Origin of the sequence: Streptomyces botrytidirepellens (assembly GCF_003721215.1) — a bacterium.
Taxonomy (GTDB): Bacteria; Actinomycetota; Actinomycetes; order Streptomycetales; family Streptomycetaceae; genus Streptomyces; species Streptomyces himastatinicus.
In genome coordinates this window covers 1-50182 of sequence record NZ_RIBZ01000187.1, presented here as the reverse complement: position 1 = coordinate 50182, position 50182 = coordinate 1, and the positions used below count along the sequence as shown (strand labels likewise).

General features: G+C 70.7%; 42 protein-coding genes. 27 read left to right on the top strand and 15 right to left on the bottom strand.

All coding sequences use genetic code 11. The annotated features are described in order from the left end of the window. Positions 1–555 precede the first annotated feature (555 nt). On the bottom strand, positions 556–1284 hold the full coding sequence (locus EEJ42_RS14870) for a TetR/AcrR family transcriptional regulator (RefSeq protein WP_123100423.1): 729 nt from the start codon (positions 1282–1284) through the stop codon (positions 556–558). 169 nt (positions 1285–1453) lie between these two features. Between EEJ42_RS14870 and EEJ42_RS14865 the strand changes: the two genes are divergently transcribed. From EEJ42_RS14865 to EEJ42_RS14855, 3 genes are all read left to right on the top strand, one after another. Then, positions 1454–2956 (top strand): APC family permease, encoded by a 1503-nt coding sequence (locus tag EEJ42_RS14865; RefSeq protein WP_123100422.1) that lies wholly within the window; start codon positions 1454–1456, stop codon positions 2954–2956. 75 nt (positions 2957–3031) lie between these two features. After that, positions 3032–4687, top strand: coding sequence for an amidohydrolase (locus tag EEJ42_RS14860; RefSeq protein ID WP_123100421.1), 1656 nt, complete (start codon positions 3032–3034; stop codon positions 4685–4687). A 182-nt stretch (positions 4688–4869) separates the two neighbouring features. Next, the gene (locus EEJ42_RS14855; RefSeq protein ID WP_123100420.1) at positions 4870–6135 is read left to right on the top strand and encodes an outer membrane protein assembly factor BamB family protein; all 1266 of its coding nucleotides are present in this window, start codon (positions 4870–4872) and stop codon (positions 6133–6135) included. Position 6136: 1 nt separating this feature from the next. Here EEJ42_RS14855 and EEJ42_RS14850 read toward each other — a convergent pair whose 3' ends face one another. From EEJ42_RS14850 to EEJ42_RS14835, 4 genes are all read right to left on the bottom strand, one after another. Continuing rightward, the gene (locus EEJ42_RS14850; protein ID WP_123100419.1) at positions 6137–7522 is read right to left on the bottom strand and encodes a PHB depolymerase family esterase; all 1386 of its coding nucleotides are present in this window, start codon (positions 7520–7522) and stop codon (positions 6137–6139) included. A gap of 279 nt (positions 7523–7801) precedes the next feature. Then, complete coding sequence (locus EEJ42_RS14845) at positions 7802–8320, bottom strand: copper chaperone PCu(A)C (protein WP_123100418.1); 519 nt, start codon at positions 8318–8320, stop codon at positions 7802–7804. Continuing rightward, positions 8301–10709 carry a heavy metal translocating P-type ATPase gene (locus tag EEJ42_RS14840; protein WP_123100417.1) on the bottom strand — a complete coding sequence of 803 codons (2409 nt, stop codon included), beginning with the start codon at positions 10707–10709 and terminating at the stop codon, positions 8301–8303. The genes EEJ42_RS14845 and EEJ42_RS14840 overlap by 20 nt, the downstream gene beginning before the upstream one ends. Further along, positions 10706–10981: a hypothetical protein gene (locus tag EEJ42_RS14835; protein WP_246096730.1), complete on the bottom strand. Its 276-nt coding sequence runs from the start codon at positions 10979–10981 to the stop codon at positions 10706–10708. Before EEJ42_RS14835 ends, EEJ42_RS14840 begins: the two co-directional genes overlap by 4 nt. Positions 10982–11349: 368 nt before the next feature. On the opposite strand from EEJ42_RS14835, the gene EEJ42_RS14830 reads away from it, so the two are divergent. The 16 genes from EEJ42_RS14830 (at position 11350) to EEJ42_RS14755 (ending at position 30607) form a co-directional block, all read left to right on the top strand. Next, entirely contained in the window at positions 11350–11565 is a 216-nt protein-coding gene (locus EEJ42_RS14830; protein WP_123100427.1) for a heavy-metal-associated domain-containing protein, read from the top strand. A 254-nt stretch (positions 11566–11819) separates the two neighbouring features. Then, complete coding sequence (locus tag EEJ42_RS14825) at positions 11820–12515, top strand: DUF5134 domain-containing protein (protein ID WP_123100415.1); 696 nt, start codon at positions 11820–11822, stop codon at positions 12513–12515. A 155-nt stretch (positions 12516–12670) separates the two neighbouring features. Continuing rightward, entirely contained in the window at positions 12671–13741 is a 1071-nt protein-coding gene (locus tag EEJ42_RS14820; protein ID WP_184503093.1) for an ABC transporter substrate-binding protein, read from the top strand. A 2-nt stretch (positions 13742–13743) separates the two neighbouring features. Further along, the gene (locus tag EEJ42_RS14815; protein WP_123100414.1) at positions 13744–14820 is read left to right on the top strand and encodes a FecCD family ABC transporter permease; all 1077 of its coding nucleotides are present in this window, start codon (positions 13744–13746) and stop codon (positions 14818–14820) included. Next, positions 14817–15722 (top strand): ABC transporter ATP-binding protein, encoded by a 906-nt coding sequence (locus EEJ42_RS14810; protein WP_246096729.1) that lies wholly within the window; start codon positions 14817–14819, stop codon positions 15720–15722. The genes EEJ42_RS14815 and EEJ42_RS14810 overlap by 4 nt, the downstream gene beginning before the upstream one ends. Continuing rightward, complete coding sequence (locus EEJ42_RS14805; protein WP_246096728.1) at positions 15712–17115, top strand: MFS transporter; 1404 nt, start codon at positions 15712–15714, stop codon at positions 17113–17115. The genes EEJ42_RS14810 and EEJ42_RS14805 overlap by 11 nt, the downstream gene beginning before the upstream one ends. A gap of 17 nt (positions 17116–17132) precedes the next feature. Next, on the top strand, positions 17133–18959 hold the full coding sequence (gene asnB / locus EEJ42_RS14800; RefSeq protein ID WP_123100412.1) for an asparagine synthase (glutamine-hydrolyzing): 1827 nt from the start codon (positions 17133–17135) through the stop codon (positions 18957–18959). Between the two features lie 11 nt (positions 18960–18970). Next, positions 18971–20245, top strand: a complete 1275-nt coding sequence (locus tag EEJ42_RS14795; protein WP_123100411.1) for a cytochrome P450 family protein — start codon at positions 18971–18973, stop codon at positions 20243–20245. Positions 20246–20346: 101 nt separating this feature from the next. Next, on the top strand, positions 20347–21282 hold the full coding sequence (locus EEJ42_RS14790) for an L-tyrosine/L-tryptophan isonitrile synthase family protein (protein WP_123100410.1): 936 nt from the start codon (positions 20347–20349) through the stop codon (positions 21280–21282). A gap of 118 nt (positions 21283–21400) precedes the next feature. Further along, positions 21401–22108 (top strand): DJ-1/PfpI family protein, encoded by a 708-nt coding sequence (locus EEJ42_RS14785; protein WP_246096727.1) that lies wholly within the window; start codon positions 21401–21403, stop codon positions 22106–22108. 546 nt (positions 22109–22654) lie between these two features. Beyond that, positions 22655–24181 (top strand): sensor histidine kinase, encoded by a 1527-nt coding sequence (locus EEJ42_RS14780; RefSeq protein ID WP_246096726.1) that lies wholly within the window; start codon positions 22655–22657, stop codon positions 24179–24181. A 21-nt stretch (positions 24182–24202) separates the two neighbouring features. Next, positions 24203–24631: a roadblock/LC7 domain-containing protein gene (locus EEJ42_RS14775; RefSeq protein ID WP_123100424.1), complete on the top strand. Its 429-nt coding sequence runs from the start codon at positions 24203–24205 to the stop codon at positions 24629–24631. Beyond that, positions 24628–24984 carry a DUF742 domain-containing protein gene (locus tag EEJ42_RS14770; RefSeq protein ID WP_123100408.1) on the top strand — a complete coding sequence of 119 codons (357 nt, stop codon included), beginning with the start codon at positions 24628–24630 and terminating at the stop codon, positions 24982–24984. Before EEJ42_RS14775 ends, EEJ42_RS14770 begins: the two co-directional genes overlap by 4 nt. Then, a complete protein-coding gene (locus tag EEJ42_RS14765) occupies positions 24965–25585 on the top strand; it encodes a GTP-binding protein (protein ID WP_123100407.1) in 621 nt (206 codons plus the stop codon). The genes EEJ42_RS14770 and EEJ42_RS14765 overlap by 20 nt, the downstream gene beginning before the upstream one ends. Further along, a complete protein-coding gene (locus EEJ42_RS14760; RefSeq protein WP_123100406.1) occupies positions 25582–27015 on the top strand; it encodes a cytochrome P450 in 1434 nt (477 codons plus the stop codon). The genes EEJ42_RS14765 and EEJ42_RS14760 overlap by 4 nt, the downstream gene beginning before the upstream one ends. Before the next feature lie 496 nt (positions 27016–27511). After that, positions 27512–30607: a non-ribosomal peptide synthetase gene (locus tag EEJ42_RS14755; RefSeq protein WP_123100405.1), complete on the top strand. Its 3096-nt coding sequence runs from the start codon at positions 27512–27514 to the stop codon at positions 30605–30607. Between the two features lie 47 nt (positions 30608–30654). On the opposite strand, the gene EEJ42_RS14750 is transcribed toward EEJ42_RS14755, so the two are convergent. Continuing rightward, positions 30655–31161 carry a glycoside hydrolase family 95-like protein gene (locus EEJ42_RS14750; protein WP_425472895.1) on the bottom strand — a complete coding sequence of 169 codons (507 nt, stop codon included), beginning with the start codon at positions 31159–31161 and terminating at the stop codon, positions 30655–30657. Positions 31162–31301: 140 nt separating this feature from the next. On the opposite strand from EEJ42_RS14750, the gene EEJ42_RS14745 reads away from it, so the two are divergent. The 4 genes from EEJ42_RS14745 to EEJ42_RS14730 all read left to right on the top strand — a co-directional run bounded on the left by EEJ42_RS14745 (position 31302) and on the right by EEJ42_RS14730 (position 33853). Further along, entirely contained in the window at positions 31302–31499 is a 198-nt protein-coding gene (locus EEJ42_RS14745; protein ID WP_246096725.1) for an FAD-dependent oxidoreductase, read from the top strand. A gap of 34 nt (positions 31500–31533) precedes the next feature. Then, positions 31534–32064, top strand: a complete 531-nt coding sequence (locus EEJ42_RS14740) for a DinB family protein (protein WP_123100404.1) — start codon at positions 31534–31536, stop codon at positions 32062–32064. 80 nt (positions 32065–32144) lie between these two features. After that, entirely contained in the window at positions 32145–33452 is a 1308-nt protein-coding gene (locus tag EEJ42_RS14735; protein WP_123100403.1) for an MFS transporter, read from the top strand. An 11-nt stretch (positions 33453–33463) separates the two neighbouring features. Next, a complete protein-coding gene (locus tag EEJ42_RS14730) occupies positions 33464–33853 on the top strand; it encodes a hypothetical protein (protein ID WP_123100402.1) in 390 nt (129 codons plus the stop codon). A gap of 122 nt (positions 33854–33975) precedes the next feature. Here EEJ42_RS14730 and EEJ42_RS14725 read toward each other — a convergent pair whose 3' ends face one another. The 5 genes from EEJ42_RS14725 to EEJ42_RS14705 form a co-directional block, all read right to left on the bottom strand. Further along, positions 33976–35247 carry an MFS transporter gene (locus EEJ42_RS14725; protein WP_123100401.1) on the bottom strand — a complete coding sequence of 424 codons (1272 nt, stop codon included), beginning with the start codon at positions 35245–35247 and terminating at the stop codon, positions 33976–33978. Further along, positions 35244–35846 carry a winged helix-turn-helix domain-containing protein gene (locus tag EEJ42_RS14720; RefSeq protein WP_123100400.1) on the bottom strand — a complete coding sequence of 201 codons (603 nt, stop codon included), beginning with the start codon at positions 35844–35846 and terminating at the stop codon, positions 35244–35246. Before EEJ42_RS14720 ends, EEJ42_RS14725 begins: the two co-directional genes overlap by 4 nt. Positions 35847–35910: 64 nt before the next feature. Then, entirely contained in the window at positions 35911–36768 is an 858-nt protein-coding gene (locus tag EEJ42_RS14715) for an IS5 family transposase (protein ID WP_123100399.1), read from the bottom strand. Positions 36769–36807: 39 nt separating this feature from the next. After that, the gene (locus EEJ42_RS14710; RefSeq protein WP_123100398.1) at positions 36808–37215 is read right to left on the bottom strand and encodes a hypothetical protein; all 408 of its coding nucleotides are present in this window, start codon (positions 37213–37215) and stop codon (positions 36808–36810) included. A 2-nt stretch (positions 37216–37217) separates the two neighbouring features. Further along, a complete protein-coding gene (locus tag EEJ42_RS14705) occupies positions 37218–38219 on the bottom strand; it encodes a DUF6192 family protein (RefSeq protein WP_123100397.1) in 1002 nt (333 codons plus the stop codon). A 640-nt stretch (positions 38220–38859) separates the two neighbouring features. Between EEJ42_RS14705 and EEJ42_RS14700 the strand changes: the two genes are divergently transcribed. Beyond that, the gene (locus EEJ42_RS14700) at positions 38860–39309 is read left to right on the top strand and encodes a cupin domain-containing protein (RefSeq protein WP_123100396.1); all 450 of its coding nucleotides are present in this window, start codon (positions 38860–38862) and stop codon (positions 39307–39309) included. Position 39310: 1 nt separating this feature from the next. On the opposite strand, the gene EEJ42_RS14695 is transcribed toward EEJ42_RS14700, so the two are convergent. The 3 genes from EEJ42_RS14695 to EEJ42_RS14685 all read right to left on the bottom strand — a co-directional run bounded on the left by EEJ42_RS14695 (position 39311) and on the right by EEJ42_RS14685 (position 44947). Next, positions 39311–40825 (bottom strand): esterase/lipase family protein, encoded by a 1515-nt coding sequence (locus tag EEJ42_RS14695; protein WP_123100395.1) that lies wholly within the window; start codon positions 40823–40825, stop codon positions 39311–39313. A gap of 106 nt (positions 40826–40931) precedes the next feature. Next, complete coding sequence (locus EEJ42_RS14690; RefSeq protein ID WP_123100394.1) at positions 40932–43130, bottom strand: endonuclease; 2199 nt, start codon at positions 43128–43130, stop codon at positions 40932–40934. A gap of 260 nt (positions 43131–43390) precedes the next feature. Then, positions 43391–44947 carry a purine-cytosine permease family protein gene (locus EEJ42_RS14685; protein ID WP_123100393.1) on the bottom strand — a complete coding sequence of 519 codons (1557 nt, stop codon included), beginning with the start codon at positions 44945–44947 and terminating at the stop codon, positions 43391–43393. A gap of 342 nt (positions 44948–45289) precedes the next feature. Between EEJ42_RS14685 and EEJ42_RS14680 the strand changes: the two genes are divergently transcribed. The 3 genes from EEJ42_RS14680 (at position 45290) to allB (ending at position 48923) form a co-directional block, all read left to right on the top strand. Further along, the gene (locus EEJ42_RS14680) at positions 45290–46771 is read left to right on the top strand and encodes an NCS1 family nucleobase:cation symporter-1 (RefSeq protein WP_123100392.1); all 1482 of its coding nucleotides are present in this window, start codon (positions 45290–45292) and stop codon (positions 46769–46771) included. A 23-nt stretch (positions 46772–46794) separates the two neighbouring features. Next, complete coding sequence (locus EEJ42_RS14675) at positions 46795–47517, top strand: aspartate/glutamate racemase family protein (protein WP_123100391.1); 723 nt, start codon at positions 46795–46797, stop codon at positions 47515–47517. Positions 47518–47582: 65 nt separating this feature from the next. After that, positions 47583–48923, top strand: coding sequence for an allantoinase AllB (gene allB / locus EEJ42_RS14670; RefSeq protein WP_123100390.1), 1341 nt, complete (start codon positions 47583–47585; stop codon positions 48921–48923). A 27-nt stretch (positions 48924–48950) separates the two neighbouring features. Here the strand turns inward: allB and pdxA are convergent, their stop codons facing one another. Beyond that, a complete protein-coding gene (pdxA, locus tag EEJ42_RS14665) occupies positions 48951–49964 on the bottom strand; it encodes a 4-hydroxythreonine-4-phosphate dehydrogenase PdxA (RefSeq protein WP_123100389.1) in 1014 nt (337 codons plus the stop codon). Positions 49965–50182 lie beyond the last annotated feature (218 nt).

Genomic DNA, 50182 nt, shown 5'->3' with positions numbered 1-50182 from the left:
CCCTCGGGAGGCCCCCCGCCCCCCGCGCCGCGCTGTTCCTCCCCTCGGGAGACCCCCGCCCCCCGGCGGATGACATCCCCGATATTGCAGCGCTACTTGGACACCCAACTCGGACGGGAGCGGACTCGCATGTCCTGCCGGACTCTTGAGGTGCGCCGGAACCCGTCGAAACCCCGGGTGCTCCCCACACCCCAAGGCCCCTCTCAGGCTCCAGGAATTGATCAACCCCACGTCTGGCGCCGGGAACGAGCCTGCTGGCTGTCCGTAGCGCCCGACCTGAAGATCATTATTTGTCGCTCGTGTCCAAACATGTGAAGCACGGGTCAATCTAGAACATGGGGGCCGGTCTGAAGAAGAGATGTGTGCAATTTGTGCTCAAGCTTTGAAGTTGGATCCACCGAGCGGTGACTGCCTGCGGGAGCCTTGACGGCGAAGACGTGCCGTGTGACCTGTGATGACGCGAGTTCTCGGGGCTGCCGGAACCGGCAACCCCGAGGTGTCCCCGGCACCGCCAACTTGACCGCGTTCAGGGCCTGTTGGGCGTCCCGGTTCCGTTTACGCCGTGGGTCCGGCTACGTCTCGGGGCGGGTGGGCCTGTGCCGCGAGCGCGGACAGCATCAGTTCGAGGGCGGGCTCGAAGGAGCTTTCCGCCAGCGCGTCCAGGTCCTCACGTAGGGCGGCCAGCAGCGGATAGGTCTCGGCGGAGACCGACTGATACGCCCGGGTGGACGCCTGGCTGTCGCCCTGCCGTTGGGCGGGGGGCAGCGCGAGAGCGGCCGCGTCGAGGGCCGCGTGACCGAGGACGGTGTCGATGAAGGCCAGATAGAGGCGGAGGGCGCGGGCGGGTTCGAAGCCCGCCCGTACCAGGATGCCGACACCGGTCTCGACCGCCCGGAACTCGTTCTCCCGGCGGGTCACCCGGTACGAGGCCAGCACCGCGGCGCGCGGATGGGCGCGGTAGGAGTCGCGGACCCGCAGGGCCATCTCCCGCAGCGAGGCCACCCAGTCCGGGCCGGGGACGAAGCCGTCCATCGATTGGCCGATGATCCGGTCGGCGACGGCGAGCAGCAGATCGTCGGTGTTGTGGAAGTAGCGGTAGACCGCGCTCGGATCGCAGCCCAGGGCCGCTCCGAGGCGGCGCACGCTGAGCGCCTCCGGGCCGTGCTCGCCGATCAGCCGTAGCGCGCAGTCGACGATCAGCTCGGCGGACAGCAGCGTGCCCGAGCGGGTGGGACGACGCCGTCTGCGCTCATGAGAGACCCGGTCTCCCGCCGCACCGGCCATGGTGAACCCCTCTCCGCCGCCGTGTCGCTGGTGTTGAGTCGTTGTTCTGGGCAGTGAAGGGCGCCCGCAGCCTTATGTCAACACCATTGACGCAAGATGGGTGGCCGTTATTCGATGCGCGGCATCCGTACGGCTCTTCCCCGTTCCCTCCCTCAGTGAGGAGCCCGTCATGTCCCATCACCCCGCCGAGCTGCGCCGTTCGCTCGGCGTCGTCGACGGCGTCGCCATCGCCGCTTCCAGTACGGCGGCCACCACCAGCATCGCCATCGGCATGGGCACGCTCGTCGCGACCGTCGGGCTCCAGGCCCCCGTCCTCCTGCTGCTGGCCTTCCTGCCCATGCTCGGGATCGCCTGCGCGTACGCCCGGCTCAACCGGTCCGAGCCGAACTGCGGCAGCGGCTATGTGTGGGTCGGCTCCTCCCTCGGGCCCTGGCCGGGCTTCCTCACCGGCTGGGTCAACATCGTCGGCGTGATCATCTTCCTGGCGTACACCAGCGCCGTCACCGGTTCAGTGATCATCCAGCTCGCCGCCAAGGCGCATGTCACCAGCGTCGCCGGGTTCGCCCTGGACCCGAACTCCACCGCCACGAGCACCGTCATCGGGCTGGTGGTCCTCACCGCCGTGACCGCCATGGCCGTCACCGGGGTGCGCAGCGCCACCCGTCTCCAGGCGGGCCTGCTGATCTTCGAATACGCCGTGCTGCTGATCTTCTGCGGCTGGGCCCTGATCACCGGTGAGCACGAGCTGTCGCTGGCGTGGTTCAACCCCTTCGCGATCGAGAGCGGCACGGCGTTCGCCCAGGGCCTGGTCCTTGCGGTGTTCTTCTTCTGGGGCTGGGACGCGGCGTTCAGCCTCACCGAGGAGACAAAGGACGTCGGCAACCCGGCCCGCGGCGGCTTCATCGCCCTCTTCGCCATGCTCGGCCTGTTCGTCTTCGCCTCGGTCGCCTTCCAGCGGGAGATGAGCCTGCCCGAGTTGATCCGGAACGGCCCGCAGGCGCTTCCGTATCTGGGCGCCGAGCTGGCCGCCGAACCCTGGGCCGGCGTGCCCCTGCTCGCCCTGATGTTCTCGGCCGTGGCGTCCGTCCAGTCGTCGGTCATTCCCACCGCCCGCGGACTGCTGGCCATGGGCCGGGATCGCACGATGGGGCCGGTGTGGACCCGTATCCACCCCCGGTACGGAACACCGGCCATCGGTACCGTCCTCGTCATGGCCGTCGCGACCGCCGTCGCCCTCCTCGCCCTGGCCATCCCCGAGCTGAACGACATGATCCTGGCGGCCGTGAACTCCATCGGCCTCGTCGTCGCCCTCTATTACGGACTGACGGCGATCGCCTGCGCCGTGCGCTTCCGCTCCACCCTCCGTGCGGGGGTGCGCGAGGCGCTGCTCGCGGTGGGGGTACCGGCCGCCTCCGGGCTGGCGCTGTTCGCCATCGGCGGCTATCTCGGCTACTCGTATCTGACCGGGACCGACCACTTCGAACTCAGCCCGGACAACGGGTGGTTCATGTTCTCCCTGCCCTGCGCGATCGTGGCCTCCGGCCTGGCCATGGCCGCATGGGCCAAGTACCGGCGGTGCTCGCCGTACTTCGTCACCGGGCGCGGCACGGATGGGGAGCGGCTGCGGCTGCCGATGGACCAGATGGACCACCCTGCCGGGACCGCTTCCTGACCCTTTCACTCCTCCTCGGGTCATGCCGGCCCGTCCGGCATGACCCGGCGACCATCGATCCCTGGAGCACATCTGATGTCCGACACCACCGCCGATCTCGTCTTCACCGGTGGCCCGGTGCACACCGTCGATCCGGCGCGCGGCCGCGCCACCGCCGTCGCGGTACGCGGGGAGCGTGTCATCGCCGTCGGCCGGGAGGAGGTGAATGATCTGATCGGCCCCGGCACCGAGGTGGTGGACCTCGCCGGGCGGCTGCTGCTGCCCGGCTTCCAGGACGCCCATGTCCATCCGCTGGGCGCCGGTATCGAACTCGGACAGTGCCATCTCGGGGACTCCACCGACCCGCAGGAGTATCTGCGGCGGGTGGCCGACTACGCCGATCAGCACCGGGACCTCGGGTGGATCGCCGGTGGCGGCTGGTCCATGGAAGCCTTCCCCGGTGGCACGCCGACGGCCGCGATGCTCGACACGATCGTCCCCGACCGGCCGGTCTATCTGCCCAACCGCGACCATCACGGCGCCTGGGTCAACACCCGCGCCCTCCAGCTCGCGGGGATCGACGCCGGTACCCCCGATCCCGTGGACGGCCGGATCGAGCGGGACGAGCGGGGCAACCCCACCGGCATGCTCCAGGAAGGCGCGGCATCCCTGGTCGGCACGCTGCTGCCCGAGGTCACGCTCGCCGAGCAGACCGCCGCGCTGCTGCGCGCCCAGTCCGTACTGCACGCACTCGGGGTGACCGCCTGGCAGGACGCCATCGTGGGCTCCTACGCCAACATGGCCGACCCGACGCCCGCGTACCACGCCGCCCTCGACGGCGGCCTGCTCACCGCCCGGGTGGTCGGCGCGCTGTGGTGGGACCGGGCGCGCGGCGCCGAGCAGATCCCGGAGCTGCTCGCCCGCCGGGAGGCGACCGGGCGCGGCCGGGCGCTGCGCGCCACGACCGTGAAGATCATGCAGGACGGTGTGGCCGAGAACCACACCGCGGCGATGCTCGGCCCCTATCTCACCGGCTGCGGCTGTGCCTCCGACAACTCCGGCATCAGCTTCGTCGATCCGCGGGAGCTGAGGAAGTACGTCACCGCGCTGGACGCACACGGCTTCCAGGTCCACTTCCACGCGCTCGGCGATCGGGCCGTACGGGAGGCGCTGGACGCGGTGGAGGCCGCGCGGACCGCCAACGGCCACCGTGACACCCGCCCTCATCTGGCACATCTCCAGGTGGTCCACCCATCCGACATCCCGCGCTTCCGCACGCTCGGCGCCACCGCCAACATCCAGCCCCTGTGGGCCGCGCATGAGCCCCAGATGGACGAGTTGACACTGCCCTTCCTCAGCGCCGAGCGCGGCGGATGGCAGTACCCCTTCGGCGGGCTGCTGCGGGCCGGGGCCACACTCGCCGCGGGCAGCGACTGGCCGGTCAGCAGCCCGGATCCGCTGGAGGGCATCCATGTCGCGGTCAACCGCCGACTGCCGGACGCCCCCGAGGGGACCGCGCCCTTCCTCCCCGAGCAGCGCATCGGCCTGGCGGCGGCCATCGCCGCGTACACGGCGGGCAGCGCGTATGTGAACCACGCGGATGACACGGGCACCATCGCCCCCGGCCAACTCGCCGATCTGGTCGTCCTCGACCGCGACCCCTTCGACGGGCCATGTGAGGAGATCGCCGACTGCCGGGTGCTCCAGACCCTTGTGGGGGGTGAGCGGGTCTACGCGGCGGCCGACGCGTGATGAGCGCCTGTGAGCGCGGCGGCGGCTGCTTTCTGGGCAGCCGCACCGGCGGTAGGCGCGAGCGAAGTTGAGTGGCTGTCATTTTTTGCCGTCAGAACTCTTGTGAGCGGCATCCGCCTTCATTACTTTCCAGTAGGTGGCGCCCCGACGATGACAGACCCCCCACCTCCAATGGAGTGACCATGCCTCCCGAGCACCGTGGCTCCACCCGAATGGTTCTCTCCCTCGCCGCTGCCGTGGCACTGGCCATGACCGGTTCCACGGCGGTGAACGCCTCCGCGCAGGGCAAGGCCCCCGGCCTGCGGGAGGTGATGTTCGTGGGCAACAACTGGGACGGCACCGCCGACGTCATCAAGCCCAGTGGCGACCTGGCCAGGATCGGCCGGATCAACGTCATACCGGACAAGGACCAGCGGCTCACCGAGATCTACCTCAACCCCGTCAAGCTCGCCTTCTTCCTGGGGATCCGGCTGGGCCCGGGGGAAGGACACGACCAGTTCGTGGACGACATGTACTCGACCCCGGACGGCTCCGCCATCGTCGTCTCCCGGCCCAGCTTCGCCGACGTGGTCTCCATCGACGTCGCGACGGGCGCCATCAACTGGCGCTTCCCCGTGTCGGGATTCCGCGCGGACCACATGGCCGTGTCGCCCGACGGCAAACGCGTGGCGGTGTCGGCTTCGACGTCGAATACGGTGCACGTCCTCGACATCGAGACGGGTAGGCAACTCGGTTCGTTCCCCGCCGGTGACAAGCCCCATGAGAACGTCTTCACCGAGGGCGGAAAGTACCTCTGGAACATGTCGATCGGCGAGGTCAACACCGCCCTGGACGATCCGTCGATGGACTGGACGAAGGGTGACCGGCGCATCACCGTGGTCGACGCGAACACGTACCGGCAGGTCAAGGTCATCGACATGCGCGAACGGCTCGACGCCTTCGGCCGCAAGGACCTGTCCGACGCCGTCCGGCCCGTCGCCTTCACCCCCGATGAGTCCAAGCTCTACTTCCAGGTCTCCTTCTTCAACGGGTTCCTGGAGTACGACGTGGCCAAGGACAAGATCACCCGCGCGAAAACCCTCCCGAAGAATCCGGCGACCAGTGAGGACCGCACCACCTGGGTCAACGACTCCCGCCACCACGGCCTGTCGATGAGCCCCGACGGCAAGAAGCTGTGCGTGGCCGGGACGATGGACGACTACGCGACCGTCGTGGACCGGGAATCGCTTCAGGAAGGCCCCCTGGTGCCGACCTCGAAGCCGTACTGGGCGACGGTGAGCGGTGACGGCACCTCCTGCGTCGTCTCCGAGAGCGGTGCCGACCGGGTCACCGCGATCGACTTCGCGACGGGCGAGAAGACCGCGTCCGTGGCGGTCGGCGACCACCCGCAGCGGGTGCGCATCGGTCAGGTGGCAGCCGACTGGACCGGGCCGTCGACACCGAGCTGAGTCAGGGCTCACGGGATTGATCGAAGAGCCAGTCGATGACGACGTCGTTCTCATAGGTCTGGGCCCACGCGAAGTGTGGGCTCACCGGTGTCGTTCCGGTCGTGTAGCTGGTGAACAGCACGTGGCTGCCGGCCCGGCGTGCCCGGTTCAGCAGGGCCCTGGACCGGGCCTCGAACTCCGGCTCGGGCAGGTCGTTGGCCCACTCCCCGCGGGTGATCTGTGCACCGGCGCGCTCCAGCGCGTTCATCAGCGTCCAGGTGCCGGGCTTGCCGAACCGTCCCTCGCGGTAGGGGACCACTGGGTCGTCGATGGAGTGGTCGGCCCAGATCGGGATGTGCGTGATGCGGTCCATGGTCGACGCGTCGCCCCAGCCGGCGGTGGCCAGGGCCGCGGCGAAGGTGTGGGGATGGCTCGGGAGCAGGTTGAAGATGCCTCGCGCACCTGATGACAGGCCGACGAGATAGAGCCGACGCGCGTCGACGGGGCGCTGCGTCGTGAAGGTGTCGATGAGTTCGACCAGTGCCGCTCGGACCTTGGGGTCGGTCCAGTCCGTGTTGTCGGGTCCGTCCATGGGGCGGGGCAGGGGGATCTGGGGTGCGAGCACGAACGCGGGGTGCCGGCGCTGGCGTTCCGGCTTGGCGAAGGTGACGGCGACGCGATTGGCGGTGAGCTGGGTCATGTTGTTGTCGGCGACTTCGCCGCCGCCGTGCAGGGTGACGACGAGCGGATACCGGGTGGCCGCTCCCGGACTCCGTACGAACCCTTCCGGCTGATAGAGCCGGAAGGCCAGCTCGAACCCCGTGGAGTCGGTGAACGATCCCGCGGTGAAGTCGTCGACCACCGGGGTGATGACGTCGTCGTTCCGGATGGTCAACGGACCGGCCGGGAGGACCAGGTCGCCGCCGGGGGTCCTCACGTCGGCCACCTGCCGGACGGCGTAGGCGCGGTGGAGCGGAAGCGGGTCGGCGCCGGAGGCCTGCGCACCGGTGTCGTCCGGGTCGAGCTCGAGGATGAGATATCTGCCCGGCCGCCCGGCGTCGGGGAGGTCGTCCGTCCTGACCGCGGTGCTCGGGTAGGCCCGGGTGACCGTTCGGGCCGTGCTCTGCCTGCCGAGGTCGGCGGTGACCTGGAACGCGGAGGGCGGGATGACGCCACCGCGCATGTGGAGGGGGTGCGCGTAGCGGATGGCGACGGCGGTCACCCGCCAGTTGTTCCTGGGCGTCACCCGTGTGATGAGGGCGGTTCGCAGAGCGGGACCGGCTCCGGATGGCGCCGGTCGTCCCGGCGCCGGGGCATCGGCCGCCGCGGCGGCCGCGTTGATCACCGTCGAGGCGGTGACGGTACCCGCGGCCATGGTGAGCGCCGTACGTCTGGTGATGTCTCTCATGGGTCCTCCGTAAGGTGTCGGGCGGCCCGCGAAGGCCGGACATGGAGCCGATTGCCTGGTGCGGTGAACCGAGAACGATCCGTACGGTGTGGTGAACGCCGACGCGCGGCCGAGCGGCGTCGTTCCGGGGCGAGGCAGGTGGCGGGCGTCGCCCTGTCATGGGTGAGTCTCCAAGCCGTGTCCACAGGGTGTCCAGCACCGGACCCGAGATCTGTCGATGCGTCATGTGCATCAATCCGGAGGCGTGCTCGTGCTTCCCGGATCGACCAGGCTGTGATCTCACGGCTCGATGAGATGCGAGCGCATCGCCTCGGCCCCCACCCGGCCGCGGCCGGTGAACCACAGGTTGAAGGACACCCTTTCGCCCGGCTTCAGCATCGGCGGGTCGAGGACGGCGACATGGATGCCTCCCCGCTTCATCCGCAGCGTGCTGTGCGCGGGGATGGTCACCTTCTTCGCCCGCCGGACGGCACCCGGCTTTCTTCTGTCGGGCTCGCGCAGCATGGAGACTCCCAGCTGCGGGGAGTCGGCGAAGACCAGGGTGTCGTCCTTGTCCCCGGTGTTGCGGATTTCGAAGTACGCGGCGGCCGCCTGCTCGGGGGACTGGATGATGCGGCCGGCGCCGACCTCGATCTGCGGGACGGGCTCTCCCGCCGCGCCGGTCGCCGTGTAGCCGGTGAGCAGGGCCAGGGCCAGCGCGCAGCCGCCCACCGGTACCAGTGCCGCCCGCGCTCCCCGGGTCACCGCCTCTCGCAGAGGGCGCCGCGGCGGGGTGCGGTCATCGGTCACTGAGGGCATCGTTCTTCCTTCCCGTACGGCCCGTACGGCCGTGCTCGGTGACCCCTGAGTCATGGGACGCGAGGGGAGCGGGCGGTGTGCCGGTCCGCCGCCCGTCCGGGGCGTAGGCCCGCAGCCGCAGGCTGTTGGTGACGACCAGGACCGAACTCGCGGACATGGCCGCGGCCGCGACCATGGGGTTGAGCCAGCCGGTCGCGGCCAGCGGAACGGTGACCACGTTGTAGCCGAAGGCCCAGGCGAGGTTGGCGCGGATGGTGCTCAGCGTGCGCCGGGTGAGCCGGATGGCGTCGACGACGGCCAGCATGTCCTCCCGTACGAGGGTGATGTCGGCCGCGCCGATCGCGGCGTCCGTGCCGCCGCCCATCGCCATGCCCAGGTCGGCGGAGGCCAGCGCGGCGGCGTCGTTGACCCCGTCGCCGATCACCGCGACGCACCGGCCCTCGGCGCGCAGCGCGGTGACGATCTCTTCCTTTCTTTCCGGGGTCACCCCGGCATGGACCCTCTCGATGCCCGCCCGTTCGGCCATCGCCTGCGCCGGGGCGGTCCCGTCACCGGTCACCAGCACCGGCTCGATGCCCAGCGCGCGCATCGCCTCCACCGCCTCGCGGCTGGTGGGCCGCAGGGTGTCCCCGACGGCGAGCAACGCGGTGGGCCGGTCGTCGATCTCCACGATCACGGCGGTGTGCGCGGCACGCTCGGCGGCGTCCCGCGCCTGGCACAGCGCGTCCGGCAGAGGCTCCGACGGACGCGGGCGGCGTACGCGCACCCGGCGGCCCTCGACGCTGCCGGACACCCCCTCGCCGGGGTGGGCCCGGAAGTCGGCCACCTTCGGCAGACCGGCGTCACCGTCCTCGTCCCGGCGGGCCGCCGCCACCACCGCCCGGCCGATGGGGTGCTCGGAGCCCTGTTCCACGGCCGCGGCCAGCCGGAGAACCTCCTTCGTCTCCGGCCCGTCCTCCGCCACCGCCACATCGGCCAGGGACATGCGGCCGGTGGTGAGCGTGCCGGTCTTGTCGAGCACCGCGGTGTCCACGCGGCGCAGCCGTTCCAGCGCCTCCGGGCCCCGGACGAGGACACCGAGCTGCGCCCCTCGCCCGCTGGCCACCAGGAACGCGGTCGGCGTGGCCAGCCCCAGCGCGCAGGGGCAGGCCACGACGAGGACGGCCACGGCCGCGGTGACGGCCGACTCACCCGCCGCACCGGCGCCGAGCCAGAAGCTCAGCACCGTGGCGGCGATGGCCACGATCACCGGGACGAAGACTCCCGCCACCTTGTCGGCGAGCCGTTGCATCCGGGCCTTGCCCGCCTGGGCCTCGGTGACCAGCCGTGTGATGCGGGCGAGTTGGGTGTCGGCGCCGACCGCCGTGGCCCGTACGACGAGCAGCCCACCGGCGTTGATGGCTCCGCCGACGACGGCGGTGCCGGGTGTCACCTCCACCGGCACGCTCTCGCCGGTGACCAGGGACAGGTCCAGCGCCGACCCGCCCTCGACCGCGACCCCGTCGGTGGCGACCTTCTCACCGGGGCGCACCACGAACTCCTGCCCCGTGGTGAGCGCGGCCACGGGGATGCGGCGATTGCCGTCCGGTTCCCGCAACTCCACGTCCTTGGCGCCCAGTTCGGCGAGTGCCCGCAGCGCCGAACCGCTCCGGTGCCTGGCCCGCGCCTCCAGATGCCGTCCGATGAGGACGAACAGCGGCACGGCGACCGCCGCCTCCAGATAGATGTGGGGCACACCGTCGTCGGCCGACGGCAGCAGGCTGAACGGCATCCGCATGCCCGGCAGGCCCGCACCGCCCCAGAACAGCGCGTACGCGGACCACGCGTAGGAGGCGAGGACGCCGAGGGACACCAGCGTGTCCATGGTGGCCGCGGCGTGCCGCAGGCCGCGCAGTGCCCGCTGGTGGAAGGGGTACGCACCCCAGATCGCGACCGGTGTGGCAAGGGTGAAACACACCTGCTGCCATCGGTCGAACTGCCAGGCGGGAACCATCGAGAGCGCCATCACGGGCACTGCCAGCACCGCGGTGACGACGAGGCGTTCGAGGTCACCGGCTTCTTCGGGGTCCTGACCGTCGGAGTCGTCCTGGGCGGAGGACGGGTCCTCGTCCGTGGTTCCGGTGACGGGGGCCGGGAGTTCGGCGGTGTAACCGGCTCGCACGACGGTGGCGATCAGCTCGTCCGGGGTGACGGTGTCCGGGTGGGAGACCCGCGCCGTGCCGGTGGCCAGGTTCACGGTGGCGCTCACGCCCTCGACGCGGGCCAGCTTCTTCTCCACCCGGTTCACACAGGCCGCACACGTCATGCCGCCGATCAGCAGGTCGGTGGTGTGCGCGGGTACGTCGGACGGGGCGGCCGGAGGGGACGTGGCGTCCGGGCGCTCGCTCATCGCGCCTCCGTCCACGCGCTGTGGCCCAGCGGCCCCATGCCGTGGGTGCCCATGCCGCCGCCCCCGTCGTCCTGCGGCACGCTCCGGTGGATGCCGGGCGCCACCGGACCGGCGGCCCGCCCCACGGCGTAGGAGGCGGCCATCAGCACCACCAGGAGGACGAGGAACCCGCCCAGGGCAGGAGGCGGCAGCGCGCGGCGCACCCGCGCACCGCGTGGCTCCGCTTCATCGGGCGCCGGTCGCGGCGGCGAGGCGGCATCGGTCAACGGCATCTTCGGCACTCCCCTGTACGGGCTTCCGGAAACGGCTGGGGTCCGCTCACCATTACGGGCCGGGGCGGCAGGCCGCTCACCGGGCGGAGGCTCTGTCATACAAGGAGAAGACCGTCCCGGCCGGGAACTACCCGGGCCCGGCGTCCGACGTGTGCAGTGCGAGGACTCTCTGCCCCGCCGTGGCCCGTGCTGTGACGCACGACACGGAAACTCTCCGGAACTTCCCCCTCCGGAGGCCCGACTACTGGACTGGTGCGGCTCCGGCCGACCGGCACCGCCCGCGATCCAGGTGAACATCACCGCTCATATGCGCGTATTCCCATCGAAAGCATCACCTTCCTCACCTCCGTACACCAGGAGAAATGACCATGACTGAGATCCGTTACATCGTCACCGGCATGAGCTGCGGACACTGCGTCGCCAGCATCACCGAGGAGGTCTCCGAGGTGTCCGGGGTCAGCGAGGTCAGCGTCGACCTTCCGTCGAACGAGGTCACGGTGCGCGGCGCCACGCTCGATGACGAGCGGGTGCGCGCCGCGATCGCCGAAGCGGGATACGGCGTCGCGGGCCTCGCAACCGCCTGACCACACGGCGGACGACCCCGGCGGGGCCGCGGTACTCCGCGGTCCCTGTCGCGACCGCGTGGCCCCACTCACCACTGTCCGTGCCGCCGCCTGAGAGAAGGCCCAGCGATGCCCGACCAGCAGACCACGCCGACCGCGCCCGCACATGCGGGCACGCGGCCGAACGGCCCTGAGCACGAAGACCACATACCGCGGAGCAGCGAGTCGTCCGAGCCTCACCGGCCCGCACCCCTGACGACGCCGGGGGTGGTCCGATGATCGCCGCCACGGGTCTGCGCTGGATCCTGACCCTGCTGTTCGTCGTGCCCGCCCTCCACGCGATGTGGCGGACCGGCGCGCCCGGACGGGCCGGAGGCGGCCCGGGCGCGGTCGAGAGGATCGCACACCTGCTGCACGCGGTGATGGCCATCGCCATGGCGGCGATGGTGTGGCCCTGGGGGATGAACCTCCCCGCCGGACCGCAGGTCGCGCTGTTCACGCTGGGCGCGATGTGGTTCGCGGGGGTGGCGCTGGCGCGGCCCGCTTCCGCCTCCCGCGCACGGGCGTTACGGGGCGCCCTCCCACACGTCGTCATGATGGGCGCGATGGCCTGGATGGCCGCCGCGATGGTCTCGTCCGGCTCGATGGCGGGACACGGCTCCCATTCGATGGCGGGACACGGCGGTTCCCACGACATGGCGGGCATGGCGGGGATGGACATGTCCGGTGGCTCCGGCACCATGACCATGGCTCTCACCGATACCGGTCCCAGGCTGACCGCCGGGCTGCTGGCCGCGGTGCTGCTCGTACTGGGTGTGCGGTGGCTGGCACGGAGCTTCGACGCCGCCCGGCTCGCCGGCGCCACCGGTCCGCGGCGCCCCGCGGCCCCGGTCGAGCGCGACGCGTTCGGTCTTGCCTGCCACAGCGCCATGGCGCTGGGGATGGCGGTCACGTTCGTGGTGCTCGTATGAGGACGGCCGTACCGGGCCGGGAGGGCCGTTCCGCGTGGGCCTCGGGAGGCTCGGCAACGGGCAACTGGCCGGGAACTTAAGGTGCGTTCGCCGCGACTACTGGAACGGGCGACGGATGTTCGCCCGCGTACCGAATGGATTCCAGGAGTTGTGCGATGCGTTCTCGTGTGTGGAGCGGTACGGCGGCCGTGGTGCTGGGCGGCGTGCTGGTGGCGGGGTGCGGTGGCGGGGAGGACACGGCGGGAGCGCGGAAGGCCGGGGACTCCGTCTCCGGCGGGTACCCGGTGGCGGTCACCGACTGCACGGGCGCCAGGACCACGTTCTCCGCCGCCCCGAAGAAGATCGTCACCAGCAACGCCTCCAGCCTGGAACTGCTGCTCCGCCTCGGCGCGGGCGACAAGGTGATCGGCACCGGCTTCCCGCCCGGCAAGGGCACGCTGCCCGGCGCGCTCGACACCGAGGCACAGAAGGTCACGGTGCTCGGCCGGACCGTCATTCCCAAGGAGAAGCTGCTCGGCTCCGGCGCCGACCTGTACATCGACACCTTCGCCTCCATGGGAAGCATGGGCGGCGGAGGCATGGGCGACGCGCCGACCGAGGAGGAGTTCACGGCGGCCGGCATCAAACACACCTACCTGAAGTCCACCGCCTGCGCCGCCGCGAACAAGAAACCGGTCACCGATCTGTCCGCGGTCGAGGCCGACATCACCTCCCTCGGCGCGGTCACCGGCACCGGTGCGAAGGCGAAGCAACTCGTCGCCGGGATGAGGGCGAAGGTGGACGCCGTCCAGAAGGCGGTCGGCGGTACGGGGGAGAGCGAGCGCCCGACGTACTTCTTCTTCGACTACGACGCCGGCACCAAGCAGCCCACCGTCGTCTGCAACCGCCAGGTCGCCAACGCCGTGATCACCTTGGCCGGGGCCCGTAACGCCTTCGCCGACTGCGACGGCGACTACAAGCAGGTCGGCTGGGAGGACGTGATCGCCAAGAACCCGGACTGGATCCAGCTCGGCGTCCGCGACCGGGGCAGCGAGGCGGCGAACGAGAAGGCGTTCGACGAGGCGGAGAAGTGGCTCAGATCCCACTCGGCCACCAAGGGCCTGAAGGCCGTCGAGGAAGGCCACTTCGTACGCATCGGCTCCGAGCAGACCACCATCGCCGGAGTCGGGAACGCCGGCACGGTCGAGAAGATCGCCAAGGCCCTCCACCCCGGCAAGGTCGGCTAGCGGTGGCCGCCACCCTGTTGCGCGGCAACGCCACGGACGTCGCTCCGGACGCGCGTAGCCTGCCCGCCGGACCGGTGGCCCTCGTTCTCGGCGTGACGCTGCTGGCCGCGCTGACGGCGGCCGTGGCCTGGGGGTCGACATCCATTCCGCCCGGCGAGGTGTGGGGTGTGGTGTGGCGGCGGCTGTCCGGCGAGGCGCCGCGACCGGGTACGAACGACCTGATCGTGTGGCAACTGCGCGTGCCCCGCGCCCTGTTGGCCGCCCTCGTCGGCGCCGGGCTCGGCCTCGTCGGCACGGCCGTGCAGGCGCTGGTGCGCAACCCGCTGGCCGACCCGTATCTGCTGGGCATCTCCAACGGTGCTTCCCTCGGGGCGGTGGCCGCGATCGTGCTCGGCCTCGGTGCGGGCGGTGCGCTGGGCCTCGGCCTGTCCGGAGCGGCCTTCGCCGGAGCCCTCGCGACCTTCGCGCTCGTGTGGGCGGTGGCCCGGCGCGGCGGGGGCTTCGCCCCGCTGCGGCTGGTGCTGGCCGGGGTCGCGATCGGCCAGTTCCTGTCCGGATTCACCAGCTATCTCGTGCTCCAGGCCGGGGACGAGCAGCAGACCCACAGCGTGCTGTTCTGGCTCATGGGCAGCCTCGGCGGGGCGAACTGGGAACTGCTCGCGGCCCCCGCGGTGGCGGTTCCGGTGGCCCTGCTGTGGCTCCAGGCACGGGCCCGGGGGCTGAACGCGCTGCTGATGGGCGACGAGACGGTGGCCGGGCTCGGCATCGACGTCACCCGGCTGCGCCGCGAGCTGTTCACGGTGACCAGCATGCTGACCGGTGTCCTCGTCGCGGTGTCCGGCGCGATCGCCTTCGTCGCGCTGATGGTGCCGCACGTCTGCCGCCTGGTCCTCGGTGGCGACCACCGGCGGCTCCTGCCCGTCTCCGCGCTGTTCGGCGCCCTGCTGCTGGTCGTGGTCGACATCGTCTGCCGTACGGCCATGGACACCCAGGAGCTGCCGGTCGGCGTGGTCACCTCCCTCATCGGGGCCCCGGCCCTGCTGTATCTGCTGGACCGGCGGCTGGGGAGCGGCAGTTGAGGATCGACATCGAAGACCTGCACGTCGCCTACGCGGGCCGTACGGTCGTGGCAGGTGCACACCTGGTGGCGGCCGAAGGTGAGATCACGGGCCTGGTCGGACCGAACGGCAGTGGCAAATCCACCCTCCTGCGCACCGTCTACCGGCACCTGAAGCCCGCCGCCGGGCGGGTCCTGCTGGACGGCAGGGACCTGCGTGAGGTGTCTCCGGTCCAGTCGGCCCGGCACGTCGCCGCCCTGCCCCAGGAGCGGGGGAGCGACTTCGAGCTGACGGTGCGCGAGGTCGTCGCCATGGGCCGCACACCGTACAAACGGGCCTTCGCGGGAGAGGACGCCGCCGACCGGGACATCGTCGCGGGGGCACTGAGCGGCGTCGGCATGGAGGGCCACGCCGGCCGCAGGTTCACGGCCCTGTCCGGTGGTGAGCGCCAACGTGTGCTCCTGGCACGGGCGTTCGCGCAGGATCCGGACGTCCTGGTGCTGGACGAGCCGACCAACCACCTCGACATCCGCCACCAGGTCGAGCTGCTCACCCTGCTGCGCGCCCAGCGCCGCACGACACTGGTGTCGCTGCACGACCTGAACGCGGCCGCATCCGTCTGCGACCGGCTGCACGTGCTGCACAACGGCGCCGTGGTCGCCTCCGGCCGACCGCGTGACGTCCTCACGACCGCGCTGATGGCCGACGTGTTCGGCGTACGGGCCGTCGTGGTCGACCATCCGCTGACCGGCGACCCGCTGATCGCCTTCGACCACCGGGGCCCGGCAGGCGCCGAGGCGGCCGTGGTGCCGGGGACAGGCCGAGGCAGCCATGCGGCACCCGGACACGACAGTGAGGGACGAAAGGGTGACACGGCAAGGTTCCGGATCGGCACGGCCCGGCCACATACCCATGGGGAATGACCGCTGGACGCTGGTGGCCGCGGCGGGTCTGCTGGCATTCGTGGCGATGCTCGACATGAACATCGTCAACGTGGCCCTGGCGGACATCGCCGACGGGCTGAAGGTTTCCGCGGCGACCGCCCAGTGGGCGGTGCTCGCGTACCAACTGCCCGTCGTGGCCTTCCTGCTGCCCGTCGGGCGGTGGCTGGACGGCGGGGGGACGCGCACCGTCGTGCTGGTCGCGACCGCCGGCTTCGGCCTCTGTAGCGCGCTGGCGGCCGTAGGGCCCCGGGCGGCCTGGCTGATCGCGGCCCGCCTCGCGCAGGGCGCCTTCGGGGCCGTGCTGTTCGTGCTGATGCCGGTGCTCGCGATGCGTTCGGTACGGCCGGAGCTGCGGGGGCGGGCGATGAGCGTCCCGGCGACCCTGGGCCCGCTGGGAGCGGTGGCGGGACCGGCCGTGGGCGGTCTGCTGCTGGACCACGTGGGCTGGCGTTACGTCTTCCTCGTCAAGATCCCCTTCTGCCTGCTCGCGATGGCCGTGGTGTGGCGGGCGATGCCCAGGGACGGCCGTCCGCGTCCGCCCGACGGCCGGTCGCTGCTGGACGCGCTGCTGGTGGCCACGGGCGTTGCGGCGCTGCTGCTGACGCTGACCCTGGCGTGGGACGACCCCGGGTGGCTGGTGCTCGTGGTCGCCGCCGTTCCGCCGCTGTGGTGGTGGCAACGCGGTCCGGGCGGCCGTCCGGTGGCGGAGGCGCTGCGGGTCTCGGGCCTGCTGCGGGCGCACGGCGCGGTGCTGGCACTGGCGACCGGATTCGCCGCCATGCACTACGTCGTCGCCCTGCACCTCCAGCGTGACGACGGCGTCAGCGCCACCACGACCGGCCTGACCGTCCTGGCCTTCCCACTCGGCATGGGCGTGGCCGGGCCCCTCGGTGGACGCCTCGCCGACCTCCCCCAAGCTCTCGGCTCCGCTCGAGCAGGGGGGACCCCCGTCGGTGCCCGGCCGGTGGCCGTCACCGGTGCCGTGCTCACCGCGGTCGGCCTGCTCCTGCTCGTTCCGCTGGGCAACGACTGGTCACCGTGGGAGGTGGCCTGGCGGCTGGCACTGGCCGGAGTCGGCATGGGCCTGGGAGGCGGTCCCACGCAAGCCCTGGTCATGGGCGCCGCTCCACCGGACCGGACCGCCACCGTCGGATCCACGGTGCAACTCGCCCGCAGCCTCGGCTTCACCCTCGGCCCCGCCCTGGCGACCGCGGTCCGGGGCCTTGCCGGACCCGGCGACGGCGTACACGCCGGGCTCGCCCTGGCCACCGTCGCCGCCTGTCTCGCCGTACCGCTGCTCGCCCTGCCCGGCCGACGGTCGGCCACCGTGCCCGACAAGACCACCGGTGCGGCTCCCGCCGCCCGTCCCTGATCCCAGGAGTTCTTCCCATGTGCGGAATCACCGGCTGGGCGTCCTTTCACGGCGACGCCCGCACCCAGGCCCCGGTCATCGAGGCCATGACCGGGGCCCTCACGCCACGCGGTCCCGACGCGGGCGGCGTCTGGCTCGGCGAGCGGGCCGCCATCGGCCACCGCCGCCTGGCCGTCATCGACCTGGCCGGGGGCGCTCAGCCGATGACCGACCGGCCGAGGGACCCGACCGTCGTGCTCACCTACAGCGGCGAGGTCTACAACCACCACGAGCTGCGGGCCGAGCTGCGCGGCCGAGGGCACGCCTTCCACACCCGCAGCGACACCGAGGTGGCCCTGCGTGCCTACGCCGAGTGGGGCGAGAACGTGGCCGAGCACCTGGAGGGCATGTTCGCCTTCGCCGTCTGGGACGAACGCGCCCGGCGGCTGGTGCTGGTGCGGGACCGGCTCGGCGTCAAGCCCCTGTACTGGGCGCGCGTCGACGGCGGCCTGGCCTTCGCCTCCGAGCCCAAGGCGCTGTTCGCCCACCCGCAGATACGGCCCCGGGTGGACACGGACGGGCTGCGGGAGGCGTACAGCCTGCTGTTCAACACCGGCCCGACGGTGTGGTCCGGCGTCCGGGAAGTGGAGCCCGGCGGGCTGCTCGTCCTGGACCGCGACGGCATCCGGGAACGCCGCTACTGGCAACTGGACGCCGCGCCCCACACCGACGACCGGGAAGCGACGGTGGAGCGGATCCGCGAACTGGTCGGCACGGCGGCCCGGAACCAGTTGGAGGCCGACGTCCCACTGTGCAGCCTGCTCTCCGGCGGGCTCGACTCCACCGTCCTGACCGCCCTGCTCGCCGACGAACTCCGCGAGCGGGAAGGACCGGACGCCCGCATCCGCTCGTACGCCGTCGACTACAGCGACCAGGCCGCGCAGTTCACCGGAGATGTCCTGCGCACCGGCCACGACACCCCCTACGCCACCGAGGCGGGGGCCTTCATCGGCACCGATCACAGCGTCGTCGTCCTCGACCCGCGCGCCCTGCTCGACCCCGAACACCGCAAGGCCGTCGTCGTGGCCCGCGACGCGCCGATCGGCGTCGGCGACATGGACACCTCGCTGTACCTGCTGTTCGGGAAGATACGCCGGCACTCCACCGTCGCCCTGTCCGGCGAGGCCGCCGACGAGGTGTTCGGCGGCTACCCCTGGTTCCACAATCCCAAGGCCCTGGCGGCGGACACCTTCCCCTGGCTGCTGGTCACGGGAGACGAGGCCGCCATGCCCCTGAACCCGGAACTGGACCTGCGCATCGGCGAGTTCCGCGACGACACGTACCGCGCTGCCCTGGCCGCCGTACCGCACCTGGACGGCGAGACGCCCGCCGAGCACCGGCAGCGCGAGATGCAGCACCTGTCCCTGACCCGCTGGCTGCGCCAACTCCTCCACCGTAAAGACCGGTTGAGCATGGCCCAAGGTCTGGAGGTGCGCGTCCCGTACTGCGACCACCGCCTCGTCGAGTACGCCTTCGCCACCCCCTGGGCGCTGAAGAGCTTCGACGGCCGGGAGAAGAGCCTGCTGCGCGCCACGGGCAGCGGACTGGCCCCCGAGTCGGTGCTGTACCGCCCCAAGAACCACTACCCGGCCACCCACCACCCCGACTACAACCGTGGCCTCCAGAACATGGCCCGCGACGCCCTGGCCACCGCACAGGTCCGTGCCCTGGCCGACGAGACCCGCGTCAAACCCTGCCTCGACACCCCGCCCGACCACCTGGAGTGGGGCCACCGCCTCCGTCTCGAACGGGTCGTCGACCTCGCCCTGTGGCTGGACCACTACCAGCCCGAACTCGCCCTCTGAGGAGGCACCACATGACCCTTCAGGAACCCGTTCCGGCCGTCGAACCCAAGCCCCGGTCGGACTCCCTCCCCGACCCGGTCCCGCTCATGGGCTGTCCCTACAAGAGCAACCCCTACCCCCTGTACGAGCAGATGCGCGAGGCCGGACCCGTCCACCGCGTGCTCTTCCCCAGCGGCGTGCACGCCTGGCTGGTCACCGGCTACGACGCCGCCCACGCCGCCCTGAACGACGACCGCCTGGGCAAGAACCACGACCGGGGCAACGACCGCTGGCGCGCCCGCGCCTCGATCATGCCCGAGCCGCAGCACTCCCAGCTCCAGGTCCACCTCCTCCATCAGGACCCGCCGCAACACACCCGCATGCGGCGCTTCGTCACCGACGCCTTCACTCCGCGCCGCGTCGAACAGCTCCGCCCCCGACTTCAGGAACTGGCCGACGCGCTGATCGACGCCCTGCCCGAGACCGGTCCCGCCGACCTCGTCACCGGCTTCGCCGCCCACTTCCCGTTCCAGGTCCTCGCCGAAGCCATCGGCCTCCCGCAGGAGCTGGCCGCCCGCTTCGACCGCGACTGGGGCAAGGTCGTGCAGCCGGTCGGCCCCACCGACCCTGAACGCCCCGTGTACGAGGCTCGTCTGCACGGCCTACAGAGCTACATCGCCGACGTCGTCACCCACAAGCGGCAACACGGGGACGACGACCTGCTCAGCCGCCTGGTGGCCGCACGCGACCGCCGCGAACTGTCCCGGGAAGAGCTGGACTCGATGATCTTCCAGCTCCTCGTGGCGGGCCAGGAACCGGTCACCAACCAGATCACCACCGCTCTGATCGCCCTCTTCCGCCACCCGGACCAGATGGCCCGTCTGCGCGCGGACCCCGCGCTCCTGCCGCGCGCCGTCGAGGAACTCCTCCGCTATGACAGCGCCTTCGAACTCACCACCTGGCGCTTCCTCGCCGAGGACGACGACCTGCACGGCACGCGCGTCCCGGCCGGAGACTCGGTGATCGTCTCCCTGTGCGCGGCCAACCGAGACCCCCGCCGCTTCCCCGACCCCGACACCCTCGATCTGGACCGCAGCCCCAACCCCCACCTCGCCTTCGGCCACGGCATCCACTTCTGCCCCGGTGCCGCCCTCGCCCGCGCCGAACTCCAGGTCGCCCTGGGCGCTCTTCTCGCCCGGCTCCCCGGCCTGCACCTGGCCACCGGCGAGGAGGACATCGAATGGATCCCCGCCGTCCTCGGCCGGGGCACCAACCACCTCCCCGTCGGCTACGACCGACGCCTCTGACACCGGCTTCCGGCTGACCGACTCCCGCTGACCAACGGCGCCCTGGCTCCGCCCACGCCAGGGCGCCATGTCGCCGTGCCCGCATACCTCAGGAGAACGACATGTCATCGACGACCATGCCGAGCACCGCCCCCGCCACCGACATCAGCGCGGCGATCCTGAACCTGCTCCTGCCCCATCACCGCACGACCGACCGGGCCCCCGCATCGGCGGAGGCGTTCCCCCACCAGATGCGACGCATCACCGATTTCGTGCGCGAGGGCAACCCCATCGTCTTCACCCTGCCCGGCTTCCCCTGCAAGTCCCCCAACCCGGCCAAGGTTCTCGGCCACCTCCCCGACCAGGGAGAACGCCTCTCTCTGACCTTTCTGAACACCTTGTGCACCGAGGTCGAACGGATCTACCCGCCCGGCGCCCGCCTGATCATCTGCTCCGACGGTCACGTGTTCGGTGACCTCATCCACGTCCCCGACGATCACATCGACGCCTACGCCGACGAACTCCGCATCGTCATGGACCAATGCGGACTGAGCAGACTGTCCGTCTTCGACCTGCGCCACGTCCTCGGGGACCTTCCGCACGACACGAAACGCGCCCGTGTCCACGAGCGCCATGCCCCCACGCTGGAGGCCCTGCGAGCCGAGGTCCGCACCGACGACCACGCCCTCGCCCTCTACCGGGGCATCACCCGCTTCCTCTTCGACGACACCGCCGACCACGCGGGCACCCGCTCCGCCCTTCAACGCGCCTGCCGCGACCGCGCGTACGGAGTCATCCAGCGCAGCCGTGCCTGGGGCGACCTGATAGCCCAGCACCACCCCCGCGCCGTACGCCTGTCCATCCACCCCCAGCCCATCGGCGCCCCCAAATTCGGCATCCGCCTTCTCGACGCCCCCGACGTCTGGACCACTCCCTGGCACTCGGCAGCCCTGCACCGTACCGACGGCACCTGGACGCTCATGCCCCGGCACCAGGCGGCCCGACTGGGCCGCCTGGTACAGCAGGGCGGCAGGCCCAGTCACTTCACGCAGAGCTGATCGGCGGGGCCGGCTCCCTGATCGCGGGCCGGGATCCCGGGAACTCGACCGTGCTGTGGTCCGACTACTGGTTGTGCCGGCACCGGGCCGGTGGTGATCACAGGGGAGGGCGTCCTTCATGGCAGATGTGAACCGTAGCCATCGCACGGAGCTCCAGGCAGAAGCGGCACGTGGACCGGCGGCGGAGCAGGTGCGCGTGGCGGTGTTGCTGTACGACGGGTTCACCGCGCTCGACGCGGTCGGGCCGTACGAGATGCTGTGCCGGGTGCCGCGGGTGACGGTGACCACGGTGGCCGAGAAGGCCGGGCTGGTCCGTAACGACACCGGCGAACTGACCCTGGTGGCCGAGCGCGCCCTCGACAGTGTGGACCGGGCCGATGTGCTGCTGGTGCCCGGAGGCAGCGGTACCAAGGCGACGATGGAGAACCCCGTCGTCCTGGACTGGATACGCCACATCCACCGGCGGTCGGTGTGGACCACCTCGGTGTGCACGGGTTCGCTGATCCTGGGCGCGGCCGGGCTGTTGCGCGGTCTGCCCGCCACCACCTTCTGGGCCGGCCGCTCCTACCTGGCGGACGCGGGCGCCGAGTACACCCCGGGGCGGTTCGTCGAAGCGGGGAAGATCATCACCGCGGCGGGGGTCTCCGCCGGTATCGACATGGGCCTGCACCTCGCCGCCCGCCTGTCCGACGAGAAGGTGGCGCAGGCGATGCAGCTCGCCGTGGAGTACGACCCCGATCCACCCTTCGACACCGGCAGCCCGGAGAAGGCGGGCCCGGAGCTCCAGCAGCTTGCGCTCCAACTGCTGGCGGACGCCGAGAGGTAGCGGGCGGCCGGGAACCGCCGCCTCTCCGTGTCCGACTGACTCCTCCGAGGCCCGTCTCCCGAGGGGGAGACCGTGCGGAGCGTGGTCGCCCACATTCATTACGGTCACCGCGCGTCCGCCGGTCCGGGCAATTGATGGCGAATTCTTCGCCCGCTAAGCGGACACACTGCCCATCGGGTCGCTATTCGCCACACAATACGGGAGACCGTCACCGCGAATATCTCCATGAGGTGCACGTCACCATGACTGACGTCACTCTTTGGCCTCCTCCGCGGCGCCTGTCGTCCAGGTCAGAGGCGGTGCGTGAATGGAGATCACGTGTGAATATAGTGTCAATTGAATGGCTCGACATGCGAACTCATTGTGTGAACTTGGTGCGGTATTAGGCTGGTTCGCGCAATGAGTTCGATGATTGTCGCCCGTGCCGCGTCTCCCGTCGGTTCTGGCTTTTCTCGATGATTGAGGATGCTGATGGTTCGTACTACGTCGTCACCCGGAGGCCCCTCGACCGGCCTTGCCGCGGCGTGGTCGGTTCCCGCTGGCCTGATGGCCGTGGCCACGGCAGTCATCGCGACGATCGCGCCGGCGGGAGGGAAGGCACCGGCCATCTGGTGCGGAGTCATCGCCACGGCGATCGTCGCGCTCGTCTCGGCCGAGGCGGCCCGCCGCGGCCGGGACGCCGCCGCGCTGCGGGCCGAGCACGCCACGCGGGAAGCAGCCCTGCTCCAGGACTTGCGGCGGCAGGAGGCCGCGACGATCCGGCTGGCCGAGCAGCATCTGCCGGCGGCTGTCGCCCGGCTCCAGGAAGGCGAGTTCGCCGAGGACGTCCTGCTGTCCGTCGCGGCTCAGGACGAGGGGCTCAGCCCGCAGTCCCAGGCGGCGCACCAGGCACTGCTGCGGTCCGTCGTCGAGGCCGTGCAGGCGGAGGAGAGCATGCGTGACTCGGCGCAGCGCGGTGTGGTGAACATCGCGCGCCGGGTCCAGGCCATCGTGCACCAACAAGCGACGGACCTACGGGCGATGGAAGACCGGCACGGCCAGGAACCGGCGTTCTTCGCCGACCTGCTCCGGCTCGACCACGGCACCGCCCTGATCGGCCGGCTGGCCGACAGCATCGCCGTACTCGGCGGGGCGCGGCCGGGCCGCCAGTGGAGCAAGGCGGTGCCCCTCTACAGCGTGCTGCGTGGCGCCATGTCCCGGATCCTCGACTACCAGCGGGTGGAGCTGCACACCGTCGCCGAGGTCGCCGTCGTCGGTACCGCCGTCGAGCCGCTCATCCACGCACTGGCGGAACTGCTGGACAACGCCAGCCGGTACTCGCCGCCCAAGACCCGCGTCCATCTGACGGCGGTGGAGGTGCACATGGGCATCGCCATCGAGGTCGAGGACGGCGGTGTCGGTCTCAGCGAGGAGGCGCGGTCGCGGGCCGAGAGGATGCTCAAGGAGGCACGGGCCGGCATCGACCTGAACGACCTGGGGGAGTCGCCGCGCTTGGGGCTCGCCGTGGTCGGCCGCCTCGCGCAGGCCTACGACTTCAAGGTCGCGCTCCCGCCGTCCGCCTACGGAGGCGTGCGCGCGGTGCTGACCGTGCCGAAGAGTCTGCTCACCACCGCACCCGCGACGGGGCGGGCGCACGGTATCGGCGCCTCGTCCGGGCCCCGGTCGGCGGACCGGCCGGCCGCCGCACAGGGCGCGCCCTCCCGCGCGGCCACCGAAGATTTCGCACCGCGCACCGCGTCCCCGGACGCGTACCCGAACGCCGGTGCGGCAGTGGACACGCACGAGGCCGTGGACACGGACCGGTCCGCCCCGGTGCGCGGGGACGACCGTACCGAGGAAGGGACGCCGGCCGAGGCCGAGCGGACGGCCAGCGGGCTGCCCCAGCGGCGCCGCCGTCGTCCGGCGACCGGGCGCGGCACGCGGACCACGCCCCTGCCGGGACCGGCGGAGACGGCGCACGAGGAACCCGCGCCCGGCGTCTGGATGGCCGAATTGCAGAGCGGTCTCTCAGCCGACAAGCCCAGGGCAGCACCTCCCCGGGCCAACAGCGACACGTCAGACAAGGGTGAGTAACCGATGCAGCAGCGCGCGGACATGGACTGGATGCTCAAGGATCTCGCGGAGAGCGTCCCCCAGACTCGCCACATCGTGGTCCTGTCGTCGGACGGCCTGTGCATGGCCCGGTACGACACGGACATGGACACCGCGGACCGCATCGCCGCAGTCGGGTCGGGCCTCCAGAGCCTGTCCGTGGCCGTCGCCGCCGAGTTCCCGCACAGCGACGGGCGGATGCGGATGGTCGTCATCGAGATCAGCGGTGGCTTCATGTACCTGATGGCCGCGGGCGCCGGTGCCCATCTGGCGGTGCTCGCCGACGAGGGGGTGGACGCCGGACTGGTCGGCCAGTGCATGCGTGACCTCGTCGCCCGGATCGGCGCGCATCTCACCAGCCCGNGTGACCTCGTCGCCCGGATCGGCGCGCATCTCACCAGCCCGCCGCGCAGCGACGGGCAAGCGCGGTGAGCGCATCCGACCGGGACTGGGACGAGGGCGGTCCCGAGCGGCTCTACGTCATCACGGGCGGCCGGGCGGAATCAACGGAGCAGGCCGACCTGGACCTGGTCACCCTGATCGTGTCCCGGGAGGAGCCGAAGGCCGGCCTCCAGCCGGAGCTCGCCGCCATCCTCCGGGTGTGCCGGTCTCCGGTGTCCGTCGCGGAAATCTCCGCTCATCTGACCCTGCCCACCAGTGTGATCAGCGTGCTCCTCGCCGATCTGCTGGCCGACGGACGGGTCGAGGCCCGCGCGCCCGCCTCGTCCTCGCGTCCCGACATCGCACTGATAGAGGCGGTTATCGATGGTCTCCAGAATCTCTGACACGGTCACGGAGCCCCGGCGCGAGGACCGGCTGCCGTCAACGGCCTCCTCCGCGGTCAAGATCGTTATCGTGGGCGGTTTCGGCGTCGGAAAGACCACCTTCGTCCGCTCGGTGAGCGAGATCAGGCCGCTGACCACCGAGGAGACGATGACGCAGGCCGGCGCCGGGGTCGACGACATCGCCGGAGTGGAGCGCAAGAGCGTGACCACCGTGGCGATGGACTTCGGCCGGATCACGCTCAACGAGGAGCTGGTGCTGTATCTCTTCGGCACACCCGGCCAGCAGCGCTTCTGGTTCCTGTGGAACGGCCTGTTCGAGGGCGCGCTGGGAGCCATCGTGCTCGTCGACACCCGGCGTCTGGAAGTCAGCTTCGACGTGATCGGGCGTCTGGAGGAGGCCGAGGTGCCCTTCGTGATCGCCGTCAATTCCTTCCCCGACGCGACCTCCTATCGCACCGAGGAGGTGCGCGGCGCACTCGACCTTCCGGAGAGCGTGCCGATCGTGGTGTGCGACGCACGCGAGCGACCGTCGAGCCGGGACGTGCTGATTTCCCTGATGCGCTATCTGCGAACCTTTGCGACGACCTCGGAGTCCACGTGACCGCCAACACCCCCGAGAACACGACCGACGGCCCGGCGACCCCGCCGCCCGGCTGCCCGGCCCACGGCATGACTCCGGACGCACTGCACCGCCTGTACGGCGCCGAGGCCCAGGCCGACCCGATGGGTGTGTACGAGAAGCTGCGGGCCGCGCACGGTCCCGTCGCCCCCGTGCTCGTCCACGGCGACCTGCCGGCCTGGCTGGTCCTCGGCCATCGCGAGAACCTCGACGTCCTGCGCACCCCCACCGTCTTCTCCCGTGATTCACGGTATTGGCGGGACATGGCCGAGGGGCGGGTGGCGGCCGACCATCCGCTGGCGCCCATCACGGCCTGGCAGCCGCTGTGCGTCTTCGTCGACGGCGAGGAGCACGAGCGGCTGCGCGGCGCGGTCACCGACAGCCTGGGCCGCTTCGAGTCGCGCGGTATCCGGCGCCATGTCACGCGTTTCACCCATCAGCTCGTCGACGGGTTCGAGCGCAGCGGACGGGCCGATCTGGTGAGCCAGTTCGCCGCCCAGCTGCCGCTGCGGGTCATGACACAGCTCTTCGGTATGCCGGACGAGTACGGGCCGGCCCTGGCCGCCGCCGTCCAGGACGCGCTCACCGGTACGGACACCGCGGCGGCGAGCAACGACTACATCACCCGGACCCTGCAACAACTCGTCGAGCGCAAGCGCACCGACCCCGGTCACGACTTCCCCTCCAAGCTGATCGAGCACCCCTCCGGCCTCAGCGACGACGAGATCCGCGAGCATCTGCGGCTCATCCTCACCGCCGCCAACGAGACCACCGTCAACCTGATCGCGAACGCACTGCGGACGCTGCTCACCGACGACCGCTTCCGCGCGAACCTGGCCGGCGGGCACATGACGCTGCCGGACGCGATGGAGCAGGTGATGTGGGACGAGCCACCGATGATGACTCTCCTGGGGCGGTGGGCCACCAGCGACACCGTGCTCGCCGAACAGCCCATCGCGGCAGGGGACATGATCCTGCTCGGTCTCGGCGCGGCGAACGTCGACCCGGCGATCCGCCCCGATCTGCATGCCTCCGTGCACGGCAACCGCTCCCATCTCGCCTTCAGCGGGGGCCCGCACGAATGCCCCGGCCAGCACATCGGCCGGGCGATCGCCGACACGGCCATCGACACCCTCCTCACCCGCCTGCCCGATCTGCGGCTGTCCGTCCCGAAGGACGCACTGGAGTGGACCTCCTCGCTGATGTACCGCCACCTCAAAGGGCTGCCGGTCGAGTTCACTCCCAGCCACCGGGCGCCGCGGGCGTCCGGTCTGACACCGCCGATGGCGCTGCGTACCGAGCTCCCCACGGCAGAGCCCGAGACCAAGCCCGCCTTCTCGACCGCCCCTGCTCCCGCCGACCGTTCCTGGCTGTCCTGGTGGCGCGGCGTGAAGCGGTGGACGAAGGGCTGAGGCCCGGTCCGGGCCGTGGCCTTCGGCACGTCAAAGTTCTGTCTTCAACTGATGCTGTTGTGGGTAATGATGCTCAGGAAGACAGAAGGGCGTGTGTGGCGGGAATCCTCACCGGCCCCCGTACGGGAGGGGTGTCGAGTTCCATGACGGACCAACAGCACCCGGAGTACGTCTCCCACCGATTCAGGGCACGCAGCACCGGTTCGGGTGAAGGGTTATGCCCGGCAGGGTGACGCACATCGGCGACGTTCCGGCATACCGGCTTCACCGATGGACCGCCGAACCGCGCTGATTCCGTCTCACGTCTGCCGACTTCCCTGAACTACCGGCCCCGACCCACAGCCCGCGCCCCCCCACGCGGCCGCTGGTCGGCTGCACACCGGCCCCCGACGGGCGGTGCCCGGGACGGGGAGACGCTCTCAGCGCCCCCATCCCCCCAACCTCCCTCGTGCCCTGATGCACCCCATGCCTCGGGGCGGCCCTCTGCGGAGCAACCATGCACACGAACACCCACACCGGCGAGAGCCGACAGAGCCCCGTTTCCGTCACCCCACGGAGTGCCTCTCTTCCCGGTCTGCTGGCCCGGCAGATAGTGCGCGGACCCGACGCTCCGGCGGTACAGGACGGCAACAGAACGTATTCGTATCAGGAGCTTGACGACTGGTCACGGTCCGTATCCCAAGCCCTCCTGAGCCGAGCCATACGCCCCGGGGACGCCGTCGCGGTCCTCGGTACGCGCTCCTGGGAGGCGACGGTCGCCGTCGTCGGCATCCTGCGGGCGGGCGCGGTGTGCGTCCCGGTGGACGCGCAGTACCCGTCGGCCCAGGCCGCGGAGATGCTCACCGACGCCGGTGCACGACTGGCCATCGCACTTCCCGGCCACGAGCCGGTGGCGGCGGCGGGCGACGAGCCGGTGGGCTGGGAAGAGTTCGACGCACTGGTGCGGACGCGGCCCACCGTGGACCACGACCCGGATGTCCCGTCCCTCACGGAACGTTCGGCGGAGAACTGCGCGTACGTGCTCTTCACCTCCGGCACCACCGGACGCCCCAAGCCGGTGCTCTTCCCGCACCGCGCCGTGACCCGGCTGGCGGAGGGCGGCGCTCCCTGGTGCCCCGGCTCCGGCAAGCGCGTCCTACAGACCTTCGGCCTCTCCTTCGACGGCTCCCTCTTCGAGATGTGGGCCACCCTGCTCAACGGCGGCTGCCTCGTCGTGGCGGGCAGGGACGTACTCCTGGACACGGAGGCGCTGGGCTCGCTGCTCCGCGCCGAGCGCATCACGCACGCCTTCATGACCACCAGCCTGTTCCACCACTCGGTGCGGACCAAGGCCGGGATCTTCGGCGCCCTGGACATGGTGCTGGTCGGCGGTGAGGCCATGGACCCGGGGCTGGCGGCGGCGGTGTGTGCGACGGGACGGCCGCGCCATCTGATCAACGGATACGGCCCGACCGAAGGCGGCATCATGGTGAGTGCCTACGACGTCGGCCACGTCGCGCCCGGTGCCTCCTCGGTCCCGATCGGATGGCAGGTGGCCGCCAGCAGCTGCCATCTTCTGCGGGCCGACGGCAGCCCGGCAGGCCCCGGTGAGGAGGGCGAGATCTGCATCGGCGGGGCGGGGCTGGCCCTGGGGTACCTCAACCGGCCCGAGGAGACCGCCCGTGCCTTCGTCACGCTGCGCACGAGCACCGGCGAGAGCGAGCGTCTCTACCGCAGCGGTGACCTGGGCCGCCGGGGCAGTGACGGGCTGCTGGAATTCCGCGGCCGGGTGGACCGGCAGGTCAAGGTCCGCGGCTTCCGCGTCGAACTCGACGCCGTCGAGGCCCAGTTGCGGACGCACCCCGGCGTGGCCGACGCCGCGGTGGTCGTCCGGGGGAACGACGGCATCGGCAAGGGGCTCAGCGCGTTCGTCACGTCCGCGGACGCCACCCGGCCGGTGCGACCCGCGGAACTCCGCGCGCACCTGGCGAGCCGGCTGCCCACGCACGCGATCCCCGCCCCCATCCACCCGCTGGAACGTATGCCGCTCACCGGGAACGGCAAGACCGACTACGCGGTGCTGCGCGCCCGGGCCGCCGCCCCCGACCGCGGCTCGGGGCAGCCGCCCGCCGGCCGTCCGGGCGACCCCGTCGCGGAGATCTGGGCGGAGGTGCTCGGCACACCGGTGTCCGACAGCACGGACTTCTTCGCCGAGGGCGGCAACTCCCTCCTCGCGGCCCAGGCCGTCACCCGCACCATCGCCGCCCTCGGCCTGACCGCCGAGCACTTCGCGCCGCTGCTCCAGCGCCTGCTGGCGGCCCCGGGCCTGGCCGCGTACCGCGCGGCGACCGGCACCCTGCCGTCCGGGCCGGGCGACCGGACCCAGCCCGACTACGAAGCCGAGGCCCGCATCGAGCTGAACGTCGGCGCCGACCCGGCCGCTGCCCCGCAGCCCACCCGGGCCCGCCACATTCTGCTCACCGGAGCCACCGGATTCGTCGGCGCGTTCCTGCTCGAACGGCTGCTCCGGGACACCGACGCGACCATCCACTGCCCGGTGCGCGCCGCCGACGGCTCGCAGGCGATGCGGCGGATCCACGCCACGATGGAGCGGTTCGGTCTCCGTATCGGCGAACCCGGGCGGGTCCGTCCGCTGCCGGCCGAACTCGGCCGCCCCGGGCTGGGGATGGCCCCCGGTGTCCTCGACGGCTTGGCGGACGACGTCGACCTGATCGTGCACAGCGCCGCCCACGTCAACTTCCTCTACCCTTACCAGCAGTTGAGGGAGGCGAACGTGGAAGCCGTCCGCTCCCTGATCGACCTGGCAGCAGGGCGACGGATTCCCGTCCACTACGTCTCGACCACCGCGGTGCTCTCCGGAAGTGGCGCCGGAGGCGTCCGGTATGTCGACGAGAGCACCCCGCTCAGCCATCCCGAGCTGATCAGCATGGGGTACCCCGAGACCAAGTGGGTGGCCGAGCGCATGCTCGGCCACGCGGCGGAGGCGGGGCTGCCGGTCACCATCCACCGGCCCTACGAAATCACCGGCCACAGCCGCACCGGCGCCTGGAACACCTCCAGCGCCATCTGCGCGGTCTTCGACGCCATCACGCGCATGGGGGCGGCCCCCGCGGTCCCGCTCCCCCTCGACCTCGTGCCCGTCGACACCGTCACCGACGCGATCGTCGGCATCGCCACCCGGCTCCCGCACCTCGGGGGAGTGGTCCACCTGACCAACCCCCGGCCGGCGCGGCTCGGCGACATGGTCGACCGCATGCGCGCCGCCGGATACGCCATCGAGGACGTCGGCTACCCGGAGTGGACCGCCGCTCTCGTCGATCATGTGCGCCGCAACCCCGAGGCCCCCATCGCGCCGTTCATGCCCCTCTTCGTCACGCCGGCGAACGAGGCCGACCACAGCGTCAAGGAGCTGTACTTCGACTCCGTCTTCCCCGAAATCGCGCGCACCCGCACCGACCAGATCTGGCCGGCCTGGCGGGACTCGTGCCCGCCCGTCGACGACACGCTGCTCGACGGCTACCTCTCCTGCCTCCGGCGCAGCGGCCTCCTCCTGGACTCCCGGCAGGCCGCGCCGGAGCAGAGGGCCGGCTGACCCGCGCGGAGCTGCGGCACCGAACGGTGCGGGCGTGCGGGAGGTGCTCAGCCCGCCGGGGTCAGGCGGTACGTCGCTCCGGACTCCGTGTCGAAAACGATCAGCCCCGGCTCCGGTCGCCGTGCCCGGACCCGATGGCCGTGGACGGTCACCTTCAGATCCGTGGTGGACCGCACGATCGCCCGGTTGCCGGAGCGGGAACGCAGCGTGCCTGTCAGCAACCTGCCCTGGCGCCACGTCAGGTCGACCTCGAAGCCGCCGCGTGCCAGCAGGCCGCGCACCCGGCCGTCGAGCAGTGCCGGGGGCAGCGCGGGCAGCAGACGCACCTCACCCGCGTGGGACTGGAGCAACCACTCCGAAACGCCCGCCGTCGCACCGAAGTTGCCGTCGATCTGGAACGGCGGGTGCAGATCGAAGAGATTCGGCGCGGTGCGCTCGGGGGTGAGCAGATCGGTCAGCAACTTGTAGGACCGCGCGCCGTCCTCCAGTCTCGCCCAGAAGTTGATCTTCCAGGCGAGGGGCCAGCCGGTGCCCGCGTCCCCGCGCTGCTCCAGAGCACCTCCTAGGCAAGCCTGGCCAAGTATGCGTCAGCCGGGGCGTCCGAAATCCGCGTACGGGCGCGCCCGCACCCCTGGCTCACCCGCGAGCTGCCGCGATCCGCCGCCACGACGGTGACAGCGGCGCGCTGCCCGCCGTGCACCGCTTGGCCGGCTACTCCCTGTTCGGCCACTCCCTCTACCGGCAGCCGGCGCTGGACGGCAGGCTGCATTGGGCATCGACCGAGACCGCCCCCGACCACGCCGGGCACATGGAGGGTGCTCTCGCCGCCGCGGAGCGGGCCGCGCACGCGGTCCTGGCCACCTCCCCGGCCCGCACCGTGCCCGCCCAGTGACTCCTGCCGACCCGCACCCGAGGAAGGTGACCACATGCACCGGATCGACGCCCTGCTGCGCGAGTACGACCGCGCCCTCGCCCACACGGACGAGTTGTGGAAGGACCTCACCCCGGACGAGGTGACCTGGCGTCCGCACGAGAACTCCAGCGCCATCGGCTGGCACCTGGGCCACCAGGCCCACGTCGCCCACTTCATGGTCCGCAACCTCACCGCGGCCGAGCCCAGCCCGGACCCGGCCCTCGACGCGCTGATGGACTCGGCCAACCCCGAACAGTTCCGCGGTGCCCTGCCCACCGTCGAACGGCTCACCGCGTTCCGCGAGACCGTCGCCGAGCGCGTCCACGCCCGCATGCGCGCCATCGCCTCCGGGAAGGTCGCGGCGCCGGAGCAACTCTCCGTCGTCGCGGCCCACTTGCTCACCGCGCTCATCAACCACGAGTACCAGCACGACCAGTGGATCGGCGAGGTCCGCGCGGGCGACCTCGGCCACGCGCTCCCGCCGGACCCGGGGAGCGACCACGTACGCCGCCTCGACGGCTACCTCGTCGTCGACGGCCTGTAGCCGGGCGTCCGGTTGTGACGTCCCGCGCGGCCTCGCCTTGCTCCGTTGGCCTCCCTCCCACCCCTGAGAGAGAACTGCCCATGACCCCGACCGACTCCGCCACTCCAGCCGGCATATCCGGCGACGCATCCGCCCGCCTCGAGGCCCAGCGCCGCGTCCTGACCGTGCTGGTCGTCAGCCAGATCCTCAGCGGGGCCGGGCTTGCGGCCGGTGTCACCGTCGGGGCCCTCCTCGCACAGGACATGCTCGGCTCCAGCGGCCTCGCGGGGCTGCCCAGCGCGCTGTTCACCGCCGGTTCGGCCCTCGCCGCCGTCGCGGTGGGCCGCATCTCCCAGGCCCGGGGCCGCCGACCGGGCCTGGCCGCGGGATATCTGACCGGCGCCGTCGGCAGCGCAGGGGTCATCGCCGCCGCCGTCGCCGACACCCCCGTTCTCCTCTTCATCGCCCTGTTCGTCTACGGCGCCGGAACGGCCACCAACCTCCAGGCCCGCTACGCGGGAGCCGACCTCGCCGCGCCCGCCCACCGCGCCCGCGCCGTGTCCACCATCCTGGTCGCCACCACGCTCGGCGGCGTCGTCGGCCCCAACCTCGCCGCCCCCACCGGCACCCTCGCCGACACCCTCGGCATCCCGGCCCTGGCCGGACCGTTCCTCCTCGCCGGTGCCGCCTACGCCCTGGCCTCGCTCGTCCTCGCCATCTGGCTGCGCCCCGACCCCCTGCTGCTCGCCCGCAGCCTCGACCTCCAGCAGCAGGTGCACGCCGCCGCGAAGGCCGCCGGCGCCGCCGGCGACGCCGAACCGGCCCCGGCACGGCGGCCGGGGCTGATACCGGCCGCGCTGACGATGATCCTCACCCAGCTCGTCATGGTCGCGATCATGACGATGACCCCCGTCCACATGCACGACCACGGCCATGGCACCGCCACCTCCGGCCGGGTCATCGCCCTCCACGTCGGCGCCATGTACCTGCCCTCCCCGCTGACCGGCTGGCTCGTCGACCGGTACGGCCGCACCGCCATCGCCGCCGCCTCCGGCGTCACCCTCCTGGCCGCCGGAGTCACCGCCGCCGCGGTGCCCGGGGACTCCGTCGCCCTGCTCGCCCTCGCGCTCGCCTTGCTCGGGCTGGGCTGGAACTTCGGCCTCGTCTCCGGCACCGCGATGATCACCGACGCCGTGCCGCTCGCCACCCGCGCCAAGACCCAGGGCATGGTCGACGTCGCCATCGCCATCGCCGGAGCGACCGGCGGCCTGGCCTCCGGCGTCGTCGTCTCCACCGCCGGCTACCCCATCCTCGCCATCACCGGCGGCATCCTCGCCCTCGCCATCCTCCCGGCCATCGCCGCCACCGCGAGCGGCCGATGTGCGCAAGCAGAGAGGCAGGGACTCTGACATACCCCGCCGTGCACAGCCGGCACACCAGCCGTTATCCCTTCGCGGAGACGGACATACCCGAATCCGTGCGCGCCGCTCTCGCCGAGGCCGCACGACAGGAACACGTCTCGCTGTCGTTCGCTTCGGGGTGGCACCTTCAGTCCGTACTGGAGCCGGCGCTGGAAGCCGAGGCACGCAACCTCACCGATCCCGGTGTCGCGGCGGACCTGGCCCGCTTCACCACCTCGTTCGTCACCCAGGCCCTGGAATGGCACGACCTGCGCCGGCCACTGCGCGACCCGATGCCGGGCTCGGCGTATGTGCAGATGGCGCTCCGGCTGGGCTACGGGCCCCCGGCACACAGGCCCCGCGACGACCGGTCCACGAGGTACTGGACATCCAGCCGTGGTCCCCGTTGACAGCGCCGTCGACACCGCTGAGTATTCAGCCGCCGGCCGTGTATCCGCGCCCGCTGAGTGAGTGTTTTTGATCCCCAGTTGACGGACGGGCAGGGCGGCGCTGGTTGCTGTGGTGTCCGGTGTCAAGGCGTCCTGTGGGGCTGAGCTTCGCCGTGAGACGGCTCGGGCGTGATTGTGGGCAGCAGTATCCGGGAGGGCAGTACCCACGCCAGGCCGAGCAGTGCGCCCAGGGTTGCGATCCATAGGGTGGGGCGCAGGCCGATCGTTGCGCCGAGCCACCCGCCTGCCAGTGCGCCGATGGGGCGGATGCCGTAGTTGCACAGGCGGCTTGCTCCTGCGACGCGGGATCGCAGTGTGTCGGGTATCAGCGACGCAGTGAGTGATCCACCTGCGATGTCCAGGACCATCACGCCGAACCCGGAGCCGAACTCCGCCAGAAACAGGCACGTTGCCGCAAGTAGGACGGGGCCCTGTGCCAGGGGGACCAGCACCAGCGGTGCGGGGAAGGCGAAGAGGCCGAGGAGCGTGGCCCGCTTGATTCCGATCTGGCGCACGATCCGGCCGGTCAGCAGGGCTCCGATCACTGAGCCGACGGCGCCGCTGCCGAGCACAGCGCCCAGAAGGCCGGGGCTGAGATCGAGTTCAGTGGTGGCGTAGAGGACGAAGATGGCGTGAAAGGCGAAGTTGAACAGGTTGAGGGTGGTCACTGCGCCGTAGAAGCTGCGCAGGATCCGGGAGCGGATGAGGTAGCGGAAGCCGGCCATCAGATCACCCTTGGCGCGGGTCGCGGCCGGTGGCTCGGTGGGATGGATCCGGGACAGTTGCCAGGCCGAAGTCAGATAGGAGGTGGTGTCGGCGAGCAGCGCGATCGGTGCCGACAGGAGCTGCACGAGCGCTCCTCCGGCGCTGGTGCCGACCATGAAGGACATGGCCCGGCTGCCGTTGAGCAGGGAGTTTCCCTCCACGTAGCGTTCGGCGGGCACCAGGGAGATGAACAGCGCGGCGTTGCACACGTCGAACAGCACGCTCAGTGTGCCGACCGTGAATGCGACCGCGTAGAGCTGGCCAAGGCCGAGCCAGCCCATGGCCCAGGCGACCGGGAGCGAGACAAGGGTCAGTGCCCGCCCGAGGTCGGTGATGATCATCATGTGGCGCCGTCGCCCGTGGCGGTCCGCCCATACGCCGGCGTGCACCGAGAACAGCAGGCTCGGCAGGAGTCCGGCGGCTGTGAGCCACCCCATCTGCGTGGCGCCCGCGTCCAGGGCCAGGACGGCGAGCAGGGGCAGGGCGATCTGCGTGATCTGGTCTCCGAAGAGCGAGACGGTATGCCCGGTCCAGTAACGGCGAAAGGACGGCTCGCGCAGCAGGGCGGGTAACCGCCCGGCCCTGCTCACGAGCGCGGCTCTTCCGTCTCGTCCTGCATCTTCGCGCTGAACTCCCGCGACGGGTGGGCGAAGTGCACATACGACACGCGGCGCGCTGCGGTGGGACGCTGCTGCGGATCGTCAGCCCGGCGGATATACGGCTGGAGCAGCTCCCATACCTTCTCGTCGAGCTCCTTGAGCTCGGCGGCGGTGACGAAGATCGTGGCGTCCCCGAGAGGCGCTGCCTCCTGCCACTCCGCGGGCTCGGTGTGCCGGTTCTCCAGCCAGCGGGTTGCCTCGGTGAAGTACCGCTCGACGACCGCGAGGCTGAGCGCGGTGGCGGCTTCCCGCACCTCGGGGTCCGCGGCATAGCCGGGCCAGGAGGTGAACGCTGCCGTCGCCCGCCAGGGCTTCTCCCGGCCCTGGCCTTCCCCCGTCTGCTCTGCGAGCCCGTACTTGGCCAGCATCCGCAGGTGATACGAGCAGCTGGCCACCGATTCTCCCGTCACCTCGGCAGCCCTGGTGGCTGTCATCGCGCCTTCCCTGCGAAGTAGCCCGATGAGGGTCAGGCGGAACGGATGGGCGTACGCCCGCAGTGCGCGCGGGTCGGTGAGCTGTCGCCGGTTCATGATGTAAAGGTATCTTTCTAAAGAAACCTTTACAAGAATCGGTTCCTCGCCTCCATGGGCGGGCTCAGGCCGTCGGTTTCGGCTTCTTCGCCCAGCCGGAGGCGGGCTTCTTCCGGGTCAGACGCCTGCTCATGAGGGTGATGAGCGACCAGTTCAAGTGAGCCTCGGAATGCTGGGGAAGGCGTTCGTAGTCACGCGCGTTGCGGCGGGCGTTCATGATCCATCCCAGTGTGCGTTCGACACGCCAGCGGCGCGGGAGTACGACGAACCCTTTGGCGCCCTTGGGGCGGGAGACGGTCTTCAGGGTCAGGTGGAGGAAGTCCTCGGCCCAGGTGACGAGCTGGCCGGCGTAGGCGGAGTCGGCCCAGACCTGGGTGATCTGCGGGTGCATGAGACGAAGGCGCCAGAGCAGTTCGCGGGCGGCATCCCGGTCCTGCATGTCGGCGGGCGTCACCATGATCATTACGGGGAAGCCCTTCGTGTCCACCGCGACGTGTCTCTTGCGCCCGTTGATCAATTTCGCGGGATCGAATCCACGTGTCGCCCGGCTCACCGTGGAGGCACCCTTGACCGACTGCGAATCAATGATCAGCGTGACCGGGTAGGGGCATCGTCCCAGACCAGTGCGCAGACGGCGACGGAGCTGGTCACGGATGTAGGTGACCACGCCACGGCGGTTCCATCGGGCGAAAAACCCGTAGACCGTTTCCCACGGAGGGTAGTCGGAGGGCAGAGCGCGCCACTTCGTGCCGTTGTCGGTGATATAGCGAATGGCGTCGACGATCTCGCGGCGCGGGTGAGCTTCCGGCCGACCGCCCTTCTTGGTCTGGCAGGCCGGGACGGGCAGGAGCGGCTGGAGCAAGGCCCATTCGGCAGTGGTGGTGTCCGAGGGATAACGGCGACGGCGCTGGACGGTGGGCATGGCGGGCTCGGCAGACAGGTCGGGCCGGTTCGGCGGGGGCTATTTGGAGAGCTGGGCGAGGGTGGCACGCACCCCCGTGAGCTGGGCGACGGCGAGCTGGGCCCATTCGTCCTCGGGGCAGCGGGCCAGGTGCGGGTCGAGCGTGCCCGTGATCACCCGGGTGAGGCGGCCGAGGATCTGCCGGAACTGCTTCTTCTCGTACTCGATCCAGTCCGCAGGCTCATCGGAGAAGACGTAGCCGTCCTTGTAGGTGTAGATGATCGGGGTGAGGTGTTCCGCCGCCGCGACATCGCGAAGGTGCCCGATACCCCGGGCGACCTGCGACTTCTTCAGCCGGGTGGCGGCAACCAGCTGCCGGGTGTGCAGTCCGGCGGGACGGGCCTCGATCAGCGAGGCCCAGACCAGATCGCCGTAGTGCTTCGCGAGCGGCCGTGCCGCACGGGGCACGGCTACTCGCCTTTGAGGAGCTGGACCAGTTGCTCGTCGAGGGTGAACTCGCCGTGGTCGACTGCCGATTCGAGCCAGTCGGCCGCCGCCCGTACCTTCGCGATGCCCCGCCGCACGGTCTCGCGCTCGTCCTCGGTGAACTCCTGGCCCCGCAGCCGCGGAACCAGACGCCCCAGGGCAGCGACGTAGCTGTGGCAGGACCCGACCAGGTCCAGGTACTCGATGGTGTGCTCGATCTGCCGCACCGCCGGAGTCCGCTCGCGGATCTGCTCGCGGGTCTCCTCGGAGTTGTCGAACTGGGCCCGGTTCACGGCCATCCGCGTGGTGGTGTCCCGCATCACCCGCCGCGCGACCGCCGGACGTTGCAGCAGATCGGCCGTGACCTGCCCGGCGACCTCATCGTCCCGGGCCAGCTCCTGCACGACCCTCACCTTGTCTTCCTGGCTGACCTGCGAGGACACCGCCGGGCGCCGCAGCAGACCGGTGGCGACCTGCCCGGCGACCTCATCATCGCGGACCAGGTCGGTCACCGCCTGGACCTTTTCCTCCACCGTCACCGGACGCTCCACCCGCTGCCCCACCAGGCGTTTCGCGGAGTCCGGCGTCCAGCGGCGCTGACCGGTGCGCTGGTTGAACGGCGGATCCTCGATCGCCGCCCACCGTTCGGCCTCGTCCGTGACCGACGCCAGCACCCGGTGGACGGTGAAGGAGACGCCGTCCCTGCGCCGCGCAGCCGGCCACCGGTTGGCGGTCCACCGCCAGTCCTCCACCGTGGCCCGCGCGACCCCGATATCGTCAGCGAAGATCTGCAACGACTCCTCGACCGTGTACAGATCGTCGGAACCGTTCGGCATCGACCCGCCCACCGGCCGCATCGGCTCAATCTCCAAGGCCTTGTCACCCAGGGAAAATTGCGCCCGCGCGACCTGCGCGATCAGCTCCCGCGCCTCGGCGACGATCTGCTCGTAACGCGCCCGCGTGACGTTCCCGACCCGCTCCGCCATGACGCCCACCATCCCGCCCCAGACCGGGCCGGCCGCCCCACGGCAACCGTCAACATGACACCCGTCCAGGTCACCTCAAACGGTGACGCGGACCCGAGATCGCGGGGCAGAGCGCGAGACAGGGGCGCTCGAAGCGCACACCGCCCGCCAATTCGGTCCGTGAACAACGCAAGAGACCCCCGGGGCCCAACTTCCGTTCGGCTATGGCATTTCCGCAACACCGTTCCGTGACGCCTGCCGTTCCCGGCAGGCTCTCACCCGGCACCGCGGCGAGCAGTACTTCGCCGACCGCGCACGCTCGACCCCCACCGTCCAGCACCGCCCGCAGACCGGGCACTCAGCCTGTTCCCCGGACTGGATCGCCACCACCCTGAGCCGGGTCTGCTCAAGCACCCGCCAGTGCCGCGACCTGCACCTACCCGAGCAGAACACCGCCGTCGCCGCTCTCGTCGACGGCAACGGATCACCACACTCCCGGCAGTACCGCCGAACTATCCCTCGCGACACCACACCCCTGATCGTCGCGACGTTCAGACCTCAACACCAGCCTTCAAAAACACGCACTGAGGCGCCGGGGCGCCCACGCCCACGAATGCGGGGGAGAGAAGCAGAATGTTACTCAGAGAAAGGAAGGCTATCCATGGGTGACCCGGAAATGCCCCATACGGCCCGTCTGCTTCGGATGAGTGCACATCCCGAAGGAGGTTGGTACAAGGAAACGTGGCGCAGTGACACCGAGATCCAGCCGGAGGGCTATCCCGGGCTGAGGTCCATCTGCTCAGCGATCTATTTTCTCTTGCCTTCCAACGAGGAATCCCGGTGGCACACCGTACGTTCGTCGGAACTATGGTTGTGGCACCGTGGTGGTCCCTTGGTGCTCTTGCTGGGTGGTTCCGGTGAGAGGCCGATCAAGGATCCTGTGAAGATACTGCTGGGTCCCGATCTCGCGAGCGGGCAACGGCCGCAAGCTCTCGTGCCAGCTGGGCACTGGCAGGCTGCTCGCCCGGCCGGCGATGAAGAGGTGCTCGTGAGTTGCGTAGTTGCGCCCGGCTTTGATTTTGACGACTTCCAGCTACTGCCGAAAGACTGACTCACTCCCAGGGGGTCACGGTGAGCCGGATGCGCGCGCCCTCCCCGAGGATCGGGACGGTGGTCGCGGGCAGCTCGATGTGGTTCACCCAGACGTCGTCGGCGGGGTCCTCGTCGCTGGGGCCACCGGCACCGGGGGGCCGGAAGTCCCTGATCGGGCCGGTGATGTCGGAGTTCCAGGTGGCCGAGAGCGCGGGCACGGCCGCCGTGGCGTCGGCGCCCACGTCCACGACGAGGATGTCGTCGAAGTCGGCCGTCTGCTCCAGGTGATCACGGAAGCTCAGCAGGCCGTCGCGCCGGCGCAGCGACAGGATCCGCAGATGCAGGGCGTACCGCAGGGTGCCGGACTCGCCGGACCGCAGTGTGGAGCACAGGAACGATTCCACCAACGGCACCTGCCCGTCCCCGTCCGCCCCTCCGGCGGGCAATTGGATCGAGCACCAATGGGCGCTCATCCGCTCGTGGGTGACGATCTGTAGACCGCGCACCGACAGCCGGACCTCCGCTTGCCAGGTCGTGTCGGACGCCCGCGACAGCCGGTGACCGACCAGCGCGGCCTCCACCCTGCGGTCGCCGAACAGGAAACGCCGCAGGTTCTGGTAGCCCTCCTCGGAGTTGACCAGCCCGTAGCGTCCACTGTGGCTGCGGTGCACATACGCCACATGCGCGCCGGGGACGTACGCGTTGTCGATCTGCACCAGGCCGTCGCTGCGGGGACCGACCGCCGCCGCCGACAGCCCGTGCGCCACGTCGTAGTCGGTCGGATCGGTCCCGACCAGGCAGAACACCCGCTCGCGGGGGAAGGCGAACGGCTGGTCGGGGGCCATGGCCCGGGGATCCCAGTCGTCCGGCGGGCCGTCCGGGGCGCGCAGTGCGCTCGGCGTCAGGTATGCGTACATCCGCTCCGGGCCGAAGATTTCGGCGCCGTTGATGCCGGTCAGGTCGCGCAGCCGCTCCAGCAGGCCGAAACCGGCGTCGAAGGTGATGCCGCCGTGCGGGGTGCCGTAGGTGAAGAGCTTGCCCACCACGTCGGCCGGGTCACGTCCGAGGTCGGGGAGGATCTTCTGGATGAGGCAGCGGCACACCAGGCCGCCCATGCTGTGGGCGACCAGATGGACACGCGGCGCCCCGGACTTCTCCCTGATCGTCTCGATCAGCTTCAACAGGTCCTGTGCGGCGGTCTCCAGCCGGAACTCCCTGGGTTTCGTTCCCCAGGTGGTGGCTGAGGCGTCGTAGAAGCGGTGAACCCAGATGGTGTCCGGCGGGATCGTGTCGTGGGAGGCCAAGTAGAGGTCCTGGCCGCCGTCGACGAGGATCTGGTACCTCTCGTCCAGGTGCAGGCGCAGCAGCGGGCTCTCGAACTGGTAGAAGCACGGCTCGTCGTCCGGGCCGATACGGATGTGGGTGGAGCCCTCGTTGAACCCGTAGAAGGGGTCCGCCACCACCTTGTCGATGCCGGCGGTGTCGCCGGCGAAGCCTCGGACGTAGACGATCGGCAGCTTCTCGGCCCCGGCCATGATGTCCTCCTGGTCTCCGGTTACGGCGCACCCGGCCCGGGGCTCGGGCCGGGTGCGCCGCCGTCGACGACGTCCGCCACGGCGGAGGCGGCTCCGTGCGCGACCCTCAGGGCCAGACGCCCGAGAAGTCGATCTCGCGGGCCCACTCGGGGTGGTCTATCAGCGGATTCCGATTGCCCTGGATCTCCGCGATGGCGGCGTTGCGGTGCAGTTCGTACTCGGTGACCGCCTGGTTCTCGTGCCATGTCAGCAGGACGGGCAGCCGGTCCCCGGGGAACTCGCGTGCGACGTCGCCGACCTGTCCCGGATAGCGGAGCAGGAAGTACAGGGTGGCACGGGCGACCGCGCCCTTGCCCTCCGTCGGCTCGAACCCCACGCTCTCGCGCATCCCACAGGCGTCCCGGAGCGCTTCGTCGAAGTCGGGGAAGTCGAAGTACGGGAAGTTGCCGCGGAAGCTGTTGCAGCCGGCCTCGCACGCGAACAGGTGGTGCAGGTCTCCCCGCATCGGCTCCTGTTTGGCGAACCACGACTGCGGCACCACGTGCTCGCAGTTGAACGGCATCGACGCCTCCAGCGCGTCGAACTCCGCCTCGAACTCGGCCGGACCCGCCGTGCTCTCTTGCCGCAGCAGTTCCTCCACGCGGGCCAGCCGCGCCTCGGCCACGGTCGCGTCGGCCCGTACGAGCTCCTCGACGGAGAAGCCCCTGGCCGAGTAGATGCCGTACAGCCGACCGTCCTTGTGAAGGTCCACCCAGGGGTAGACCAGCCGCATCGGCTTGTACCTGGGCTGGGGCGTGTGGGTCTCCTCCAGCAGCGCGGTGAGCGCGCGGCGCAGCGCGTCACCGCCGCCGGTGCGGACGTTCGCGTAGTACGCGTCGCGTGCGGCGATGTCGGCGGTCCGGTCGTAGTAGGGACGTTTCTGCGCGAGCTGGTGGTTGATCAGGGCCGCGTCGACCTCCTGCTCGACCGCTGACACGACGTCCGTCCGCGCGGCCGAGGGCGGCTGCGGCGCGGCCTTCGGCGTCGGTTCGAGCGTGGGCAGCGGGGCGAGGGGGGTGGCCTGCGGGGACATCGGTGTGTCGAACCCGACGGCGATCCGCAGCGGGAGGACGAGCTGCGCGGCACCCTCGGTCGCGTGCGCCGGTGCCCGGGCCTGCGACCCATTGGCCGCCGACAGGGCGGTCTTCCCGTTCGACGAGGGAATCGGCGGAGCGCTTTCGACGGGGGACGGGGCGAGCCCGGCGGTGAACATCTCGTCCCGCAGCCGGGCCGCCGCACCGGTCAGGGTCACCTCGTGCAGGGCGCGCAGCACCCGGCTGATCCGCACACCCTCATTGGCCAGCCACGCCAGTTGCTGCTCGCCCATCTCAGGCCGCCACACTGTGCCGTCGACGCTCAGCGGCCGGCCCTCGGCGTCGGTCTTCGGGACGGCCGAGTGGTGCAGCGCGACGACCTCCCACTGGTCGTTGAAGACCGGGGAACCCGACGAGCCCTCACGGGTGTCGGACGCGTAGTGCAGGAACCGTTCCAGTACGTCGACGAGCTGGTTGTCGCGCAGCGCGATCTGCTTGGGCTCGCCCCTGGGGTGCTGGATGATGTTGACGAACTCCCCGATGACGGCCTTCCCCTGCGTCTCAGTGAGCATCAGCCAGCCGAACGACGACAGCGGCTCGCCCTGCGTGCCCTGCGGGGCCACCGCGACGAGGCTGTAGTCCAGCGCCCGGTCGGTGACGAAGAGGCGGTGCGGCTCCAGCGGGAAGACCGCCGGTGTGAGCGGGCCCCCTTCGACGCCGTCCTGGAACGCGAACGCGACCTTGCTGCGGCTCGCCTCCTCGGCAGAGTGCAGCACGTGGTTGTTGGTGAGCAGCAGGGAGGGGGACACCATGAAGCCCGTGCCGTGTCCGCCACCCGGTCCGCTGATGGTGACCCGACCAACCGAGCGGGAGACCTGAACGCCTTCCTCCAGGAACGCGACCGGGGCGAGATTATTGCGCCCGATGAGGCGCTCCAGCCCCAGCGCGTCTCCGGTAAAGGCCTCCGGGGGCAGTTGAAGGGTGCTTCCCCCGCTGCTGGCGGGTTCCGTCGGCGTGTGCTCGATCGCCCGCGCCATGGCCCAGTCGGCACCGAGACGTGCCAGCCGCTTCTCGACCCGCTCGGGAGCGTCGGCGTACAGCACCCCCTGCGTCTGGAGAACCGCTTGGTTTCTCTCACGCTGCGCGGTTCGGCTGGTGTAGCGTGCCGCGGCCATCGTCAGCTGCGCCAGATAGTCCGACTTCCGTTCGGAAGTGAGTTCCGCCGTGGCCATGATCCGCCTCCTGGCCTGCTGATTGTGGCGGTGGTGTCTGAGACACGGTTCATCGGGGGCAGGCGGACGGCGTCGGATGAGGCGTCGGCGCTGCCATGCGGGCGGGCGATGTACCACCTGCCGCTTTCCGTACAGACTCTCTGCCACCAATGCTTCCAGATGAGGTACTTACGCGCAAAAAGAGGCGAAGGGTGCGGTGTGCGGAGGGCGGCCAGGTAGCGCACGCCTGACCTCCGGAGGCCGCCGCGGCCAGGTGCCGCTCAGGTGTGCTCGGGAGAGGTGGCGGTCGCGGTGGTGGAGAGGCCGTCGGGGCTGCCCGGGGAGTCGGTGATGGGCGGGGCGTCGGCGGCGGAGGCCCGCACGAGGCGGGGGCCGTCCGGCCCGTACACCGCGCGCGGTTCGGGAAACGCGGCCAGCAGGCCGAGGTAGCTCACGGCCGCGAGGGCGAGGCCGACCGGCAGGGAGATGTCGGCCCCGTTCGCGAGGTTGCCCAGCGGGCCGACGAACTGGCCCGGCAGGTTCACGAAGAGCAGCGCCACGACGGCGGACACCAGCCAGGCGGACATTCCGCGCCAGTTCCAGCCGTGGGTGAACCAGTAACGGCCGCCGCGCTGACGGCGGTTGAAGACCTGGAGCGCCTCCGCGTCGTACCAGCCACGGCGGATGACATAGCCGAGAACCATCACGATCATCCAGGGCGCGGTGCAGGTGACGATGAGTGTCGCGAAGGTGGAGATGGACTGGGTGAGGTTCAGGGCGAACCGGCCGAGGAAGACGAACACGATCGACAGTGTCCCGATGAGGAAGGTCGCCCGGACCCGGCTGAAGCGCGGAAAGACGCTGGAGAAGTCGAGGCCGGTGCCGTAGAGCGCCGTGGTGCCGGTGGACAGGCCGCCGATCAGCGCGATCAGGCACAGCGGCAGGAAGTACCAGCCGGGCGAGATCGCCAGCAGCCCGCCGACGTAGTTGGGGGCGGCGGGGTCGACGTACGTGGCGGCCTTCGTGGCGATGATCGAGGCGGTGGCCAGGCCGAAGACGAACGGCAGCAGGGTGGCGAGCTGGGCGAGGAACGCGGCGCCCATCACCCGGCGGCGCGGTGTCGCGGCGGGGATGTAGCGGGACCAGTCGCCGAGGAAGGCGCCGAAGGAGACCGGGTTGGACAGCACGATCAGTGCGGCGCCGATGAACGACGGCCAGAACAGCGGGTCGGCGGTCGAGTCGAAGGTGCCCGCGTAGCCGGGGTCGAAATCGCCGCCGAAGGCGACGGCGCCCAGCACGAAGAGCGCCGAAGCGGCCGTCACGGCAACCTTGTTGACCAGCAGCATGAAGCGGAAGCCGTAGACGCAGACGATGAGGACGAGGACCGCGAACACCGCGTAGGCGGCGCCGTACGAAACCTCCGACTCCGGTACGTCGGCGAGCCGGTGGGCCCCGCCGATGAGTGCGTCACCCGAGGACCACACCGAGATCGAGAAGAACGCGATCGCGGTGAGCAGTGAGAGGAACGAGCCGACGATCCGGCCGTGCACTCCCAGGTGCGCCGAGGACGAGACCGCGTTGTTCGTGCCGTTCGCCGGGCCGAACAGCGCCATGGGGGCGAGCAGCAGCGCCCCGGCGAGCAGGCCGAGGGCGGTCGCCGCGAGACCTTGCAGGAAGGACAGCCCCAACAGGACGGGAAAGGCGCCGAGTACGCACGTCGCGAAGGTGTTGGCGCCGCCGAAAGCCAGCCGGAAGAGGTCGATCGGGCGGGCCGACCGGTCCTCGTCCGGTATGCGTTCGACGCCATGGGTCTCGATCTCGGTGATCGACGTGGTCACGGGCTTCACCCTCCGGTCCGGCTGTGGCCGTGCCCCGTGGTCAGGGACGGGGTCACAGTCTGCGTCCCGCCCCTGACCAGCGGCAACCATTCGCCGACCCGGGACACCTTGCGGCCGGGGGGTGGTGAAAAGGTGTCCCGGGTCGGCGAACCCACCGTGCCTGACCACGCACGGCTTCGCCGGGCCCGGGGCAGCTGGGCTCAGGGCCCCGTGATCGGAACCTGCTGCCTCCGACCCCTTGACGGCGCAGTTGCGTGAAAACTACTTTTCGATCCACGGAAGAACACTTCCGCTTTATGGAAACTTCAGGCGTGCGCCACCTACTCCCCTCTGGAGCGCCGTATGACTGCTGTACATGACCGATCGTGCGTGGATGCCGAGGGTGCTGTCAGCTCCGGGCTGTACACGTACGATCTCGCCCCGACGAAGAAGGAGGGGCGCCGTTGGGGCGCCTATAACGTCTTCACGCTCTGGGCCAATGACGTACACAGTCTCGGAAATTACGCGTTCGCCATCGGCCTCTTCGCGCTCGGGCTCAACGTATGGGGCATTCTGGCGGCCTTCGCGCTCGCCTCGGTCCTGCTCTTTCTCCTGCTGACGCTGTCCGGCTTCATGGGGCACAAGACGGGCGTCCCCTTTCCCGTCATGGGCCGTATGGCGTTCGGTATCAAGGGGGCGAAGATACCGGCCGTCGTCCGGGGAGCCGTCGCCATCGCCTGGTTCGGCATCCAGACCTACCTCGCCTCTTCGGTCCTGAGCGCCCTTCTCGTCGCGATGTTTCCCGGACTTCGCTCCATGGACGCGAACTCCCTGCTCGGTCAGTCGACGCTCGGCTGGATCACCTTCCTGGCCCTGTGGACCCTCCAGGTCCTCATCGTGAGCTACGGGATGCAGATGATCCGGCGGTACATGGCCTTCGCGGCGCCCACGACCCTGATCACCATGTGCGCCCTCGCGGTCTGGATGTTCGTCCGCGCGGACGGTTCGATCGCGCTGTCCGTGGACGAGCCGCTCATCGGCGCCGAGATGTGGCTACAGATCCTTCAGGGCGCCGCACTGTGGGTGGTGATCTACGGAACGTTCGTGCTCAACTTCTGCGACTTCACCCGGTCCGCGAAGAGCCGCGGCTCCATCGTCCGCGGAAACGTGATCGGTATCCCGGTGAACATGCTCTTCTTCGCCGCCATCGTCGTGGTTCTCAGCGGGGCGCAGTTCAAGCTCGACGGGCACGTCATCACCAGTCCCACGGACATCGTCCGGACGATCCCGAACGAGTTCCTGCTGGCCGCGGCCTCGCTCGCCCTCATCACCCTGACGATCGCGGTGAACCTGCTGGCCAACTTCGTGGCACCGATCTACGCACTGATCGACCTCTTCCCCCGTCGGCTGAACTTCCGCCGGGCCGGTCTGGTGAGCGCGGCCATCGGTCTGGTGATCCTGCCGTGGAACCTCTACAACAGCCCGGTCGTGGTGAACTACTTCCTCGGCGGGCTCGGCGCCCTGCTCGGCCCCCTGTTCGGTGTGATCATGGCGGACTACTGGCTCCTGCGGAAATCCCGCGTGAACGTGCCCGACCTCTACACCGACGACGCCCAGGGCGAGTACCACTACCGCCGCGGCTACAACCCCCGGGCCGTGTGGGCCTTCGTCCCCAGTGCCGCGATCGCCGTCACCATGGCCCTGGCACCCTTGTTCCACGCCGTGGCCGGATTCTCCTGGTTCATCGGCGCCATCCTCGCCGCGGCGCTGTACGCGGTCATCGCGGACCGCACGGTGCCGCTGCGGGACGTGGACGGTGAAGCCATCGCCGTCGCCGCCGAATGAACCACTCAGGAGAAGGCTGAACGATGCGCATCCTCGTTGTGAACGTCAACACCACGCCGTCCATCACCGACTCGATCGGGGAGCAGGCGGCCAGTGTGGCATCGCCCGGTACCGAGATCATTCCGCTGACGCCCGCCTTCGGGGCGGAGTCGGTCGAGGGCAATTACGAGAGTTACCTCGCCGCCGTCGCCGTGATGGAAACCGTCCGCGCCTACCCGGAGCCGTTCGACGCCGTGATCCAGGCCGGATACGGCGAACACGGCCGGGAAGGGCTACAGGAACTGCTCGACGTTCCGGTGGTCGACATCACCGAGGCGGCCGCGAGCACCGCCCAGTTCCTAGGCCGCTGCTACTCCGTCGTGACGAGCCTCGACCGCACGGTCCCGTTGATCGAGGAGCGCCTCCACTCCGCCGGTCTGAGCGCCCGGTGCGCCTCCGTGCGCGCCAGCGGACTCGCCGTACTCGATCTGGAACGGGACGAGACCGCCGCCGTCGACGCCATTGTCGAGCAGGCCGCCCGTGCGGTGGAGGAGGACCGGGCGGAGGTGATCTGCCTGGGCTGCGGCGGCATGTCCGGCCTCACCGAACGCGTCGTCGACCGTACCGGGGTCCCCGTCGTCGACGGGGTGACGGCGGCTGTGACGATCGCCGAGTCCCTCGTCCGCCTCGGCCTGTCCACCTCCAAGGTGCGTACCTACGCACCCCCTCGGCCCAAGAAGATCGTCAATTGGCCCCCACGGTCGTGATGACACGGGCCGACCGCGCATCGAGGAAGAACACGCAAGGAAGAACACGTGAGAAGGAGCGTCCGTTGCCCGACATACAGCTCGTCCTGCGCTCGACACGCGTTGTCACACCCGAGGGCCTGCGCCCCGCGTCCGTGACCGTCGCCGACGGCCGGATCGTGGACGTGCTGCCCCACGACGCCGAGGTGCCGACGGGGGCGCGGCTGGAAGACGTCGGTGATGACGCCGTGCTGCCCGGCCTCGTCGACACCCACGTCCATGTGAACGACCCCGGGCGCAGCGAGTGGGAGGGCTTCTGGACCGCCACCCGGGCGGCAGCCGCCGGCGGCATCACCACCCTCATCGACATGCCGCTCAACTCGCTGCCTCCCACCACCACCCTCGACAACCTGCGCGTCAAGCAGGAGGTGGCCCGCTCCAAGGCACACATCGACACCGGCTTCTGGGGCGGTGCGATTCCCGGCAACGTGAGCGACCTGCGGCAGCTGCACGAAGCGGGCGTCTTCGGCTTCAAGTGCTTCCTCTCGCCCTCCGGCGTCGAGGAGTTCCCGGAGCTCGACCCGGCCCAACTGGCCGCCGCCATAGCGGAGATCGCCTCCTACGACGCCCTGCTGATCGTGCACGCGGAGGACCCGGGCCACCTGGCCGCCGCTCCGCAGAGGGGTGGCGCCGCCTACGCCGACTTCCTGGCTTCCCGTCCCCGGGCGGCCGAGAACGATGCCATCGCCCTCTTGATCAAACTTGCCCGTGAGTACGAGGCCCGCGTGCATGTGCTGCACCTGTCCTCCAGCGACGCCCTGCCGCTGATCGCCGACGCGCGGCGCGAGGGTGTCCGTATCACCGCGGAGACGTGCCCCCACTTCCTCACCCTCACCGCCGAGGACGTCCCGGACGGCGCCACCGAGTTCAAGTGCTGTCCGCCCATCCGCGAGCGCGAGAACCAGGACGCCCTCTGGCAGGGCCTGGCCGACGGCAGCCTCGACTGCGTCGTCTCCGACCACTCGCCCTGCACCACCGACCTCAAGACCCCCGACTTCGGCACGGCCTGGGGCGGAATCTCCTCACTCCAGCTCGGGCTCCCCGTCGTCTGGACCGCCGCCCGCGAGCGGGGCCACGGCCTGGAGGACATCGCCCGCTGGATGTCCTACGGTCCCGCACAGGTGGCCGGTCTGCCCCACAAGGGCGTCATCGCCCCCGGCCATGACGCCGACTTCGCGGTCGTCGCCCCCGAGGAGACCTTCACCGTGGACCCGGGCCGGCTCCACCACCGCAACCAGATCACCGCCTACGCGGACAAGACGTTGCACGGCGTCGTCCGCGGGACCTGGTTGCGTGGTGAACGGATCGCCGAGGGTGGACGCGTCACCCAGCGGGCCGGCCGGCTGATCGAGAGGCACACCGCATGACCGCGGCGGCTCTGAACGGCTCGCCGTTCAGGCCACCGGAGCGGCGGGCACCGTAGCCATCCCGGCCGCCTGGCGCAGCGCCTCGACCATGCTGCCGGGCTCCGCCCTGCCCGTTCCGGCGATGTCGAACGCGGTGCCGTGGTCGACCGAGGTGCGGATGACGGGCAGGCCCACGGTGAGGTTGACGCCCGCCTCGATGCCCAGGACCTTGACCGGGCCGTGGCCCTGGTCGTGGTACATCGCCACGATCAGGTCGTAGTCGCCGCGTGAAGCGAGGAAGAAGGCGGTGTCGGCGGGGAGCGGGCCCCGGGCGTCGACGCCCTCGGCGCGCAGTGTCTCCAGGGCCGGGACGATCTTCTCGTCTTCCTCGCCGTAGCCGAACAGGCCGTTCTCGCCCGCGTGCGGGTTGATGCCGCAGACGCCGATGACGGGGTTCGGGGTGCCGGCGCGGACCATCGCCTCGTGGCCGCGGCGCACCGTGCGCTCGACGAGGCCCGGCCCGATGCGGTGGACGGCGTCGATCAGGCCGATGTGCGTGGTGACATGGATGACCTTCACCTTCTCGGTGGAGAGCATCATCGAGACCTCCTCGGTCCCGGTCAGGTGGGCGAGGAGTTCGGTGTGGCCGGGGTAGATGTGGCCCGCGGCGTGCAGGGCCTCCTTGTTGAGCGGCGCGGTGCAGATGGCGTGCACGTCTCCTGCCACGGCGAGTTCGGCGGCGCGCTCGATGTACGTGTACGCGGCGCCGCCCGCGACCGGCGACAGCTTGCCCCAGGGCAGGTCGGCGGGGAGCAGACCGAGGTCGACCACGTTGACGCGGCCGGGAGTGAACTCGGCGTCGCGCGGGTGGTCGACGGCGGCGATCTCGCAGCCCAGGCCGAGGAGGCGGGCGGCCTCGCGCAGCCGCCGCGCGTCGCCGATGACGACGGGGCGGCAGCGGGTCAGGACGGCCTCGTCGAGCAGGGCCGCGACGACGACCTCGGGGCCGATGCCGGCGCCGTCGCCCATGGTGACGGCGACGAGGGGGAGGGGGGTGCGCATGCGAACAACTCCTGGGCGGTCAGCGGACGGTGGGGGGATGCCGGGGCGGCCCCGCCGAGCACGGCGAGATGCGCGATCTGCGCGATCTGCGCAACCGTGCCGCCGGGCTCCGCGGTTCCCGCGACGAAGAGCAACGGGGCGCGGTCCCGGGCGGGCGCGGTGCGCCGCGCCGCGCGCGGCGCTGTCCGTGCGGCGCGTGCCGCGTCGGCGGGTGGCGG

What these genes read in the sequence shown, in the direction of transcription:
- EEJ42_RS14860 (WP_123100421.1), top strand. Translation starts at nt 3,032, where the DNA reads ATGTCCGACACCACCGCCGATCTCGTCTTCACCGGTGGCCCGGTGCAC.
- EEJ42_RS14720 (WP_123100400.1), bottom strand. Translation starts at nt 35,846, where the DNA reads ATGAACCGGCGACAGCTCACCGACCCGCGCGCACTGCGGGCGTACGCC.
- EEJ42_RS14805 (WP_246096728.1), top strand. Translation starts at nt 15,712, where the DNA reads ATGGGGAATGACCGCTGGACGCTGGTGGCCGCGGCGGGTCTGCTGGCA.
- EEJ42_RS14755 (WP_123100405.1), top strand. Translation starts at nt 27,512, where the DNA reads ATGCACACGAACACCCACACCGGCGAGAGCCGACAGAGCCCCGTTTCC.
- EEJ42_RS14820 (WP_184503093.1), top strand. Translation starts at nt 12,671, where the DNA reads ATGCGTTCTCGTGTGTGGAGCGGTACGGCGGCCGTGGTGCTGGGCGGC.
- asnB (WP_123100412.1), top strand. Translation starts at nt 17,133, where the DNA reads ATGTGCGGAATCACCGGCTGGGCGTCCTTTCACGGCGACGCCCGCACC.
- EEJ42_RS14825 (WP_123100415.1), top strand. Translation starts at nt 11,820, where the DNA reads ATGATCGCCGCCACGGGTCTGCGCTGGATCCTGACCCTGCTGTTCGTC.
- EEJ42_RS14835 (WP_246096730.1), bottom strand. Translation starts at nt 10,981, where the DNA reads ATGCCGTTGACCGATGCCGCCTCGCCGCCGCGACCGGCGCCCGATGAA.
- EEJ42_RS14715 (WP_123100399.1), bottom strand. Translation starts at nt 36,768, where the DNA reads ATGCCCACCGTCCAGCGCCGTCGCCGTTATCCCTCGGACACCACCACT.
- EEJ42_RS14705 (WP_123100397.1), bottom strand. Translation starts at nt 38,219, where the DNA reads ATGGCGGAGCGGGTCGGGAACGTCACGCGGGCGCGTTACGAGCAGATC.
- EEJ42_RS14700 (WP_123100396.1), top strand. Translation starts at nt 38,860, where the DNA reads ATGGGTGACCCGGAAATGCCCCATACGGCCCGTCTGCTTCGGATGAGT.
- EEJ42_RS14695 (WP_123100395.1), bottom strand. Translation starts at nt 40,825, where the DNA reads ATGGCCGGGGCCGAGAAGCTGCCGATCGTCTACGTCCGAGGCTTCGCC.
- EEJ42_RS14845 (WP_123100418.1), bottom strand. Translation starts at nt 8,320, where the DNA reads ATGCCCTCAGTGACCGATGACCGCACCCCGCCGCGGCGCCCTCTGCGA.
- EEJ42_RS14840 (WP_123100417.1), bottom strand. Translation starts at nt 10,709, where the DNA reads ATGAGCGAGCGCCCGGACGCCACGTCCCCTCCGGCCGCCCCGTCCGAC.
- EEJ42_RS14785 (WP_246096727.1), top strand. Translation starts at nt 21,401, where the DNA reads ATGGCAGATGTGAACCGTAGCCATCGCACGGAGCTCCAGGCAGAAGCG.
- EEJ42_RS14795 (WP_123100411.1), top strand. Translation starts at nt 18,971, where the DNA reads ATGACCCTTCAGGAACCCGTTCCGGCCGTCGAACCCAAGCCCCGGTCG.
- EEJ42_RS14735 (WP_123100403.1), top strand. Translation starts at nt 32,145, where the DNA reads ATGACCCCGACCGACTCCGCCACTCCAGCCGGCATATCCGGCGACGCA.
- EEJ42_RS14780 (WP_246096726.1), top strand. Translation starts at nt 22,655, where the DNA reads ATGGCCGTGGCCACGGCAGTCATCGCGACGATCGCGCCGGCGGGAGGG.
- EEJ42_RS14740 (WP_123100404.1), top strand. Translation starts at nt 31,534, where the DNA reads ATGCACCGGATCGACGCCCTGCTGCGCGAGTACGACCGCGCCCTCGCC.
- EEJ42_RS14855 (WP_123100420.1), top strand. Translation starts at nt 4,870, where the DNA reads ATGCCTCCCGAGCACCGTGGCTCCACCCGAATGGTTCTCTCCCTCGCC.
- EEJ42_RS14675 (WP_123100391.1), top strand. Translation starts at nt 46,795, where the DNA reads ATGCGCATCCTCGTTGTGAACGTCAACACCACGCCGTCCATCACCGAC.
- EEJ42_RS14680 (WP_123100392.1), top strand. Translation starts at nt 45,290, where the DNA reads ATGACTGCTGTACATGACCGATCGTGCGTGGATGCCGAGGGTGCTGTC.
- EEJ42_RS14790 (WP_123100410.1), top strand. Translation starts at nt 20,347, where the DNA reads ATGTCATCGACGACCATGCCGAGCACCGCCCCCGCCACCGACATCAGC.
- EEJ42_RS14850 (WP_123100419.1), bottom strand. Translation starts at nt 7,522, where the DNA reads ATGAGAGACATCACCAGACGTACGGCGCTCACCATGGCCGCGGGTACC.
- EEJ42_RS14765 (WP_123100407.1), top strand. Translation starts at nt 24,965, where the DNA reads ATGGTCTCCAGAATCTCTGACACGGTCACGGAGCCCCGGCGCGAGGAC.
- pdxA (WP_123100389.1), bottom strand. Translation starts at nt 49,964, where the DNA reads ATGCGCACCCCCCTCCCCCTCGTCGCCGTCACCATGGGCGACGGCGCC.
- EEJ42_RS14865 (WP_123100422.1), top strand. Translation starts at nt 1,454, where the DNA reads ATGTCCCATCACCCCGCCGAGCTGCGCCGTTCGCTCGGCGTCGTCGAC.
- EEJ42_RS14830 (WP_123100427.1), top strand. Translation starts at nt 11,350, where the DNA reads ATGACTGAGATCCGTTACATCGTCACCGGCATGAGCTGCGGACACTGC.
- EEJ42_RS14690 (WP_123100394.1), bottom strand. Translation starts at nt 43,130, where the DNA reads ATGGCCACGGCGGAACTCACTTCCGAACGGAAGTCGGACTATCTGGCG.
- EEJ42_RS14870 (WP_123100423.1), bottom strand. Translation starts at nt 1,284, where the DNA reads ATGGCCGGTGCGGCGGGAGACCGGGTCTCTCATGAGCGCAGACGGCGT.